Source organism: Streptomyces violascens (assembly GCF_014649955.1).
Lineage (GTDB): Bacteria > Actinomycetota > Actinomycetes > Streptomycetales > Streptomycetaceae > Streptomyces > Streptomyces violascens.
This window is the reverse complement of record NZ_BMUA01000024.1, coordinates 57,672-112,979: the sequence shown is the minus strand read 5'-3', so window position 1 is coordinate 112,979 and position 55,308 is coordinate 57,672. Positions and strand designations below refer to the sequence as shown.

Genomic DNA, 55,308 nt, shown 5'->3' with positions numbered 1-55,308 from the left:
CGGGTCTCGGTGGGCATCGAGAACGCGGACGATCTGCTCGCCGACCTTAAGCAGGCGCTGGGCTAGGGCCTGTCTCCTAGAGCCCATCTACGGGTGGCGTCACCGTCGAAGGGGGCGCCACCCACGGCTGGGCGATCGAGGCCCAGACGAGGAAGACGATCACCGCCACGGCCAGCAGCAGCCACAGCGTGCGGCGGACGACCCGCCGCCGGTGCAGCATGCGCAGGCCCAACTCCGCTGCCTGGGCGGCCAGTTCGGCCGGTACGGCCGGGTGCGGGCCGCCCTCCAGGAGGTGGCGGACCTCGGCGGTCTTGCGGTCCGGCGTTCTCATCGCACGGCCTCCTCGCAGCCGCTCATGTGGCCACCCCGGGAGCCGGGGCGGCGGGCGCGGGCGGCGTCGGCGGGGTGCTGCGCATCGTGGCGATCGCCCGGGTGCAGATCGCCCGGACCCGGTCCGCCGGCAGGCCGACCAGCGCCGCCGTCTGCTCCTCGGCGACCCCTTCGTGCAGACGCAGCACCAGGATGAGCCGCTCCTGCGGGGTCAGCCGCGCGAGCAGCCCGTGGTCGGCGTGCGGCCGGGGCAGGCCGGGTATCGCCGGCCGGTGGTAGCGCCAGGCGCCGCGCGCGAACCGGGCGGCGAGTTCCTGACGGGTGCGGTCGTACGGGTCCTCACCGCGCAGCCGGTCCCAGCGGGCGTACGTTTCGGCCAGCGCGGCGGTCAGCAGACGCCGGGCGCGCGGGTTGTCGTCCGGGAGCTCGGCGGTGAGCAGGGTGGCGGCGTGCAGCAGCCGGCCGCCCGCGCCCGCCACGTACGACTCGAACTCCCGGGTGCGGCGGCGGTGTTGGCTGAAGTACCGCTCGCGCATGAGCCTCATATGAGGGCAGGCGCGAGCCCCCGGTCAAGAGGTCGGCGCGGACGGCTCCTGGGCGGCCGACTGGCGGGCCGAGAGCGCGGAGTTGAAGCGCGTGAGCAGTGTGCAGAACGACTCCCGCTCGTGCTCCGTCCACCCGTCGGTGACCTGCGCCATCAGCTCGCGCCGCGAGGAGCGCACCTCTTCGAGGCGGGACTGGCCGCGCGGGGACAGCTGGAGCACGACCGCCCGGCCGTCCTCGGGGTGCGACGTGCGCTTGACCAGGCCGGTGTCGACGAGCGGCGCGACCTGGCGGGTCACCGTCGACGAGTCGATCCCCATGCCCGCGGCGAGCGCCTTGACGCCCATCGGGCCTTCCAGGTCAAGCCGGTTGAGCAGCAGATACGCGGCCCGGTCCATCGAGTTGCGGACCTGTCCGACGCCGCCGAGCCTGGTCTGCTCTGCGCGGCGGGCGAACACGGCCACCTGGTGCTGGAGGGCATCGAGGAGGCCGGGGTCAAGCGGGGGAGTCATGTCCTGAACTGGGGGCATGGCCGGGGCTCTCTCGTGCGGGTGTCGGTGTGGTGGGGGACAGAGTACGCGGCCTGACCGGTATACGTACCGGCGGTGCGCAAACCTGTGGACAACTGCCGTGCGGATCGAAATCCGGGCGGCCGGAAAGGGGCGTGAGCTGCAAGACTTGCTGTCATGAGCTTCAGTACGTCTGGCCCCTTGCACCACCTCATCCTCGATGACATCCGCGGCGCGCAGAAGATGCTCTCGGGAGTGGCCCGCACCACCGCGATGGAGGGCTCCCGCCATCTGTCGTCGCTGGTCGGAGCGCCGGTCCACCTCAAGTGCGAGAACCTCCAGCGCACCGGTTCCTTCAAGCTGCGCGGCGCGTACGTGCGGATCGCCGGGCTGCGTCCGGAGGAGCGGGCCGCCGGGGTGGTCGCCGCGAGCGCGGGCAACCACGCCCAGGGCGTGGCCCTTGCCTCGTCGCTGCTCGGCGTGCACTCCACGGTCTTCATGCCGATGGGCGCCCCGCTGCCGAAGGTCGCCGCGACCCGGCACTACGGGGCGGAGGTCATCCTGCACGGCACGGTCGTCGACGAGACGCTGGCCGCCGCCCAGGCGTACGCGGCCGAGACCGGCGCGGTGTTCATCCACCCCTTCGACCACCAGGACATCATCGCCGGGCAGGGCACCGTGGGCCTGGAAATCCTGGAGCAGTGCCCCGAGGTGCGCACCATCGTCGTCGGCATCGGCGGCGGCGGCCTCGCGGCGGGCATCGCGGTCGCGGTGAAGGCGCTGCGGCCCGACGTGAAGATCGTCGGCGTGCAGGCGGCCGCCGCCGCGGCCTACCCGCCCTCGCTGGCCGTCGGGCACCCCGTCGCCATCGACACCGCGCCCACGATGGCCGACGGGATCAAGGTGGGACGACCGGGCGACATACCGTTCGCGCTGGTCAGCGAGCTGGTGGACGAGGTGCGTACGGTCACCGAGGACGAGCTCTCCAGTGCGCTGCTGCTCTGCCTGGAGCGGGCGAAGCTGGTCGTGGAGCCGGCCGGGGCGAGCCCGGTGGCCGCGCTGCTCAGCGATCCCCAGGCGTTCCGCGGGCCGGTCGTGGCGGTGCTTTCCGGCGGCAATGTGGATCCGCTCCTGTTGCAGCGGATCCTGCGGCACGGCATGTCCGCGGCGGGCCGCTATCTGTCGCTGCGCCTTCGCCTCACCGACCGGCCCGGGGCGCTGGCCTCGCTTCTCGGCGAATTGTCAGTGCTGGATGCCAATGTGTTGGACGTGAGCCACGTACGGACCGACCCCCGGCTCGGACTCACGGAGGTGGAGGTCGAGTTGCACCTGGAGACGAAGGGCCCGGAGCACTGCAAGGAGGTGGCGTCGGCGCTGCGGGAGGCGGGCTACACGGTCATGGGCTGAGCCGGGATCCGTGCGAGAGAGAACGCGAGAGAGAAGGGGACGGGAAGGTCGCGCAGGACGGCTGACAGCACGCGATGTATCGCGTTATGGTGTGTGTGGCTCGACAAGGCTCCACCGGGCGATCCATGCCCGGAAAATCTACGATTTGTCCAGAAAGTCACAGCCAACACTGGGGGTACCCACATGCCAGGCGCCATCTATGCCGAAGGCCTGGTGAAGACTTTCGGCGATGTCACGGCTCTGGACGGCGTGGACCTCGATGTCCCGGAAGGGACGGTCCTCGGCCTGCTCGGCCCCAACGGCGCCGGCAAGACCACCACCGTGCGCGTCCTGACCACCCTGCTCCAGCCCGACCGCGGCACAGCGGTCGTCGCGGGCATCGACGTCCTCAAGCATCCCAACGAAGTCCGCCGGTCCATCGGCCTGTCCGGCCAGTTCGCGGCCGTCGACGAATACCTCACCGGCCGCGAGAACCTCCAGATGGTCGGCCAGCTCTACCAGTTGAACGGCAAGGCCGCGAAGGCGCGGGCGGGCGAGCTGCTCGACCGCTTCAACCTCGCGGACGCCGCCGACCGCCCCGCCAAGACGTACTCCGGCGGCATGCGCCGCCGCCTCGACCTCGCGGCCGCCCTCGTGGTCTCGCCGCCCGTCATGTTCATGGACGAGCCGACCACCGGCCTCGACCCGCGCAACCGGCAGCAACTCTGGGAAGTCATCCAGGAGTTGGTCGCCGGTGGCACTACCCTGCTGCTCACCACCCAGTACCTCGAAGAGGCCGACCGCCTCGCCCACGACATCTGCGTCGTCGACCACGGCAAGGTCATCGCCCGCGGCAGCTCCGACCAGCTCAAAGCCCGCACCGGCGGCGAGCGCGTCGAGGTCGTCGTCCACCAGAGCGACCAGATAGCCCCGGCCCGCGACGTGCTCGCGGGCTTCGGCAAGGGCGAGGTCGCCATCGAGGAGCACACCCGCCGGCTCACCGTCCCGGTCACCGGCGGCGCGAAGCTGCTCGCCGAGGTCATCCGCGAACTCGACACCAGGGGCGTGGAGATCGACGACATCGGCCTGCGCCGCCCCACCCTCGACGACGTCTTCATCTCCCTGACCGGCCACGCGGCGGAGGCTCCGCCGGAAGAGGACGACGAGGGCGTGGACGCCACGCCCGAGACCCGCAAGGAGGCTGCGAAGTGAGCGCCATGACCGACGTCATGCCCGCACCGCGTGCGCGCGGCGGCATCGGCGGGTCCGTACGGGACTCGCTGGTGGTGGCCCGCAGGAACCTGATTCGTATGGCCCGGATTCCTGAAATGATCCTGTTTGGGGTCATTCAGCCGGTGATGTTCGTGGTGCTGTTCACGTACGTCTTCGGTGGCGCGATCAACATCCCTGGCGCACCCGCTGGCAGCGCGAGTGCGTACAAGGAATTCCTGATGGCCGGCATCTTCGCGCAGACCGTCACCTTCGCCACCGCCGGAGCGGGCGCGGGCATCGCCGACGACATGCACAAGGGCCTCATCGACCGCTTCCGCTCGCTGCCCATGGCCCGCGGCGCGGTCCTCACCGGCCGCACTCTCGCCGATAGCGTGCAGACCGCCATTACACTGCTCGTCCTTGCGATCGTCGCGCTTCTCGTGGGCTGGCGCACGCACGAGAACATCGGCAAGGTGCTGTTCGGCTTCCTCCTGCTGCTTCTCCTCGGGTACGCGTTCTCCTGGATCGGCGCCCTGATCGGCCTGTCCGTGCGTACTCCCGAGGCGGCCACCTCCGGCGGACTGATCTGGCTGTTCCCGCTGACGTTCATCTCGAACGCCTTCGTGCCGGTCAACGGCATGCCGAAGTTCCTGCAATACATCGCGGAGTGGAACCCGTTCAGCGCGACCGTCATGGCAGCGCGCGAGCTGTTCGGCAACACGATCGACGGAATCCCCAAGTCGGTCACCGGCGCCTGGCCGATGGAGCACCCGGTCTGGGCCTCACTGCTCTGGTCCATCGTGATCATCGTGGTCTTCCGCACGCTTGCGGTCCGCAAGTACCGTTCGGCCACGGCGTAGCACGACGAAGCCCCCGGCCGCTCAAGCGCGGCCGGGGGCTTCGTGCTGCGTACAGGCAGGGCGTACGGTCGTCAGCCGTTGAACGGCTTCGCCGCGAGGATCTTCACCGAGGCCTTCTTGCCGTTCGGCAGCTCGTACTCGGCGTCCTCGCCGACCTTCTTGCCGTTCACGCCCGAGCCGAGCGGCGACTGCGGCGAGTACGTCTCGAAGTCGTCCGACGCGTATTCGCGGGAAGCCATCAGGAACTGGAGGGTGTCGTCCTCGTCGCCGTCGAAGGCGATCGTGACGAGCATGCCGGGGGCCACCACGCCGTCCGCGGCGGGAGCCTCGCCGACCTTGGCGTGCTCCAGGAGCTGGGTCAGCTGGCGCACCCGGAGCTCCATCTTGCCCTGCTCCTCCTTGGCCGCGTGGTACCCGCCGTTCTCCCGGAGGTCACCCTCCTCACGGGCCGCCGCGATCTTTACGGCGATCTCCGTGCGCGCGGGACCAGACAGGTACTCCAGCTCGGCCTTGAGCTGGTTGTACGCCTCCTGGGTCAGCCAGGTGACGTTGTCGCTGGTCTGGGTCACAGGTGCTCCTCGTCGGTACTGGGAATACAAAGCATCGCCCTACCCACAAGCATGTGCCTTGATGGATGGGCGAAACCACGAGCCTAACAATTCAGGCGCCGTAGGGGGAGGACATAAACCGCTAGAACTTCATCAACGCAGGTCAGAGCCGGTGCGTCGTCAACCTTGATCAATAACTTGAGCAGTATGGGGCCGGTCGGGTCCGGTCGGGCTCAGTCGGACTGACAGCCGACCAGGTCGGCGGCCGTCGCCCGCGAGGTCGTGGTGATCGTGACCACCTTGTCGACCTGCTCGACCGGCTCGTCGAACTTGAAGTCCGCCCGGCCCACGTCGTCGCCGCTGGTCTGCTGGGCGCGCAGGGTGCAGGTGCCCTTGGCGTCCTTGTCCTTGCGGACCTCCAGGTGCACCTCGACCGAGGTGTCCGAGACGACCTTGAACTTGATCACCTGAGCGGAGAGCGACTGCCCGCCCACGTAGTCGTAACCGATCCAGCCGATCACGCCGAGCACCACGACCCCGAGCGCGGCGCCGATGATCTTCAGCTTGCGGTCCGCGCGCTCGTCCGCCGAGCGCCCGTAGCGCCCCTGGGGAAGCTGCTCGCGAACAGCGGCCATGATCGTCCTCCTGCTGGTGGGGGTCGCCGGAATTTTCCGCCCCCCGATTCGGTCACTATAGAAGCCGCCCATTGCGCCGATCACAGAGGGCGCCGAATTCACTTACTGAGTCACCGAGGATCGAGTCTTGACTGAGCAGCTGCGACTGATGGCCGTCCACGCCCACCCCGACGACGAGTCGAGCAAGGGCGCGGCCACCATGGCGAAGTATGTGTCCGAGGGGGTGGACGTGCTGGTCGTGACCTGCACCGGAGGCGAGCGCGGCTCCATCCTCAACCCCAAGCTCCAGGGCGACAAGTACATCGAGGAGCACATCCACGAGGTCCGCAAGAGAGAGATGGACGAGGCGCGCGAGATCCTCGGTGTGAGCCAGGAGTGGCTCGGCTTCGTCGACTCGGGGCTGCCCGAGGGCGACCCGCTGCCGCCGCTGCCCGAGGGCTGCTTCGCCCTGGAGGACGTCGACGTCGCGGCCGGCCGCCTCGTGCGCTCCATCCGCAATTTCCGTCCGCAGGTCATCACGACGTACGACGAGAACGGCGGCTACCCGCACCCCGACCACATCATGACCCACAAGATCACGATGGTGGCCTTCGAGGGCGCGGCCGACACCGAGAAGTACCCGGAGGCCGAGTTCGGCCCGGCCTTCCAGCCGCAGAAGCTCTACTACAACCAGGGCTTCAACAAGCCGCGCACGGTGGCCCTGCACGAGGCGCTGCTCGCCCGCGGCATGGAGTCCCCGTACGGCGAGTGGCTGGAGCGCTGGAAGGAGTTCGGGCGCGTCGAACGCACGCTGACCACGCACGTTCCGTGCGCGGAGTTCTTCGAGATCCGGGACAAGGCGCTGATCGCGCACGCCACCCAGATCGACCCTGACGGCGGCTGGTTCCGCGTGCCGCTCGACCTCCAGAAGGACGTCTGGCCGACCGAGGAGTACGAGCTCGCGAAGTCGCTCGTGGACACTTCCCTCCCCGAGGACGACCTCTTCGCGGGCGTACGCGACAATGCCTGATATGAGCGCAAGCCTCGCAATGACGCACATGGTCCCGCTGGCCGCGGAGATCAACAACGACAAGGTGACGCCGGGTGTCCTCGGCTTCATCGTCTTCGCCGCTCTCGCGCTTGGCGTGTGGATGCTGATGAAGTCGATGAACCGCCACATGGGCAAGGTCGACTTCGAGGAGGCCCCGGACCCGTCCGCGGCGACCACCCCGGCCGCCGCCCCGGGCAAGGGCGCACCCAAGAACGCCTGACCCTCCGGGTCCGCCGAGCGCCCCCGCCGCGCCCGTTCAGGGACGCGGCGGCGGGCGTCGTTCAGCCGTGGCCGAGGGCATCAGCGCCCGGCCGTCACCGGCACCCCCATGACCTCCCGGGCATGCCGGTCCGGGACCATGCCCAGGTGCCAGGCCTGCCAGCCCGCCTCCAGGGAGATGCCGCGCTCCAGCATGAGCGCGAAGGCCTCCGCACAGTCCTCCAGCTTGCTGTCGCGGGCCTCATGCGTGGCGCGCAGCAGCTGGGCCACCTCCTCCTGGGCGACCGCCGTGCCGACGTCCACGCCGCCCGCGCCCGCGTACGGCAGCAGCGTGCAGCGCAGGAAGCGCGACCAGTCGCCGCCCCGCCGGTCGTCGTACGAGGCGAACAGCGCGGTCGCCTCGTCGCACAGGGCGAGCGCCGGGCCCGGGCGGTTGTTGCCCGCGTCGATCATCGCGAGCTCCAGACACGTCCAGGCCTCGCCGTGCGCCACCCCGATGCGGTGGAAGTCGGCGCGCGCGTCGACCAGGAGCTGGCGGGCGAAGCCGGAGTTGCGCAGGTTGCCGGTCTGGGCGGCGCGCTGGTCGCGGGTGACCCGGCCCGAGTGGTGACGGGCGCAGGCGAGCCCGTACACGTCCCGCATCCGCGAGAACATCGTGCGGGCCCGTTCCAGCTCGCGCACCGCCTGGTCGCGGTCGCCGCGCTCCTCCAGGGCCTGGCCCAGGTAGTACAGCGTCCACGCCTCGCCGCGCGCGTCCTCCTGCTCGCGGTGGCGGGAGAGGGCCTGGCGGAGCTGGTCGACCGCGGCGGACGCGTCGCCGTCGACGAGCCGGCCCCGGGCCAGCTGGGTCATCGCCCAGGCCTCGCCGCGGCCGTCGCGGGTGCGGCCGTACAGGTCGAGCGCGGTACGCAACTCCTCTTCCGCGCGCGGGACTTCGCCCATCCGCAGATACAGCTGGCCGAGCTGGAAGTGGGTCCAGGCCTCGCCGTGCAGCGACTCGTTCTCGCGGTGCAGGGCGAGCGCGGTGGCGAGCAGGGTCAGCGCGCCGGACAGGTTGGCGCGGTCGCGCTCGACCGCCGCGAGCGCGTGCAGCGACCAGGCGCGGTCGCCGGAAAGATCCTCGTCGGCCTGGAGGTCGATGGCCTCGCGCAGGCGGGCCGCGGCCTCGGCCAGGTTGCCCTGGTGGTGCAGGGTGATGCCGAGCGAGCACAGGGCGAGCGCCTGGCCCGCCTCGTGCTGGGCCTCGCGGTAGAGGTTGACCACGGACGACAGCGTCGTACGCGCCGTGTCGAGCTCGCCGAGCTGGCGGGCCGCGATGCCGGTGCGCCACTGCACGGAACGGACGAGGAGGCCCTGGTCGACGGCCTGGGTCAGCTCGCTGATCTCGCCCAGGCGGTAGAGGTCGCCGCGCAGCAGGCAGTAGTCGCACAGCGCGCCGAGCAGGCTGAGCACGGCCTCCTGGTCGACGCCCTCGGCCTGGCGCAGGGCGGCCGTGATGAAGCTCGACTCGTCGTCCAGCCAGCGCAGCGCCGCGTCCAGGGACGGGAAGCCGTGCCCGCCGAACTGGCCGGCCCGCGTCGACATCTTCCCGTCGACCATGCGGCCCACGGCGTCGGCGAGCTCCGCGTAGTTGCGGATGAGGCGCTCCTGCGCGGCCACCCGCTCGGCCTGTTCCTCCTCGTCCGCGAGGCGGGCCTCGGCGAAGGACCGTACGACGTCGTGCAGCCGGTAGCGGCTGCCGCGCACGTGGTCGATGAGCCCGGCCGTGGCAAGCGCCGTGAGCTGGCGCTGGGCCTCCTGCTCGTCGGCGGCGAGCAGGGACGCGGCGGCGGCCGCCCCGAGCGAGGCCCGGCCCGCGAGCGCCAGGCGGCGCAGGAGCCGGCGAGCAGGCTCGGACTGGTCGGTGTAGCGCAGCCACAGGGCCCGCTCGGCGGGCGCCACCGGGCCGTACGCCGCCAGGTCGGCGGCGAGCGCCCGTGCCGAGCGGGGCCCGAGCGAGGACCCGGCGATGCGCAGCGCCAGCGGGAGCCCGCCGCACAACTGCCGTACCAGCTCGGCCGATTCGGCGTCGTAGGGACCGGGCTCCTTCTCCTCGGCGGATTCGCGCAGGAGCTCCTCGGCGCCCGCCGCGTCCAGCGGTTCGACGGCCAGCTGGTGCACCCACGCCGGGAAGTCGGCGGGCAGGTCGAGCGGCCTGGACGAGGTGACGAGCACCAGGCCCTCGGAGCGCTGCGGCACCAGGGTGCACACCTGCTCGGCGTCGTCGGTGTCGTCCAGTACGACGGTGACCGCGAGGCCCGTCAGATGCTGGTGGTAGAGCTCGGCGAGGCGGCGCACCTGCTGCTCGGGGGACGACCTCTCGCGGAACAGGAGCTGTTCGCGGGGCGCGCCGAGCCGGTTGAGCAGGTGCAGGAGCGCGTCCCGGGTCGCCAGCGGGCTCTCGCCCGACAGGCCGCCGCGCATGTCGACCAGGCACGCGCCGCGGAACTGGTCGCGCAGCGCGTGCGCCGCCCGCACTGCCAGCGTGCTGCGGCCCGAACCCGGCGCGCCGTGCAGGACGACGACCACCGGGCGGGTCTCGGTGGAGGCGCGGGCCGCCTGCACCCACTGCCCGATCCGCGCCAGCTCGGCCCGCCGCCCCGCGAACGGGCCCTGCGGATCGGGCAGATGGCCGAACGACTGCTCGAGCACCGACCTGCGGCGGGCCGCCGCGCTCTTGTCCGTGCCGCGCAACTGGGTCGGCACCTTCTTCTGCGGCGGCTTGGGGCTCACCGCGCGCTGCTGGTCCAGGAACGGCCGGATGCCCCGCACCTCAAGGGCCGTCAGCCACTGGAGCCGCAACTGCTCCAGGCCACCCGGCTGGCCGAGCGCCCCGGCCCGCCGGTGTGCGGCCGGCACGTGCGAGGCCGTCACCTTGGCGACCGTCCCCGCGGCCCCGGCCACCGCCACCGCCGCCCCGGTGCCCACCGCGCCGCCCGCGCCGACCCCGAGCGCGATGTCGACGACCACGGCGGCGATCGCCCCGACTCCCGTGGCCAGTAAGCCGGTTGAGCCGCCGTCACGCTTGAACCGATCCCCGAAGGACAGCTGCCCGGCCGCCGCCTCGTCCAGGGCGTGGATGTAGGCCGCGTACTCCTCCGCGGCGCTCTGGGCCAGCGCGTCGAGCGCGCCCCGGCCCCGGGAGAGCAGGGCGCTCCCGTCGGACCGCCCGCCGGAGCGCCGTACCTCTTCCTCCACGGCGCGTACCAACAGCCGCTCGGCCTCGGCCCGATGGCTGTCCCGCATGTGCGTCCCCCTCCGAGAGCCCGTCGCCCGCCTACGTCTCCAAGTGTCCAGCGTGACGCGCGTCGGCGCGAGGGAGTCGGCGGATCATCTCCCGTGTGGGGGAGTATGGGGTCATGCCGAACCGCCTCGCCCATGAGACGTCCCCGTACCTCCTGCAGCACGCCGACAACCCGGTCGACTGGTGGCCCTGGTCGCCCGAGGCCTTCGATGAGGCCCGCGAACGCGGGGTTCCGGTGCTGCTCAGCGTCGGGTACAGCAGCTGTCACTGGTGTCATGTCCTCGCGCACGAATCGTTCGAGGACGAGGCCACGGCGGCCTTCATGAACGAGCACTTCGTGAACGTGAAGGTGGACCGCGAGGAGCGGCCCGACGTCGACGCCGTCTACATGGAGGCGGTGCAGGCGGCGACCGGGCAGGGCGGCTGGCCCATGTCCGTCTTCATGACCCCGGACGGCGAGCCGTTCTACTTCGGTACGTACTTCCCGCCCGAGCCCCGGCACGGCATGCCGTCCTTCCGGCAGGTCCTCGAAGGCGTCCAGGGGGCGTGGGCCAACCGGCGCGACGAGGTCGCCGAGGTCGCCGAGAAGATCACCCGCGATCTGGCGGCCCGCGAACTGGACCACGGTACGGGCGGGCTGCCCGGCGAGGAGGAGCTCAACCAGGCGCTGCTCGGGATCGTCCGGGAGTACGACCCGGCGACCGGCTGGCTCGGCAGCGGCGACACCAAGTTCCCGCCGGGCATGGTGATCGAGTTCCTGCTGCGCCACCACGTCCGGACCGGGTCCGGGGGAGCCCTGGAGATGGCCGAGGGCATGTGCGAGGCCATGGCCCGCTCCAGCCTGTACGACCAGCTCGGCGGCGGTTTCCACCGCTACGTACTGCGCCCGCGCCCGGGGGCCGCCCTGGTGCCGCACTTCGAGAAGATGCTGTACGACAACGCCCTGCTGTGCCGGGTGTACGCCCACCTGTGGCGGGTCACCGGCTCCGACCTGGCCCGCCGGGTCGCCCTGGAGACCGCCGACTTCATGGTGCGCGAGCTGCGTACCAACGAGGGCGGCTATGCCTCAGCGCTGGACGCCGACAGCGACGACGGTGGCGGACACCATGTGGAGGGCGCGTTCTATGTGTGGACGCCCGCGCAGCTGACGGAGGTCCTGGGCGAGCGGGACGGCGAGGCGGCGGCGCGGCACTTCGGGGTGACGGAGGAGGGCACCTTCGAGGAGGGCGCGTCGGTCCTCCAACTGCCCGCTGACGGCGGCGAGTTGGACGGGGGTTCGGCGGAACGTTTGCTGGCCGCCCGTGAACTGAGGGAGCGTCCGGGGCGGGACGACAAGCTGGTCGCCGCCTGGAACGGCCTGGCGATCGCGGCGCTCGCCGAGGTGGGCGCGCTCTTCGACCGCCCGGACCTCGTGGAGCGCGCGACGGAGGCGGCGGACGTTCTCGTACGGGTCCACATGGACGGCCACGCCCGGCTCGCCCGTACCTCCAAGGACGGTCAAGTGGGCGCGAACAGCGGGGTGCTGGAGGACTACGCGGACGTCGCCGAGGGCTTCCTCGCGCTGGCCGGGGTGACGGGGGAGGGGGTCTGGCTGGAGTTCGCGGGGTTCCTGCTCGACATCGTCCTGGACCAGTTCGTCGGCGAGGAGGGTGTCCTGTACGACACCGCGCACGACGCGGAGAAGCTGATCCGGCGTCCCCAGGACCCGACGGACAACGCGACGCCCTCGGGGTGGACGGCCGCGGCTTCCGCCCTGCTGTCGTATGCGGCGCACACGGGATCCTCGGCGCACCGGGAGGCGGCGGAGGGGGCGCTGGGGGTGGTCCGGGCTCTCGGGCCGCGGGCGCCGCGGTTCATCGGGTGGGGGCTTGCCGCGGCCTCCGCCGCGCTGGACGGGCCGCGGGAGGTCGCGGTGGTGGGCGCGCCCACCGACCCGCGGACGGGGGCGCTGCACCGGACGGCGCTGCTGGCGTCCGCGCCGGGGGCGGTGGTGGCGGTGGGGGCGCCGGGGGGTGCGGAGTTCCCGCTCCTGGCGGACCGGCCGCTGGTGGACGGTGCTCCGGCGGCGTATGTGTGCCGGCGGTTCACTTGCGAGGCGCCGGTCACGTCGGCGGACGCGCTGGCGGAGGCGCTGAGTTAGCCCCCACCCCGCCCCTTCCCTCGACCCGCCGCGTTCGCGCCTCAAGGGCGCTCGTCCTCAATCGCCGGACGGGCTGAAATGCTCCGGCGCGGGCCGGCATCGATCCTGCCGGGGCGCGGGGAACTGCGTGAGCACCACGTACGGTCCGCAGTCGATCTCCCCATCCCCGGAGGGTCTGGGGAAGGGGCGGGGGCCGGCGGGGATGGGGCGGAGCCCCAGCGCGGTCAGACGGGTCGCGGGCGGGCTAGTTCGTGCTCAGGGTCAGGCCCTGGCTCAGCGTGGTCATCGTTCGGGCGATCAGGTCCAGGAGGTCGTCCTCGTGGTTGTGCTCCGCCCAGTACACCGTGGTCTCGTGGAGCGCCCCGAGCACCGCCATGGCGAAGACCCGGACCTCCAGGTCCACCCGTTCCCGCCCCGTCCGCTCCGCCAGCACGTCGCACAGCAACCGGCTCGCGTCGGCCACCGACTCCATCATGCGGGCCCTCAGCGCCGGGACCTCCGCGATCAGGCGGGTTCGCTGCAGGGTCTCCTCGCGGTCGTGCAGCAGAGAGAGCCGGACCGCCTCGGTGATGATGTGCCGCAGTGATTCCAGCGGGGGCTCCCCGGCGGGCCTGGCCCGCAGCTCCCTCAGCATGATCGGGTCGAACTCGTCGGTCAGGACGATGTCTTCCTTGGTGGGGAAGTAGCGGAACACCGTGGAGGGGGAGACCTCCGCCGCCTCCGCGATCTGCTCGACCGTGGTCGCCTCGTACCCCTGCTCCGCGATCAGCCGGTAGGTGGCCCGGCGGATCGCGGTGCGGGTTTTGATCTTCTTGCGTTCGCGCAGGCTCAGCTGCGGCTGGAGGACCTCCGCGACCGAGTCGACCGGGGCGGCCGGGTCGACCCGGCCGGGGGAAGCGGCGGCGGCTGAGGTGCGGGAGGTGGCGGCCATGGTCCTCATTGTCCTGCATCGGGCGCGGCCGGGCCGACGTCGCCGGGCGCCGGACCTGCGGGTTCGGTCTTCGGCGCCCCGCCGGCCGCCTGTGCCTTCTGCTCCCCCGGGACCCGCGACCCGTCCCCGGGAAATGACGAAGGCCCCCGGCGCTTTGGCACCGGGGGCCTTCGGGAGCCGGAGTCGGGGTTATCCGTGCTGGTAGGCGACGAGCGAGATGCCCACGTAGTGCACGACGAACGCGGCCAGGGTCAGCGAGTGGAACACCTCGTGGAAGCCGAAGAAGCGGGGGGACGGGTTCGGGCGCTTGATGCCGTAGATCACGCCGCCCGCGCTGTAGAGGAGCCCGCCGACGATGACCAGGACGAGCACCGCGATGCCGCCGGCCCGCATGAAGTCGGGCAGGAAGAACACGGCCGCCCAGCCCATCGCCAGGTAGCAGGGCGTGTAGAGCCAGCGGGGGGCGCCGATCCAGAACACCCGGAAGGCGATGCCGGCCGCGGCGGCCGCCCACACCGCCCACAGCAGGACGCGGCCGGTGGAGTCCGGCAGCAGGAGCAGGGTGAGCGGGGTGTAGGTGCCCGCGATGATGAGGAAGATGTTGGCGTGGTCGAGGCGGCGCAGGATTGCCTCCCCGCGCGGGCCCCAGTTGCCCCGGTGGTAGAGACCGCTGACCCCGAACAGCAGGCAGGCGGTCAGGACGTAGATCCCGCAGGCGATCCGCGCCTTGGTGGAGTCCGCGAGGGCGATCAGCACCAGGCCCGAGATCAGTACGGCCGGGAACATCCCGGCGTGCAGCCAGCCGCGCATCTTCGGCTTCACCTGTTGTGTCACCGGGTCGATCGCGGGGGCCATCACCTGATCAGTCATGCCCTGCATGCTACCTACGGCTCCGTAGGTTACGGATAGGTACGGCCCGTCACCGAGCGTCCTTTGGCCGTCGGGTAAGTGAACGGCAAATGGCAGTTAAGGAGGCGGTAAGTGGTGATGCTCACGTGAGAGGCCCCCTGGACATATGGGCGAACGACGCGGAAGATCAGATGAGTGCGGTCGGCACCGGATGAGCGCCAACAGGATCCACGGGGTCAAGCATCCGGGTCGCAGCCCCCACGGGGCGGCAATGAAGTAGTACGTCAAAACCCTCCCAAGACCCTCATCAAGGAGCGATCGTGGCGCGCGATATCGCGACTCCCCTCTCGGCCCCCACCAAGCACCAGGAACTGATCTCGTGGGTCAACGAGATCGCGGAACTGACCCAGCCGGACAGTGTGGTCTGGTGCGACGGATCCGAGGCGGAGTACGAGCGCCTGTGCGGGGAGCTCGTTGCCAAGGGCACGTTCAAGAAGCTCGACGAGGCCAAGCGCCCCAACTCCTACTACGCCGCCTCCGACCCCCGCGACGTCGCCCGGGTCGAGGACCGTACCTTCATCTGCTCCGAGGACGAGAAGGACGCCGGGCCGACCAACCACTGGAAGGCCCCCGCCGAGATGAAGGACATCTTCGCCGGCGAGAAGGGCATCTTCCGCGGGTCGATGCGCGGGCGCACGATGTACGTCGTCCCCTTCTGCATGGGCCCGGTCGGCTCGCCGCTGTCCGCGATCGGCGTCGAGATCACCGACTCCGCCTACGTCGCCGTGTCGATGCGCACCATGACCCGCATGGGGCAGCGCGTCCTGGACGAGCTCGGCACCGACGGCTTCTTCGTCAAGGCCGTCCACACCCTCGGAGCCCCGCTGGCCGAGGGCGAGGCGGACGTGCCGTGGCCGTGCAACACCACCAAGTACATCTCGCACTTCCCCGAGTCGCGCGAGATCTGGTCGTACGGTTCGGGCTACGGCGGCAACGCCCTGCTCGGCAAGAAGTGCTACGCGCTGCGCATCGCCTCCGTCATGGCGCGCGACGAGGGCTGGCTCGCCGAGCACATGCTCGTCCTCAAGCTGACCCCGCCGAGCGGCGAGCCCAAGTACGTCACCGCGGCCTTCCCGAGCGCCTGCGGCAAGACGAACCTCGCCATGCTGGAGCCGACGATCCCCGGCTGGAAGGTCGAGACGATCGGCGACGACATCGCCTGGATGCGCTTCGGCGAGGACGGCCGGCTGTACGCGATCAACCCCGAGGCCGGGTTCTTCGGTGTCGCGCCCGGCACCGGCGAGCACACCAACGCCAACGCCATGAAGACGATGTGGGGCAACTCCGTCTTCACCAACGTCGCGCTCACCGACGACGGCGACGTGTGGTGGGAGGGCATGACCGAGACGGCGCCCGCGCACCTCACGGACTGGAAGGGCAACGACTGGACGCCCGCGTCCGACACCCCGGCCGCCCACCCCAACGCCCGCTTCACCGTTCCGGCCGGCCAGTGCCCGATCATCGCGCCCGAGTGGGAGGACCCCAAGGGCGTGCCGATCTCGGCGATCCTCTTCGGTGGCCGCCGCGCCTCCGCGGTGCCGCTGGTCACCGAGTCCTTCGACTGGAACCACGGCGTCTTCCTCGGCGCGAACGTCGCCTCCGAGAAGACCGCCGCCGCCGAGGGCAAGGTCGGCGAGCTGCGCCGCGACCCGTTCGCGATGCTGCCGTTCTGCGGCTACAACATGGGCGACTACATGGCCCACTGGGTCAAGGTCGGCGCCACCGCCGATGCCGCCAAGCTGCCGAAGATCTACTACGTGAACTGGTTCCGCAAGAACGACGCGGGCAAGTTCGTGTGGCCCGGGTTCGGCGAGAACAGCCGCGTCCTGAAGTGGATCGTGGAGCGCCTCGAAGGCAAGGCCGAGGGCGTCGAGACGCCGATCGGCATCCTGCCGACGAAGGAGTCCCTGGACACCGACGGCCTGGACCTGCCCGACGCCGACCTCGACTTCCTGCTCAAGGTCGACAAGGAGGTCTGGCGCGAGGAGGCGGCGCTGGTGCCCGAGCACCTCAACACCTTCGGCGACCACACGCCCAAGGAGCTGTGGGACGAGTACCGCGCCCTGGTGTCCCGCCTCGGCTGACCGCCCCGAAAACCTCCTCCGGTCACGGCCGCCTGTCCTGGCCCGGCCGGAGGTGTTCGCGGCGGGGTCGGTTCGACATCCGCCCTGACCTGTGGGGTCACTCGTGACCCGCCGCGTATGAAGGCCGGCCCCCGGAGTTCCCTCACGGCTCCGGGGGCCGGCCCTTTTCGCGTACGCGGCCTCAACCGGCTTGTGCGGCACGGCAGTCGGAGATGTGTGGCACCCGGTCCGCAGACCTCCGCGGCTCGCGGACCGGGGCCGAACAGGGGCCGCTCAGGAGGCGGCGGTGAGGGCGCGGGCCGCCGCGTGGGCGTCCATGCGCTCGGCCGCCAGGATCGCGGCGGCGGTGTCGGCGCGCGAGGCGGCGACGAGAAGGGCGCGGCCCGCGAGCGCGTGGGCGCGCGTGTGCAGGGCCTTCGCGTCGGCACCGCTGAGTCCCGCGTGGCGGACCGGCGGCAGACCGCCGCGCAGCCGGGCCACCTGCCGCGCGATGGCGTCGCCGGCCTCGGTGAGCCCGAGTTCGTCGGTGACGGCGAGCAGGGCGGAGAGGTGTCCGGCGAGCTGGATGTCCAGCTCGTCCTCGCGAGAGCGGTGCGGAATGGGGGCGTCGTCGGCGGCCATCGTGCTGTGGACCGACTTGGTGCGGATCGGTTCGTACATGGGAATGGCCTCCTGAACGTTTCAGGAAGCCATCCTAGCTTAGATTCTGTCTAAAGTTGAGTCGGGCCCAGTTGAAGGCGGGGGTCCGGGGGTCGTGCCTGCCCGGAGCCCTCCGGGAACTTGAGGGCTATACCTGGCTGTAGCCCTCAAGGAACTTGCCGATCCGCGTCACCGCGTCCGCCAGGTCCTTCGCGGACGGCAGCGTCACGATCCGGAAGTGGTCGGGCTCGTGCCAGTTGAACCCGGTCCCGTGCACGACCATGATCTTCTCGGCCCGCAGCAGGTCGAGCACCATCTGCCGGTCATCCTTGATCTTGTAGACCTTCGGGTCGAGACGGGGGAAGAGGTAGAGCGCGCCCTTCGGCTTCACACAGGTGACGCCGGGGATCTGCGTGAGCAGCTCGTACGCCGTGTCCCGCTGCTCCAGGAGCCGGCCGCCCGGCAGCACCAGCTGCTCGATCGACTGCCGGCCGCCGAGCGCGGTGGCCACCGCGTGCTGGGACGGCATGTTCGCGCACAGGCGCATGTTCGCGAGGATGGTCAGGCCCTCGATGTACGAGGACGCGTGGGCCTTCGGCCCGCACACCGCCAGCCAGCCGGAGCGGTAGCCGGCCACCCGGTAGTTCTTCGAGAGCCCGTTGAACGTGAGGACCATCAGGTCCGGGGCGATCACCGCGGTCGGGGTGTGGGTGGCCCCGTCGAACAGGATGCGGTCGTAGATCTCGTCCGAGCAGACGACCAGGTTGTGGCGGCGGGCGATCTCGGTGAGCCCGCGCAGCATCTCTTCGTCGTACACCGCACCCGTCGGATTGTTCGGGTTGATGATGACGATGGCCTTGGTCCGGTCGGTGACCTTGCGCTCGATGTCGGCGAGGTCCGGCATCCAGTCGGCCTGCTCGTCGCAGCGGTAGTGCACGGCGGTGCCGCCGGCGAGCGAGACCGAGGCGGTCCACAGCGGGTAGTCCGGCGAGGGGACGAGCACCTCGTCGCCGTCGTCGAGCAGCGCCTGCATCGACATCTGGATGAGCTCGGAGACTCCGTTGCCGAGGTAGACGTCCTCGACACCCAGCTCGATGCCCTTGGTCTGGTAGTGCTGCATCACCGCGCGGCGCGCGGACAGCAGGCCCTTCGCGTCGCCGTAGCCGTGCGCGCCCGCGAGATTGCGGAGGATGTCCTCCAGGATCTCGGGCGGGCACTCGAAGCCGAACGCCGCCGGGTTGCCGGTGTTCAGCTTGAGGATGCGGTGGCCCGCCGCTTCGAGGCGCATGGCCTCTTCGAGCACCGGGCCCCGGATCTCGTAACAGACATTGGCGAGCTTCGTCGACTGGATGACCTGCATGACGGCCACCTTACGGGCGTGTTTCGCGGGGTGCCTCGTGATTTGGGGCGGCCGGGTGCTGGGCGGCCTGGTGTCGGCTTTCATCGCAATGCGGTGGGGTTGGGCGGGCCGGAGGAATGGGGGTTGTGGGGGTGCGTGGAGCTTGGAATGCGGGTGCGGGCCGTCGAGGGTGAGATCTTCCCCACCCCGCCCCTCCCCGCTGCGGCACTCTGCCTTTAGGGGCGCGGGGAACTGCGCGAGAGGCGATTACGGCCCGCACCCGGCCGAGGGCTTTGGGGGCGCGGGGAACTGCGCGATCAGTCGCGCGCGGCTCGGACCGCTCGCTCCCGGCCCGCCAGCGCCGCCAAAGCCGTCAGCCAGCCGAGGGCCGCGCCCCACGCGGCGCCGAACGCCGCCCCGGCCACCCCGTACGCCAGCCACCCCGCCGGCCCCGCGTCCACCATGCGGGCCGCGACCAGACCGCGCCACGCCCCCGACGCGCCCCCGGCCGCGATCAGGGCGGTCCAGCCTGCCAGGAGGCGGCGGAGGCGGGGAGCCTCGGGGCGTCGGCGCAGGTGGCGGCGCATGCGCAGGGCCGCAGCCGTCACCAGGACCGCCGCCGCGAAGTCCTCGCAGAGGAGGTGGGGCCAGCCCGTGCTCCCCAGGGGGACCGCGCGCAGCGAGGGCAGGGCGAACGGGGCGCCGAGTGCGCTCGGGACCAGGGTCATTCCCTCGTGCGCGGCGAGCGCGGTCAGGACCGGGGTCAGGCCCAGGAGCAGGGCGAGCAGCAGGCAGACCCCGGCGACGGCGGCCACCGCCGGCTCGGTTCCGGGCAGCCGAATCCGCAGAAGCATGAGCTGACGCATGGGCGGACCTTAGGGCACGGAGGGAATGAAGAGAAGATGCTGAACAAAGCTCAATTATCGCTGTGAACAGGGGTGTTGGGGTGCGATGTCGAGCCCTTAGAGTCCGGCCATGCGGCTACGGGCGATCGGATGGACGGCGGCGGGCGCGGCACTGGCGGTGGCCGCAGCTCTTCTCGTGGTGGTCGGTCCCGCCGAAGCGGGTCCCGCGCACACCGCCACCGGGCACCGCTGGATCACCGACGACCAGGGCCGCGCCCTCGTCCTGACCGGCCTCAACACCGCGAGCAGCGCCAAGTCCCGGCCGGACGGCCTCCCCTGGATCAAGGAGGCGGACGTACAGCGCGAATCCGACGCGCTCGGCTCCGGCTTCGTACGGTTCCTGATCCAGTGGCGGAACGTCGAGCCGAGGCCGGGGGAGTACGACGACGGCTATCTCGCGCAGGTCGCCGAGCGGGTGCGCTGGTACGGGACACGCGGCTACCGCGTGATGCTCGACCTGCACCAGGACGTGTACGGGCCGAAGGTGAAGGGCAACGGCGCGCCGGAATGGGCGACCGAGAACGAGGGGCTGCCGGTCGCCGAGCAGGGCCAGTGGGAGCTCAAGTACATCGAGCCGGGCACAGTGCGGGCCTTCGACAACTTCTGGGGGACGCGCACGGCGAGCCGGGATCTGCGCGCGCATTACGCGGCCGCCTGGGCGCACGTCGCCGCACGGTTCGCCGACGACCCGGCCGTCCTCGGGTACGACCTGATGAACGAGCCGTTCGGCGGCAGCGTCCAGGGACCCGCCTTCGAGGCCGGCCCGCTCGCCGCCCTCTACCGCCGGACCATCGCCGCGATCCGCAAGGTCGACCACGACTCCTGGATCTTCGTCGAACCCGAGGCCGTCAGCGCCAACTGGGGCCTGCCGAGCGCACTTCCGTACCTCGCCGACCCGCGCGGTGACGGGCCGGAAGCCCGCATCGCGTACGCCCCCCACCTCTACCCCCTCCCCATGGACCTCGGCGGCGGCTACACCGGGGACGCCGGGAAGTGGGTGGACCGCACGCTCACCTCCTGGCGCGAGCAGACCGAGAAGACCGCCGAGCGGCTCGGCGCCCCCGTCCTGATCGGCGAGTACGGTCTCGACACCAACCTGCCCGGCGCACTGCGCTACGTGGCCAAGGTGCGGGCCATGGCCGACGACATGGGCGCGGGCACGGCGTACTGGTCCAACGACCCCGGATCCTGGGCTCCTTGGGACCAGAACCTGAAGCCCACCGCGCTGCTCCCGGTCCTGGACCGCCCGGAACCGAGGGTGATCGCGGGCGACCCGGTCGCGTACGCCTGGGACGAGCGGAGCCGCACGCTGTCGGTGAGCTGGCGGCCGGCGGAAGGGGTGCGCGGCGACACGGAGGTGTACCTGCCCGCCCGGTTCTTCCCCAGGGGTGGTGTGGTTGCGGGGGACGGGTCGGCGGGGGTGTGGAACGCCAACTCCCGTACGCTGCACGTCGCTTCGGGGAGTGGGGGGACGGTCTCGGTGCGGATCACTCCGAGGGCGTGAGGGAGCCGCGGGGCGGATTGAGCCACCTGCGGCAGGGCGGTGTTGTGCCGTGGGCCGGGGTGTTCCTAGCGTCCGGTAGGTCCTTCCCGGCGCGCATCAGGAGGCAGTGGCCATGACCGACCGGTCCCGTGGGCGGCTGCGGTGGCGGGGGCTGCTCGCCGCCGCGCAGCGCGAGTACGACGCGCCGGCTCCCCACTACGACAAGGTGATCGAGCTCCTCGACGAGGTGGTCGGGGCCGCCGTCCCCCGGGCCGCCCGGCGCAGCGCGCAGGCCCTACAGGCCCTCGCGCTCACCCAGCTCGCCTACTCGGCCGACTACGGCCCCCTGCGCACGGTCTATCTGACGGCGGCGCGCGAACTGTCGACCGGCACGCTCACCGCACGCCGGGCGTCCGCCGCACCGAGCGGCCCGCCAGCACACCGGTCCGCCTGCCGTCCTCGATGACGAACTTCCCGTCGATCAGGACGTACGGGATGCCGACGGGCAGCGTGCGCGGGGACTCGAAGGTGGAGCCCGCCGCGACCGTGTCCGGGTCGAACAGGACGAGGTCCGCGCGGTAGCCCTCGCGGACGAGGCCCCGGTCGGGCAGCCGCAGCCGGGCGGCGGGCCGGGAGGTGAGATGAGCGACGGTCTCCTCGATCGACATGACGCCCAACTCCCGTGCGTAGTGCCCGAGATAGTGCGGGAACGTGCCGTAGGCGCGGGGGTGCGGCTTGTCCCCCTGGAGGATGCCGTCGCTGCCGCCGGTGTGCACGGGGTGCCGCATGATGGCCCGCACGTTCTCCTCGTGGCCGACGTGCTGGAGGATCGTGGACCCGAGCCCGTCGTCGACGAGCAGCCGCCGGGCGGTGGTCCAGGGAGCCTCTCCCTGCTGAGCGGCGGCCTCGGCGACGGTCTTCCCGACGCACTCGGCGAGGCCGGGGTGGCTCACACCCGAGATCTCAATCGTCCCCCAGTCGATGGGCACGCCGTGGCAGCCGTCCGCGCCGACGACCTCCATGTGGTGCCGGATGCGCTCGGCTGTGGCGTCGTCGCGGAGCCGCCCGAGAATGGCCTCCGGCCCGCCCTCACTGGCCCAACTGGGCAGCATCGCAACGAGAGTGGTGCACCCGGGGGTGTACGGGTAGGTGTCGAGACTGATGTCCGCCCCGGAGGCAAGGGCGTCGTCGAGCAGGGCGAGCAGCTCGGGCGCCCGGCCCTTGTTCACGCCGAAGTTCATGGTGGCGTGCGCGAGGTGGAGGGAGCACCCGGCGTCCCGGGTGAGCCGCATCATCTCCTCGTACGCTTCGAGGGCGCCGGCGCCGTAGGAGCGGTGGTGGGGGCAGTAGTAGCCGTCGTAGCGGGCGACGACGCGGCAGAGCTCGGTGAGCTCGGAGTCGGTGGCGTACATGCCGGGCGTGTAGGTGAGCCCGGAGGACATCCCGACGGCGCCCTCTTCCATGGATGCGGCCACCAACTGACGCATGTGGTCGAGCTGTTGAGGGGTGGCGGGCCGGTCGTCCCAGCCGACGGCGTACATCCGGACCGTGCCCTGCGGGACGAGGTAGGCGGCGTTGACGGCGATGCCGCGGTCGAGGCGGTCGAGGTACTCGCCGACGGTGCGCCAGTCGAAGTCGATGTCGCTGCCGTCGCCGTTCCACCCGGTGATGGCCCGGCGGACCTCGCCGAGCGTGCGGTCGTCGACGGGCGCGTACGAGAGCCCGTCCTGCCCGAGCACTTCCAGGGTGACGCCCTGGGCGGCCTTCGCACTGTGGTCCGGGTCGCGGAGCAGGGCGAGGTCGGAGTGGGCGTGCATGTCGATGAACCCGGGGGCGAGGGCGAGGCCGTGGGCGCGGAGGGTGCGGCGGGCGGTGAGCGGGGGTTCGCCGGGTTTCCTGATCGCGACGATCCGGCCGTCTGTGATGCCGACGTCGGCGGGGCGGGAGGGGGTGCCGGTGCCGTCGATGACGCGGGCGTCCTGGATTTGGAGGTCCATGCGTGCCTCTCGTGTGAGTCGGGTGTTTCCCCCACCCCGCCCCTCCCCTGAACCCTCCGGGGGTGGGTGGGGCGGACGCCGGGCGGTGGGTGGTGCCGGGCCCGGCGCGTGGCCAACAGCCTGCGGGCCGTTCGTGGCCGCTCGCACAGTTCCCCGCGCCCCCAAGACATTCGGTCAGGTGCGGGCCGTGGTCGCTTCTCGCGCAGTTCCCCGCGCCCCGGAACGCCGCCTTCGGCCTCGGACCGTGGGTGGCTGGTCGCGCAGTTCCCCGCGCCCCTAGCGGCGTCGGTCCTGGCCGGCACCGGCATCTTCAGCCTGTCGTGGGGGTCCCGCAGGGGGTCTGGGGCGGAGCCCCAGGGGCCGAACCATCCCACCCTGAGCAACGGGCGGGCAGGTGGGCAAAACCCCCGGCGGACCCAGGGTCAGAAGTACGTGCGGATGTAGTCCGACACCGCCCCATCCCCCTCCACCACCGGAATCAGCTCCCACTTGTCGAACACCGTGCACGGATGCGAAAGCCCCATCCCCACCCAGTCCCCGACGGACAGCGGAACCCCCTCCTCCGTACGCAGCCACCCGTGCTGATCGGACAGCCCCGTGACCGAGATGCCCGACGCGGGCCGGACGACCCCGGTCACCGCATCCCGCACCACCTCCGCCACCGGCAGATCGAGGTCGTACGCCGCATCCCGCTTCCCCGCGTTCACGAACGCCTGTTCCGGCGAGGGCCGCGAGACGACCTGGGCCCAGAGGCGGAAGGCCGGCTGGAGGGCGCCCTCCGAGGGCACCCGGTTGAACGGGGTCAGCTTCCGGTAGTGCCCCGAGTCGTGCGAGACGTACGCCCCGGAACGGAGCAACTTCAGTACGGGGAGCGAGAGTTCGGGTAGGGCTGCGAAGGTCTCCGCGACCGAGTCGAACCACGCCGAGCCCCCCGCGCTGACCACGATCTCATCGAGGCCGAGCCCCGAGAACCGACCCGCCTTGTCGAAGTCGACCGCCAGCGAGACGATCCGCTCCAGATAGGCCCGCACCCGCGCGGGATCCGCCCGCGGCACCTCGCCCTCGTACCCCGCGACGCCGACGAGCCGCAGCGTCCCGACGCGGCCCACCGCGTCGGCGACCTCCGCGCACTCCGCCTCCGTACGCACCCCCGTCCGCGCGCCGTCGCCCGCGGCGAGCTCGACCACCACGTCCACCGGCCGGGCGGAGCCCCGCAGCGCCTCGTCCATCAGCTCGACCCCGCGTACGGAGTCGACGTAACAGATGAAGCGGAAGGAGGGGTCCCGCGACAGTTCCGCGGCGATCCAGCGCAGCGCGGGCGCGTCCACGAGCTCGTTCGCGAGGAAGATCCGCTCGGTCCCGAACGCCCTTGCCACACGCACCTGGTGGGGCATGGCCAGGGTGATCCCCCAGGCGCCGCGCTCGATCTGGCGGGCGAAGAGCTGCGGGGCCATCGTGGTCTTGCCGTGCGGTGCGAAGGCCAGGCCGTGGCGTTCCGCGTACGTCTCCAGGAGGGCGAGGTTGTGCTCCAGGGACTCCGCGGACAGGGTGAGGACCGGAGTGCTGAAGCCGCCGGTGAACAGGTCGCGGCGCTGGGCGGCGAGCTGGGCGACGGTGAGCCCGTCCGCGTCCGGCGGCAGCCCCTTGAAGCGGTGGTCGACGCGTTCGGCGCCCAGCGCCGCAAGCCTGTCTTCGCGATCGGTGGCTGCCACGGAAACCTCACCCTCCTTGGGTGGCGTTGCATCATCTGCAACACCCATTGCGTATATCGCTCAATGCTGTCTAACATCCGGGCCAACGCCGGGTCAATGACCGGCCTCGGCCGCCCATCAGCGAGGAGCCAGCAGTGACCACCGGATCCCCAGCCGCCGCGGACGACGCCGACACTCCCGTCGATGTCGTCTGCCTCGGCGAGTCCATGGTCACCTTCCTTCCGGCCCGGCCGGGCCGCCTCGCCGATGTTCCCGCGTTCGAGCGGACGATAGGCGGTGCCGAGTCCAATGTGGCCTGCGCGCTCGCGGCGGCCGGGCACCGTGCGAAGTGGGTCAGCCGGGTCGGCTCGGACGGCTTCGGCGACCATCTGGTCGAGGCGATCGGCGCGTACGGGGTCGATGTGCGTGCCGTACGCCGCGACCCGGTGCGGCCCACCGGGATCTACTTCCGCACCGCCGACGACCGGGCGGCCGACGGTCACGAGGTGCTCTACTACCGCGCCGGTTCCGCGGCCTCCGCGATGTCGCCGGCGACCGTGCCGTACCGGGACCTGTGGGGCGGGCGGATCCTGCACCTGTCCGGCATCACGGCCGCGCTCTCCGACGACTGCCTCGCCCTGATGCGCGACCTCGTCTCCCGCCGCCCCGGCCGCCCCCTCGTCTCGTTCGACGTCAACTACCGGCCGGGGTTGTGGCGGGACGCGGCCGGGCCTGCCGTACTGCTCGAACTGGCCCGGGGGGCGGACGTCGTCTTCGTGGGGGAGGACGAGGCTCAGGAGGCGTGGGGGCTGCGGGGAGCTGCGGCCGTGCGGGCGGCGCTGCCCGAGCCGGGGGTGCTGGTCGTCAAGCAGGGTGCGGCCGGGGCGACGGTGTTCGCCCAGGAGGAGTTCTCCACCCCGCCCCTTCCCGCTGTGACACTCAGCGGCCCCGCCGCGGGCCTGCGGGGGATTGGTGAGCGCGGCTCGACGGGCACGGGGCTCCGCCCCGGACCCCACTCCTCGAACTCCCCCAAGGACTTCGTCCAGGCGGGACCCCCAGGGGCTGCACGTGCCGCTCAGCTCGCTGAACGCGCGGCCGGAGACGCTGAATGCGCAACCCAGCCCTCCCCCTCCGTCGACGTAGTCGCCCCCGTAGGCGCAGGCGACGCATTCGCCGCGGGGTTCCTCAGTGCCACCCTCCGCAACCTCCCCGTACGCGACCGCATCCGGCACGGGCACCTCATGGCGGCTGCCGTGCTCACCGTGCCCGGGGATCTCACCCAGCCGCCGACGCGGGCACACGCCGACCGGCTCGTGGCCCTCGACGACACCGGCTGGGGGAGACTTCGTCTCGGCCCCGGGTGGACGGGGGACGACCAGGAGGTACGTACGCCATGAGTCAGACCGTCGACCGGGCGCTGAGCATCCTGCCGCTGCTCGCGCAGGGCCCCGCCGACCTCGGGCAGGTCGCCGACCGGCTCGGGGTGCACAAGTCCACCGCGCTGCGGCTCCTGCGCACCCTGCACGAGCACGGGCTCGTCTACCGTCAGGAGGACCAGCGCTACCGGCTCGGCGCCCGCCTCTTCGCGCTCGCCCAGGAAGCCGTCGAGAACCTGGACGTACGCGAGATCGCCCACCCCCACCTCGTCGCGCTCAACGAGCGGATCGGGCACACCGTCCACCTCGCCGTGCTCGAGGAGGGCGAAGTCCTCTACATCGACAAGGTCGAGAGCCGCTATCCCGTGCGGATGTACTCGCGGATCGGGAAGCCGGTCGCGATCACCGTCGCCGCCGTCGCCAAGCTGCTGCTCGCCGACCTGCCGGAGGCCGAGCGCCGCGCCGTCGCGGAGAAGCTCGACTACCCCACCTACACGTCCCGTTCGACGCCGAACGCCGCCGCCTTCCTCAAGGAGCTCGCGGCCGTGCGCGAACAGGGCTGGGCCACCGACCTCGGTGGCCACGAGGAGTCCATCAACTGCATCGGGGCCCCCATCCGCGGTGCGGACGGCCGGGTCGTCGCCGCCATGTCGGTGTCCGCGCCGAACGTCGTCGTCACCGCCGAGGAACTCCTCACCCTGCTGCCCCAGGTACGCCGCACCGCTGAGGACATCAGCCGCGAGTACTCCGGGACCGCCCCCGACACCCCACCCGCACAAGGAAGTTCCGATGACCGATAAGACCGCCATCACCCCCGCCACGCACACCACCCCGCCCGCCAAGTTCTCGCACGGCGTGCGGAAGGGGAACATCCTCCAGGTCGCCGGCCAGGTCGGCTTCCTGCCGGCCGTCGAGGGCCAGGCACCCACCCCGGCCGGCCCCACCCTGCGCGAGCAGACCCTCCAGACCTTCGCGAACGTCAAGGCGATCCTGGAGGAGGGCGGCGCGAGCTGGGACGACGTGATGATGATGCGCGTCTACCTGACGGACGTGGACCACTTCGCCGAGATGAACGAGATCTACAACGCCTACTTCGAGGAGCAGGGCCTCAAGGCCCCCGCCGCCGCCCGCACGACCGTGTACGTCGGGCTCCCGGCCGGCCTGCTCATCGAGATCGACGCCCTCGCCGTACTGGACGCGTAGTACTGGGACGCCCGGTACTGGACGCGTGATCCCAACGGACCCCTCGAAGGAAATCCTGCCGCAGTGCCCTTAGCCCCACCGCTCGACCCGCCGCACGGTGCGGCGCCCCGGACCGCCGGGGTGCCGTGCCGCGGTCCCCCCTGCCCTGGAACCCCCCTGCTGTACAACGGAGTTGGCACATGTTGTTCCAAGCTGTCGCGGCCGCCACCCCACCCAAGCCCGTCCACACGGGCGGCATCCTGCCCCTCGTCGGCGGCACCGCCGGTCTCCTGACCGTCGCCGTCCTGGGCGTCGCCCTCCTGCTCTTCCTGATCATCAAGGTCAGGCTCCAGCCGTTCGTGGCCCTGCTCGCGGTCTCCATAGCCGTCGGCCTCGGCGCGGGCCTGTCGGTCACCGAGCTCTTCGGTACGGTCCAGAAGTCCGCCGCCGTCTCGGTCGTCGAGTCCGGCATGGGCGGCATCCTCGGACATGTGGCGATCATCATCGGGCTCGGCACGATGCTCGGCGCGATCCTCGAAGTCAGCGGCGGAGCCGAGGTGTTGAGCACCCGCCTCCTGAACCTCTTCGGCGAACGGCGCGCCCCGCTCGCGATGGGCCTGACCGGCCTGATCTTCGGTATCCCGGTCTTCTTCGACGTCGGCATCTTCGTCCTCGCGCCGATCGTGTACGCGGCCGCCAAGAGGTCCGGCAAGTCGATCCTGCTGTACTGCATGCCGCTGCTCGCGGGCCTGTCCATGACCCACGCCTTCCTGCCGCCGCACCCGGGCCCGGTGGCCGCGGCCGGCCTGTTCCACGTCTCGCTCGGCTGGGTCATCCTGATGGGCGCCCTGGTCGGCATCCCGTCCGTCCTCGCCGCGTGGGGTTACGCCGCCTGGATCGGCAAGCGCATCTTCGTCGAGGTCCCGCAGGACATGCTGGAGGCCGCCGAGGAGGCGAAGGCCGCCGTCGCCGCCGAACAGCGGGCCGCCGGGGTCACCCCGCGCGAGGACCCGGCGCCGCTGGGCGCGGTCCTCGCCATCATCGGTACGCCGCTGATCCTGATCCTGGCCGCCACCTTCTCCTCGATCGCCCTGGCCCCCTCCACCCCGCGCTCGGTCCTGGAGTTCTTCGGCAACCCCTTCGTCGCCCTCACCAACGCCCTCGTCCTCGCCTACTACCTGCTCGGCATCCGGCGCGGCTGGTCCCGCAAGTCCCTTGAAAAGGTGTCGACTTCATCCCTCAAGCCGGTCGGCAACATCCTGCTGGTGGTCGGCGCGGGCGGCATCTTCGGCGCGGTCCTGAAGGCCTCGGGCATCGCGGACGCGCTGGCCACCGCCTTCAACAACGTAGGCCTCCCGGTCATCCTCCTGGCCTGGCTGATCTCGGTCGTCCTGCGCGTCGCCCAGGGCTCGGCCACGGTGGCGATCGTGACGACGGCCGGCATCGTGGTCCCCCTGGTGGAGGGCTCCGGCTACTCCCAGGCCCATCTGGCCCTGATCATCATGGCGATCTCGGCGGGCTCGATCTTCGCCTCGCATGTGAACGACGGCGGCTTCTGGATGGTGGCCAAGTACTTCGGCATCACGGAACGGGACACCCTGAAGTCCTGGACGGTCCTGGAGTCGGTCCTGTCGGTGGCGGGCTTCGCGGTGGCGGCGCTGCTCAGCCTGGTGATCTAGGGCCTGCCCGGCGGATCTTGTCTGGGACGCGCGGGCCTGGCACGCCAGCACTGAAGAGCTGAGCCACACTGCGGGCGACCAGATCCACCGGACAGACCCTAGCCGCCCGCTGCCGGTCAGGTCTTCACCGGCAGCGCGCACACGACGTTCCGCCCGCCTTCGACCGTCCAGTAGTACCAAGTGACGCCGGGCTCGGTCGGGCAGAAGGTCCCGGTGTACGAGGCCGGCGCCTTTCGGTAGTCGGTGATCTTCATGATCCGGTTGTACGGGTCCGGCAGTGTGGCGGCGCCGCAGTCCCGGAGCGCGAACAGGTCGTACGCCGCCACCTTGCCGTCGGTGCGCAGCTGGACCGGGAAGCACTCGCCCTTGCGGTAGTTGCGCCGGAGGCAGAGCGTGCTGGTGCGGCCGTCCGCGCCCATGTGCGACCAGGTGTTGTAGCCGGTTCCGGTGGGGCAGGGGAGGCTGTTGTCCCCGGAGAGCGCGGCCACGCCGAGGTAGCCCGTCGCCGCGTCGCAGCCGACCGTCACCGGCAGCGGGTCCGTCCAGCCTCCCTTGCCGTCCGCGTACGTGCTGAGGCAGTCCCCCTTCTTGATGGCCCGGAAGGCCAGGTCGTAACCGGTGGGGGGCGTGGTGCTCGCGGCCGGGGACGAGGGCGTCGACGACGGGGTGCCGTCGTAGCGGCTCCAGGGGTGCCACTGGATCAGCGCCGCTACCAGGGCGGCCAGCAGCAGGATGTACCCCACCGGCCTGCGCTGCCCGGTCTTCGTGGGCGAGCCGGGAACGGGGGCGCTGTGGGCCTTCATCCGTTGCGGCGCCCGTGTCGGTTCAAGTTCAGGTTCAGGCTCCGGCGCCGGTGGCGGTGGCGGCGCCGGAGGGGCGATGGCAGAGGCTTCGGGCTCCCTGCGCAGGGCCCGGCCCTGGGACTCGTACTCCTTGATGAGGGAGGACCAGCGGGCCGGCAGCCAGCGGTCACTGCCGGGCGAGGCCGGCAGGTCGGCCAGGCCCCGGACGAACTGGGCCAGGACATCGGCCGGTTGGGACCGCTCGCGAGGCTCGGCGGCCAGGCAGGGCAGGATCAGCGCGCCCAGCTCCTTGGGCAGCCCGGTCAGGTCGACCTCGCCGCGCGCGACGCGGGCGAGCAGGCGCAGGGTGTCCCCGTCGTCCACGTACGGGGGGCGGCCCACCGCCAGGTGGAAGAGGGTGGCGCCGAGCGAGTACACGTCCGAGGCCTGAGTGGAGGGCTCGCCGCGCGCCTGCTCGGGCGAGGTGAAGGCGATGGTGCCGAGTGTCAGGGACGTGCGGGTCAGGTCGGCGGCGTGCGAGATGCCGAAGTCGATGACGCGCGGGCCGTCCAGCGGTAGCAGCACGTTCTGCGGCTTGATGTCGCGGTGCACGATGCCCGCCCGGTGCAGGGCGACCAGCGCCGCCGCCACCCCGGCGCCGATCCAGCGGACCGTGGAGGCGGGCGGCGCGCCGGCGCTGCTCCGCAGCTCGGACAGCGGCGGCGCGGCGATGTACTCGGTGGCCATCCAGGGCCGCTCGGCCCCCGGGTCCGCGTCCAGGACGCGGGCCGTGTGACCGGCGGCGACCCGCTGGGCGAGGGCGACCTCGCGGGCGAAGCGGCGCCGGTCGGTCTCGGCGGGCGCGCCCTGGGTGAGCAGCGTTTTGACGGCGGCGATTTGGGCTCCCGCGCGGGCCAGGTAGACGCGGCCCATGCCGCCCGAGCCGAGCCTGCCGATCAGCTCGTACGGGCCGAGTGAGGCCGGGTCGTCCGGGCCCAGCCGGTCGATCTTGGCGCCCGCCATCCCAACTCCCCTCGTGACCACGGCAGTACGGGACACGCCACTGGCGAGGGGATGGTTGCGGGACGGCGGGCGTTCGTCAAGGGAACCACCCGCATGAGCTAGGGCGCGGCGTCAGGTGCAGTACGGCGACGCCTTGCCGATCGAGCGGTACGTGCAGTCGGCGTTCTCCAGGAGCTGGAGCACCGCGTCGCGGTTGCGGGAGGTCTCGCGCTCGATGACCTCGTCGGGCGGGTAGAAGCCGCCGCCGCTGCCGGACTCGCCGGGGTACATGGTCGGGGGATGTCATGGCTCGGTCAAGCTCGGTCTTCGGCCAACCTGTGCGGCGGCTGTGCGTGGAGGGTTTCGGGGATTTCTGGATCAATACCCCACGCCCTCTTGCTCGTTGGGCGTCGAGTCTCAACAATGCGCATGTCAATTCCATGCTCTTCACACCCTCAAAAGGGGACCCCCACATGAAGAAGCCTCTCGTCGGCGCGCTGCTCGCGCTGCTGCTCGCCGCCGCGGGCGCGGCACCCGCCGTGGCCGCCCAACCGAGGGAGACCTCCGCGCCCACCGCCAAGGCGGTCAACTTCGCCGGGACCGTGGCGCTGAGCAACTGTTCGGGCTCCGTGATCCGTACGCCCAGCTCGCAGCCGAACGACCCCGCGCTCGTACTCTCCAACGGGCACTGCCTCGAAAGCGGTTTCCCCGCCGCCGGCGAGGTCATCACCGATCAGCCCTCGTCCCGCTCGTTCTCGCTGCTCAACGCCTCGGGGTCCAAGGTCGCCACGCTGCGCGCCACCAAGGTCTCGTACGCCACGATGACCGACACCGACATATCGATCTACCAGCTCAACACGACGTACGCCAAGATCCAGAGCAGCTACGGGATCAGCGCGCTCACCCTCAACGACGCGCACCCGACGCAGGGTTCGGCGATCAAGGTCGTCTCCGGGTACTGGAAGCGGACCTACAGCTGCAACGTGGACGGCTTCGTCTACCGGCTGAAGGAGGGCGACTGGACCTGGAAGGACTCGGTCCGCTACACCTCGTCCTGCAACACCATCGGCGGCACCTCCGGCTCCCCGGTGATCGACACGACCACCGGCAAGGTCGTCGCCGTCAACAACACCGGGAACGAGGACGGCGAGCAGTGCACGGAGAACAACCCGTGCGAGGTCGACGAGAACGGCAACGTGACCGTACGCCAGGGCATCAACTATGCCGAAGAGACGTACATCATCGTTCCCTGCATCGGGGCCGGTAGCAAGATCGACCTGACCCGGGCCGGTTGCACCCTGCCGAAGCCGTGAGCACGCGGCAGCAGCGCCGTCCGGGCTCGCGGGCGGCGCTGCTGTCTGTTTCCGCCCGTTACGGCAGGGCGTGCACGTGCGGGCCCACGGCGTTCGACCAGGCGTTGCCCGAGGAGGCGTCCCAGTTGGTGGACCACGTCATCGCGCCGCGCAGGCCCGGGTACGTCTTCGACGGCTTGAACGAGCCGCAGTTCGTGCCCTGGGTCAGGCAGTCGAGCGCCGCGTTCACCACCGACGGCGAGACGTAGCCGCTGCCCGCTCCGGACGTCGACGCCGGCAGGCCGAGGCCCACCTGTGACGGGTCGAGGCCGCCCTGGAGCTGGATGCAGGCGAGCGCGGTCAGGAAGTCGACCGTGCCCTGCGAGTACACCTTGCCGTCGCAGCCGTTCATCGAGCCGCTGTTGTAGTACTGCATGTTGACGACGGTCAGGATGTCCTTGATGTTGAGCGCCGTCTTGAAGTACTCGTTCGACGGGGACTGCATGTCGATGGTCTGCGGGGCCATCGTGATCACGAGCTTGCTGCCCGCCTTTGCGGAGAGGGACTTCAACGCCTGGGTCATGTAGGTGGAGTTGAGGCCGCTCTCCAGGTCTATGTCGACGCCGTCGAAGCCGTATGTCTGCATCAGCGAGTACACCGAGTTGGCGAAATTGTTCGCCGAGGTGGAGTCGCTGACCGAGATCGTGCCGTTCTGGCCGCCGATCGAGATGATCACCGACTTGCCCGCCGCGTGCTTGGCAGCGATGTCCGCCTTGAACTGGTCGACGCCGTAGCCGCCCAGACCGTTGGTGTCGAGCGTGAAGCTCACCGCGCCCGGCGTCGTCGTGGCGTCCGCGAAGGCGACCGCGATGATGTCGTAGTTGGCCGGCACGTCACTGATCTTCTGCACGGTCGCGCCGTTGTTGAAGTTCTGCCAGTAGCCGGTCACCGCGTGCTTGGGTACGGTCCCGCCGCCACCCGGATTGCCGCCGGTCGCCGACGTCGTGCCGGTCACCGCCGCCGACTTCGGGGACTCGCCCGCCGCGTTGGTCGCGGTCACCTGGAACTGGTACGAGGTCGACGCGCTCAGCCCGGTCACGGTCGCCGAACTGCCCGTCACCGACTGCACCTTGGTGCCGCCCTGATAGACGTTGTACCCGGTCGCGTTCGACACCGCGCCCCACGACAGGTTCACCGAGGACGAGCTGACCGAGCCGACCGTCAGGCCGCCCGGAGCCGCCGGAATCGTCGGCGCGGGGTCGCCGCCCCCGCCTCCGTCGGGCCCGTACACCGAGATGTCGTCGGCGTAGTACGCGGGCTGGCCGTACCAGCCGTGGATGTAGATCTGCACCGAGGTCGTGGAGGAGCCGGTGGTGAACGTCGTGGACAGCTGGCCGTAGCCGCTGCCGGTGCCGGGCGTCCAGGTCGACACGTCGGTGGTGCCGGTGCCGCTCGCGCCGAGGTAGACGTAACTGCCCTGCACCCAAGCGCTCAGGGTGTACGTCGAGTTGGGCCTGACCGCGACCGTCTGCGAACACTGGCCGGTGTCGGACCCCGACGGCGTTGCCTTGAGGGCGGCGGTTCCGCCGTGCACCGGGGAGGAGACGACCGAACCGCTGCCGGCCGAGCAGCTCCAGCCGCCGAGGCCCGACTCGAACCCGGCGTTCTTGACGTTGTTGACATCGGCCGCCGACGCGACGCCGGTGAGCCCGGCCAGGGAGAGCGCGCCGGCCGCGGCCACGGCCAGCCCGAATCTTGCACGGTTCACTTGCTGCCTCCGGGAGGGGAGTTGGGAGGAGAGGAGGGCGCGGGGGAGTGGGGGTGGGGCGTCCTGGTCGCACAACATGGTCCAGACCAATTGGGTTGTCAAGACCTCTGGCGATGACTCGTACGCGGTCCTGCACCTCGGCTCCCCCGTGGCGTCCACTCGTTCGGCCTTCTGGAGTGAAGGATCAATTCCGGCCGCACGGCTGGCCGACTTTCAACGCAACTCCCGTCCCATGCGCACCAAAACCGGCCGTGGAAGCACACAGGAAAGGAGAAGACGGTTCTCCGGCCGGTAGGTCGTGGATAAAGTGCTGAGGCAGGTGGGAATTGCAGTGATCAGTTGCGGTCGTGGGGGCTCGCACACGCTCGCGCGTCCGAAGGGAACGGGGGCCGCAAGGTGGCGACCGCGATCAGTGAACGGGGGCCCGCGACGTGCCGACCGCGATAGCCGTCACCAGCCCCGACCTGGTGCTGCCGCCGACCGATCCGCAGACGCCGCTCGCGGCGCTGCTCCAGTCGCCGCACGCCCAGCCGCTCGATGCCGCACTCGTCGACATGCACCGCCTTCTGGAACAGCACGGCTACGTCATCGCGTTCTATCCGGCATCAATTGACGCCGCCCATGAACACCGGCTGCATACCGTTCGGTCTCTCCTGGAAACCGATCGGATCACCCTGATCAAATCCGATCTTCCGCCGCTCGGACTTGCCATCCTCGTGCGGCAGTTGAGGCAACTCTCGGTCTGCGACTTCAGCCCCGGCGTCATCGCCTCGGCGGCCCGGCTGCTCTCCCACTACATCCATGCGGGCGCCGTGCTCAACTCCGTGACCCGCCTGGAGCGCATCCCGGTCGGCCTCACCGCGCACGCCAAGTCCTGGATGCCGGGCAGCCAGTTCGCCGTCCTCGCCCACCCGGACCCGCAACTCGTCAAGGTCGGCCCGGCCGGCGCCCTGACCGGGCCGGACTTCGCCTGCCACCTCCTGCTGGCCAAAGGCACCGCCAACGCCGACTGGATCACGGGCACCCTCGCCCCGTCCTGGCAGGTCAAGGCCGTGCAGGAGACCGCCCTGCCCGCCGACTCGGCCGGCTGGTGGGGCACCGGCAAGGTCACCGAGTTCGCCGCCTACCTGCCCGACATCTCGGTGCTCTACCAACTGGTCGCCTCCGTACGGCGCGAACAGTGCCGCTGGTGCGCCATGGAGCTCATCGGCGACCGCTGCGGATTCTGCGCCTCGCGTCAGCCGCCCGAGGAGGAGCCCGCCGCCCCCTACGGCGCCGCCGCCCTCGGGCCCGTTCCCGCCTCCGCCTATCGCGCCAGGCCCCTCACCCGGGCCGAACGCCGCCGCGCCATCGCCCCGGGCCCCTGACCCGACGCGCCTCAGCCACCCGCCACTTGCCCGCTCTGCCCCACGTCAGCGAACGAGGTCGTACGGTCAATGAACTCCCGCCAGCGCCGCGGCATCATCCTTCTCCTCCTCTCCGTCCTGTGCGCCCTCGGCGCGTTCGCCGGGGTGCTCACGGTGATCAGCGACGTGAACTCCAAGGTGGGGCCGGAGGTGACGGCGTACAAACTCAAGGACGACATCCCCGCCTACACACCGCTCAAGGCCGACCTGTTCGTGAGGACGAGCATGCCCAAACGGTGGCTCTCGCAGGGCGCGGTCACCGACATCTCCGACGTCAACGGCAAGATGGCCGCGACCCACCTCACCCGCGGCTCGCTGCTCCAGGACGGCATGTTCACCGACCGGCCCCAGCTCAAGCCGGGCGAACAGGAGATCGCCATCATGATCGACGCGGCGACCGGAGTCGCCGGAAAGATCAACGCGAGCGACACCGTCAACATCTTCGCCACCTTCGCCGCCACCAAGCAGGGCGACACCCCCGAGTCCAAGCTCATCGTCGCCAATGCCCGGGTGATCGCCGTGGGCCAGCTCCAGGCGCTCAACCCGGACGCCGCCGCCAAGAACCAGACCACCCAGGCCGTCCCGATCACCTTCGCCCTCTCCACCCTCGATGCCCAACGGGTCGCCTACGCCGAGTCGTTCGCCACCCATGTCCGCCTCGCGCTCGTCGGCCGCGGCAACGGCGACAGCACGATCCCGCCCGGTGACCGTACGTACCGGCTCGAAAAGGACCAGTGAGGTGCGGATGACCACCAGAATTCTTCCGGCCGTCGCCGACGCGGACGCCGCGCGCTCCGTCACCACCCTGCTCAGCCAGCTCCCCGACGCCGAGCCCGCCATGCCCGTCGGCGACTCCACCCAGCTCCTCGACACCCTGGCCAGGCTCGCGGGCGAGTCCTTGGACGAGCTCCCCGAGGTCGTCCTCGTCCACGAACGCATCGGCCCGCTTCCCGCCCTGGATCTGATCCGCGAGGTCGCCCTGCGCTTCCCGGCGGTCGGCGTCGTCCTGATCTCCTCCGACGCCGGGCCCGCGGTCTTCTCCGCCGCCATGGACTCGGGCGCCCGCGGCCTGGTCGCGCTTCCGTTGTCGTACGAGGAGCTGGCGGTACGCGTCCAGGCCGCGGCCCAGTGGTCCGCGGGCGTACGCCGCCACCTCGGCGCCGGCCTCGATGTCTTCACCGGGCCCGGCGGCACCGTGACCACCGTGACCGGCGCCAAGGGCGGTGTCGGCACCACGCTCGTGGCGGTCCAACTCGCCCTCGCGGCAAGGGCGTCGGGCCGCACGACCGTCCTGCTCGACATGGATCTCCAGGCCGGCGACGTCGCTTCCTACCTCGACGTCCAGTTCCGGCGCTCCATCGCCGACCTCGCGGCGATCACCGACATCTCGCCCCGCGTCCTCGCCGACGCCGTCTTCAACCACGAGAGCGGGCTCGCCCTGCTGCTGGCCCCCGGTGAGGGCGAACGCGGCGAGGAGGTCACCGACCGGGCCGCCCGCCAGATCATCGGCGCGCTGCGCACCCGTTACGAAGCCGTCGTCGTGGACTGCGGCACCCAGATGAACGCGGCCAACGCCGCCGCCGTCGAAATGGCCGACGTGGCGCTGCTCGTCACCACCCCGGACGTCGTGTCCGTACGGGGTGCCAAGCGGACCGTACGCATGTGGGACCGGCTCCAGATCCGCAAGGCCGAGGAGACCACCACGCTGGTCAACCGGCACACCCGGCACACCGAGATCCAGCCCCCGCTCGTCCAGAAGATCACCGGCACCCGGGTCGCCCAGACCGCGATCCCGGCCCACTTCAAGGAGCTCCAGGCCGTCGTCGACGCGGGGCGCCTGCACGACCTGGACAACAAGAGCACGGTGAAGCAGGCGCTGTGGGCGCTGGCCGGGGAACTCGGCCTGCTCAAGGCCCCGGAGGGCCGAGCGAAGGCGCGGGCCGCGCGGGGCTCAGGCCTTGTGCTCAGGCGCAGGGGCGGCTGATGAGGCCGATGGGCGGGATGCGTCTCCTACGGATTCCCCGGGGCGAGCGGGACCGGGGGCAGACGGTCATCGAGTTCGTCGGCGTGGTCCCGCTGATCCTGCTGCTCCTCGTGGCGCTGTGGCAGTGCGCCCTGGTCGGCTACACCTTCGTCCTCGCGGGCAACGCGGCGGACGAGGGGGCGCGGGCGGGGGCGGCGGCGGAGGGGGACGCGGTGGGCGCGTGCCGGGCGGCGGCCCTGCACGAGGTGCCCGCCGCCCTTCAGGGGGCGCTTCCGGAGTGCGCCCCGGACGGCGCCATGTACCGCGCCAAGGTCACCCTCAAGATCCCCATCCTGATCCCGGGCGTCCTCAACAGCTTCCCCGTCGACGGCACCGCCGCTCATGTGAAGGAGCGCTGAGCCGTGCGCATCCGTACGCACCGAGAGCGTGACCGGGGTCAAGTCGCCCTGGAATACATCGGGTTCGTCGCCATCCTGCTGTTCGTCGGCCTCGCCGCGATCCAGCTCGGGGTCGCCGCGTACGCCGTGAACCAGGCGGGCACGGGGGCGCGGGCGGCGGCGCGGGCGGCGAGCCTGGACGATCCGAGGGCGGGCGAGCCGAAGCCGGACCCCGTGGCCGCCGGCACGGCCGCGGTCAGTGGCTGGCTCGATCCGCGTGTCATGCGGGCCGGGGGCGGCGGGGACGGGGTGACGTACACGGTGACCGTCAAGATCCCCAGCGTCGTCCCCGGCATCCCCGACTTCGGCACCGCGACCCGCACCTCCACCATGCCGAAGCTTCGGCCCCACAACTGACCCGAGACGACTGGAGACGAGACACATGAGTCTGCGGGCACGCATCGCGGTCCCCGAGGAGACCGGCGCCGGGCGGGAGGACGGCCACCTGGTCGCCTCCTACCGGGCCAAGCTCCTGGAGGAGATCGACCTCGCGGAGATGTCGTCGCTCGCCGCCGCCGAGCGCCGGGCCCGCCTGGAGCGGGTGCTAGGGCACATCATCAGCCGCGAGGGCCCGGTCCTCTCCACCTCCGAGCGGGCCGGGCTGATCCGCCGGGTCGTGGACGAGGCCCTCGGCCTCGGCATCCTCGAACCGCTCCTCGAAGACGCCTCCATCACCGAGATCATGGTCAACGGCCCCGACCAGATCTTCGTCGAGCGCGGCGGACGGGTGGAGCAACTGCCGCTGCGGTTCGCCTCGCACGAGCAGCTGATGCAGACGATCGAGCGGATCGTGTCGACGGTCAACCGGCGGGTGGACGAGTCGAACCCGATGGTGGACGCCCGCCTTCCGTCCGGCGAGCGCGTCAACGTGATCATCCCGCCGCTCTCGCTGACCGGCGCGACGCTCACCATCCGCCGCTTCCCGAGGTCGTTCACGCTCCAGGAGATGATCACCTTCGGCTCGCTCGACGAGCACATGCTGCTGCTGCTCGCCGGGCTCGTACAGGCCCGCTTCAACATCATCGTCTCGGGCGCCACCGGCACCGGAAAGACGACCCTCCTCAACGCCCTGTCCGGCCTGATCCCGCCGCACGAGCGCATCATCACCATCGAGGACTCCGCCGAGCTCCAGCTCCAGCAGGCCCACGTCATCCGCCTGGAGTCGCGGCCGCCGAACGTCGAGGGCAAGGGCCACGTCTCCATCCGCGACCTCGTGCGCAACTCACTGCGCATGCGCCCCGACCGGATCGTCGTCGGCGAGGTCCGCGGCGGCGAGTCGCTCGACATGCTCCAGGCGATGTCCACCGGTCACGACGGCTCGCTCGCCACCGTCCACGCCAACAGCGCCGAGGACGCGCTCATGCGGCTCCAGACGCTCGCCTCCATGTCGGAGGTGGAGGTCCCCTTCGAGGCGCTGCACGACCAGATCAACTCGGCCGTCGACGTCATCGTCCAGCTCACCCGGCACGCGGACGGCGCCCGCAAGATCACCGAGATCGCCATCCTCGAATCGCACGGCCGCGACCCGTACCGCATCACCACCGTCTGCCGCTTCGACGCCCAGCCGATGGCCGCCGATGGCCGCATCCACGGCCGCTTCCAGTACTTCCCGCTGCCCCGCCGCGTCGCCGACCGCCTCTACCTCGCCAACCAGCCCGTTCCGCAGGCGTACGGGGTCGCATCGAGCGCCGAACAGCTCGCCGTCCGCCACGCCAACTGACCGTGCCCGCAAGCTCGTCGACCGCCGACCACACCAACCGACAGGGACCGCGCAGATGAACCTCTCCTTCCTCACGCTCGGCGTCACCCTGCTCGCCGGGGTGCTCGCGGTCCTGGGGCTGCGCTCCTACGGGGCGGGCCGCGCCCAGCGCGAAGCCCTCATCGACCGGCTCACCAACCCGGGCGGCCCGCAGACGACCGGCCGGCACCGCCCGTTCCAGGGCGTGGACCGCAGGCTGCGCGGGACGACACTGGGCCGCCGCATCGAACTGAAGCTGGCCGCCACCGGCCTCGACCTCACCCCCGGCGAGTTCTTCGTGTACATGCTGGCCGGGGTGGCCGCGCTGTGGCTGATCGCCACATCCGTACTCGCTTCCTTCTTCGGGCCGCTCGCCGGGCTCGCGGGCCTGTGGAGCGCCAACTCGTTCCTCAACTGGCAGCGTCAGAAACGCATCGAGCGCTTCATCAACCAGCTGCCCGAGCTGTCCCGCATCCTCGCCAACGCCACCCAGGCCGGCCTCGCACTGCGTACCGCGATCGCCATGGCGGCCGAGGAGATGGAGGCCCCGGCGGGCGAGGAACTGGGCCGGGTCACCGACCGGCTCGCCATGGGCGAGTCGCTCGACGACGCGCTCGGCGAACTCGCCGACCGGCTCCCGTCCCGCGAACTCGTCGTCCTCGTCACCACGTTGGTGCTCGCCAACCGCGCGGGCGGCACCGTCGTCAGCTCGCTGCGCAACCTCACCACCACCCTGGACGAGCGCAAGGAGACCCGTCGCGAGGTGCGTACGACGCTGGCCCAGGTGACGGTCACCGCGTACGCCGTGCCCGGCTTCGGCATCGCCGCGCTGCTCATGCTGAACGCGGTGATGCCGGGCGCGCTCGACCGCATGACGGGCGCGCTGGTCGGCCAGGCGGCGGTGCTGGTCTCGATCGCCCTGTACGCCCTCGGATTCTTCGTGGTCCGCCGCCTGTCCCGCATCGACGTATGAGCCCGCTACTGGTCCGCACACCGACGTACGAGCCCGCACAGCCGGCTGGAGAGAGGGGAGTGAGCGAGACATGGGACTGCTCTTCGCGGCCCTGATGGGCCTGAGCGTGTACGGGATGTTCCTCGGCATCCGCATGTACCGGGCCGAGGTGAAGCTCCCGAGCGACCTCTCCGTGGCCCTGGAGGTCGGCGCGACGCGCACCACGGCCGTCGGCTCGGCGGTCGACCGGCTCGGCATGCGCTGGGCGCCGGCGGTGCTGCGGATGATGGGCCCCGGGCGGGTCGACAGGAAGCGCCGCCAGATCGACCTCGCGGGCAACCCGGGCGGCCTCACCGTCGACCGGTACGCGGCCCGCCGCGCCGTGTACGGGATGCTGGGCGCGGCGGCCGCGCTGATCATGCTGCTCGAAGGGCACTGGATCGTCGCCCTGGTGATGGTGGCCTTCGCGCTGTTCTGGGTCGAGGTCGGCATCTGGTCGGCGGTCCGGGTCCGTCGCGACCACATCGAACGCACCCTGCCCGACTTCCTGGACGTACTCGCCGTGGTGGTCAGCGCGGGCCTCGGCTTCCGCCAGGCCCTGGACCGGGTCGCCGACAAGTACGAGGGCCCCTGGGCCGACGAGCTGCGCATCACGCTGCGCCAGATGGACATGGGCGTCAGCCGCCGCCAGGCCTTCGAGGAACTGCGCAAGCGCAACGACTCCGAGCAGGTCGCGATGTTCGTGACCGCGCTCCAGCAGGGCGAGGAGCTGGGCGCGCCGATCGTCGACACCCTGATGGCGATCGCAGCCGACATGCGCCGCACCGACGCGCAGAACGCCCGCCGCAAGGCGGCTCGCGCGGTCCCCAAGGCGACCTTCGCGGTGACGACGTTCCTGCTGCCGGGCACGCTGATCCTGCTCAGCGTGGGCTTCGTCTACGGAGCGAACCTGGACTTCGGCGGCTTCCTGGGAGGCCCGAAGTGACCCTCCAACTGACGCTGCGGACAAGGGGGTTGAGGATGCCGAACCTGAACCACCGCAGGGTGACGGAGGCTCTTCCGCCTCCCACCCTTCAGATCAACGCACTCCAGGCGATGTGCCGCCAGGTGTTCGGCTTCCGCCTTGCGATGATCGCGACAGGCGCCCCCTTCGCACTCGCGGGCGCGGCGAAGGGCGCGCCGGGCCTGGTGGTGGGCGCGGCGGTCCTGGTCACGTTCATGGGCTCGTACGTCCTGTTCCGCGACTGGGAACGCTTCGGCCCGCTGCTCCTGCGCCACCCCTGGCTCCTTGCGGTGGACGCGGTGTTCGGCGCGTTGCTTCTGATCACGGCGACCCCGGAGTCCCCCCTCGGCTACGTCACGACCTGCACCCCGCTGCTCGCGGGCCTGGTTTACGGCTGGCGGGGCGCGGGCATCTTCGCGGGCCTCCAGGTGGCGATCCTGACAGTGGTGTACGCGACGGGCCCCAGGCATCAACTGGCCCACGCCTCGGCCCTGTTACTGCCGGGCTTCTGCGTGATGGCGGGGGCGGTGGGCGTAACGATCCGCAACCTCCTCTTCCGCTTCGGCGCGGCGAGCCAGGCCCTGACGGAGACCCGGGCGCGCCTGGCGGTCGAGGAGGAGCGCGCACGCCTGGCCCGGGACATGCACGACTCGGTGGCGAAGACGCTGCACGGCCTGGCGCTGGCGGCGGACGGTCTGGCGGCCTCGGCCGACCGGGTGGACCCGGTCACGGTCCGCCGACAGGCCGAACTGGTGGCCAGGGCCGCACGCAGAGCGGCAGCGGAATCCCGAGAGCTCCTCGCGGACCTGAGGCGGACGCCGGGGGAGGTGGACGTGCTGGACGAACTGCACTTGTCCGTAAGGGACTTCATGCGACGGACGGGGGCGGGGGCGGAGTGGAAGGCGCTCGCCGCCGGCCAGGGCCCGACGATCGTCCCGGCGGCGGTGGCCCGTCAACTGGTCACGATCGCGAACGAGGCGATGGACAACGCCCATCGGCACGCGGGCCCGGCCCGCATCGCGGTGGAGGCGGGCGTCGAGGGCGGGATGTTCCGCCTCAGCATCCACGACGACGGCCGGGGCCTGCCGCCCGGCACCACCCTGGACGACTTGAAACGCTCGGGCCACTTCGGCCTGGTGGGCATGGTGGAACGGGCGGCGGCGATCGGGGCGCGGATCAGGGTGGGCCGGGGGACGGCGCCGACGGGCACGGAGGTACGCGTGGAACTCCCGCTCGGGAGCGGGCAGTTGCTGGCCGATCCGACTTCGGGAACTCCTTGAGAGGGGGTGTCATGGCGAACGGAATGCCGTACGCGATGGGAGTGCGTGACCCGGTACGTCCGCTGAGGATCGTCGTCGCGGACGACAACCCGGTCGTACGGGCGGGCCTGGCGGCGCTGCTGCACGGCCGCCACGACATCGAGGTGGCGGCGGAGGCGGCGGACGGCGGCGAGGCGTACGAGGCGGCGGTGCGCCATCGCCCGGACGTGATCCTCCTTGACGTCCGCATGCCGGGCGTCGACGGCATGGCGGCGCTGCCGCACCTGGTGGGCCTGGCCCCGGTGATGATGCTGACGTACAGCCGGGAGAGCGAGATCGTGCGGGAGGCGCTGCGGCTCGGGGCCGGGGGCTACCTGGTCCACGGGGAGTTCACGGCGGACGAACTGACCGCTGCGGTACGGGGGATGAGGGAGGGCAGAGCCGCCTTCAGCGCCACGGCGGCGAACGCCCTCCTCGCCCACGTACGCGAGCAACCGGACGCGCCGTCTCCCATTTCCGCGCAATCCCTTTCGCAACTGCAACCGGTTGTGGCACAGTCTTCAACTGCACAGCGAGCGGTGTCCATGCGCAACAGGGAAGATTTCAGGCTGAGTTCGCGGGAGGCCGAGGTGATGGAGTTGATCGCGGCGGGCATGAACAATCAGCACATCGCGGCCACGTGCTTCATCAGCGAGAAGACGGTCAAGAACCACATCAACCGCATCTTCGCCAAGCTGCACGCCACGACCCGCAGCGAGGCGATCGCCCGCTGGCTGGGGGTGTCCGGTGCGTAACCCCCGCGCTTGGGCCCGGATTTGGGCCCCAGGACCCTCGGCGGCCTCCGGAACCCCGCCTTACGTTCCCGATGACGTACGACGTGACGCCGCAACCGGAGGAGAGCCGCGAAATGCCGCAGGACACGCTGCTGAAGACCGCCGTCGCTGCGCAGGTACGGGTGAGCGGCTGGAGGGACACGGCGATCGCCCGCGTCCGACGCCGGTACGCGTCGGCGAACGCCGATGGCCGGGACCGGGGGCAGACTTCTTTCGAGTATCTGGGGATCATTTTGGTGGTGGTGGCGATTATCGGCGGGATTATGGCGACGGGGATCGGGAGCGAGATCACCACCAAGATCAAGGAGCAGATCAACAAGATCAAGGCTGGCGGCTGAGTTCACGGTTTCGCGGAGACCGAGGGCAGGCCTTCCCCATCTATGTGGTGATGGTGGCGGGCCTGCTCTTTCTTGCGTTCGCGTTCTTTGCGGTCGGTCAGGCGTCGGCGACGCGCAATGGGGCTCAGGGTGCGGCCGATTCGGCGGCTCTGGCAGCGGCACAGCGAGTGCGCGAGGAGCTGGGCCCGAAGGTGCTGACGGCGCTCACGACCTCCGGCGGTCTCGACGACATCTTCAACGGCATCGTCATCGCTGATGCGCACAACGAGGCCGCGACCTTCGCGTCGAAGAACCACGCCGATCTGACGGGGTTCGATTCGCGTGCCGGTGGTGTCGGCCGGTTCAAGTTCACCGCGGACGTCAAAACGCAGTACACGGTGGGGACATCAGTGATCCCGGGCACCGAGGACGAGCACGGAACCGCGAGCGCCACGGCGGTGATCGAACTGCGGTGCACGCTTCCCTCCGGCGGCAACGGTGGCGGCAGCCCGACGCCGACGCCGACGCCGACGCCGACACCGACCTCGACTTCTGCGCCTACGCCAGCTCCTACGCCACCTCCCGTCACGATCACGTGCGACGGCAAGGACATGCCCGTCGATCCGTTGCCCGATTTGGAGAAGATCTTCAGCGTGAAACTGGTCGACTGACAGCAAGCGACGAGCAGAGGAATGGCACCGATGAGTGTTCGGCATACGTTGAGGCCCCGGAACGGGGCTCTGGCGGCGGCGATGGTGGTCGCCCTGGCGTTCGCCGTCGCCGGATGCGGCGACGGAGGCAAGGACGGCAAGACGAACGCGGGCAGCTCATCGCAGTCGAAGTCCTCGCCTTCCGGCAAGGGCCAGCAGACGGACACGTCGGCTGCTTCGCCGGACCCCACGGTCAAACTCGCGGAGGCCACGGGCGAGGGCGGCGTGGTCCTCACCATCAACAGTGTGAAGCGCGACTCGGGTGGATTCCTCACCGTCGCGGGACAGGTGAAGAACACCGGCGCCGACGACTTCGTCGCCACTTCGCCGTGGGCGGGCACAGAGCGGGATGTGCTCGCGAGCGGTGACTCGGTTGCCGGTGCGACGCTGGTCGACAAGGTGGGGAAGAAGCGGTACTACGTTCTGCGCGATACAGGTGGGAAATGCCTTTGCACGATGGGGATTTCCAGCATCAAGGCGGGCCAGACCGTGCCGGTCTTCGCCCAATTCCCCGCCCCCCCGAACGGCACGAGAGACGTCGACTTCCAACTGCCGACCTTCCCCACCATGACCGTTCCCGTCTCCGGGTGATCACGCCATGACCAGAACCCGGCACGCAGCCGTAGCGATCGCCGCCGCGCTAGTCCTGACCGCCGGCGGCACCTCCGCGTACGCCGACGTGACGCCGAGCAGCCCCCCACTGCCCGGCACGGAAGCGACGAGTGACCCCTCCATGAAGGTGGACAGCACCTCGCCGAACCTGAAGCTTCCCGAGGGCGGCACGCTCGCGGCGCCGAAGGTGCTCGACATCAAGTCGATCGTCGAGGACCAGGGCGGCGAGGAGCGCCGCTCGGACACCAACACCAATGTGACGTTCGCGCTGCAGGCGGAGGTGCTGTTCGCGATGGACAGCGCGGCCCTGTCGTCCGACGCGAATGACCGTATCCAGGGCATCGCGGCGGAGATCAAGAAGCAGAAGGCGACCAGCGTCCGGGTCTTCGGCTTCACGGACAACCTCGGCACGCACGAGCACGGAGTGGTCCTCTCCAAGCAGCGCGCGGACGCCGTCCAGAAGGCCCTCTCCCTGTCGCTCGGCCCCGACGTGAGCTTCGAGATCCGGGGTTACGCCGAGGACTACCCGATCTCGGACAACTCGACGGAGGACGGCCGCAAGAAGAACCGGCGGGTGGAGGTCAGCTTTACCCGGAGCAGTGGCTAGGAAGAGGGAGCTTCTTCCTCCGGCCCGGTCTTGTCCGCGGTCGCGGAGAGTTCGGCGGTGTCCAGATCGAAATCGAAGGGCGCCGGGATGTGGAGCGGGCGGCCGAACGGAGTGGTCGTACGTGAGCGGTAGCCGCGAGGTGAGGGTTCCCAGAAGCAGGTGATCTCGTCGGCCTGCATGTCCAGCACGAGGTAGACCGGAACAAGCTGTCCGTAAACGGCGACCTTCTCCTCCCAGGCGGCGTCCCGGGTGGACAGCGATGTGAACTCGGCGACCAGCGAGAGCGCGCCTCCGTCGGCATGCCGTCCCTCAGCTTCGAAAGCCGCCTCGTCCGCGACGAAAAGGTCAGGGCCGAAGGCGCGCTCGGCGGACGGGAAGCGGAAGAGGAACGGTGAGGTGTCTGAGATGTGGCCCTGAGGAGCGTGGGCTTCAAGCTGTGATCGGAGCAGCCGCATCGGGCGAAGGTAGCGAAGCTTGGACCACGGCGACACGACGATCTTCCCCCGGATGAGCTCGGCCTTGTAGCCGTCCGGCGTGTTCAGTTCCTCTACCGTCCGCAGCAACTCTTCGAAGGCCATGGTCTGGGCTGCGTTCACGTCAGTGTCTATGGCTGTCCTGCGTTCGATCATGGTGGTCACCGCGGTCCTCCATGCGACTACGGGGAGTGGTCCCGCACCAACCGTAGCGCCGAGCGGAGACCGGGGCTCCCCGATGGATCGAAGTCGCACCGGCAGTAACAGAGGGTGATGCCCTCTCGGCTGCACAACAGGTGGTCCGCCCTGCCTGCCTTGATGTCTCGGATGAGGTTCTGCAGGGCGTCCCGGCTGTCGGTGAGGTAGCGGTCCTCCTAGCCGCCGACCGCAGGCGGGTCCCGTGAGCCGGGTGGCGGCACCCGCACGTGGGTCGTGCTGCCGTACGGCTCCAACTGGGCCACCGGCATGGCAAGTTGACCAGCCCCCTTCCCTCGGGTAGCCGTAAAGCAACGCCCGGGCGACCGGCGGAATCCCCGCGTCCGGGACCAGGCAATCCACAGGAGTCGTTGTTACCGTGCTGAGTATGAAGCCAAGGCTGGTACGGAGCCGTGCGGCGACGGCTGGGGTGTGTCTCATCGCCCTCGCGGGGGCCGCTGCGTGCGGGCCCGCCAGTGAGAGCAAAGGTGCCGAAGGGTCCGTCCGGGACACCGCGGCCGCGCCCGGCGCCGGCGGGGTCACCCCGCAGACCACGCTGCCCGCACCCCGCGCGAGCGACACCATCCCGCGGGTCAAGGCCGACGGCGCGCTCAGCAGTGAGCAGCTCGCCGCCGCCGCGCTCGTGACCGGCGACGTCAAGGGCTTCGCGGCCGAGCCCCTGGAGGGCGGCACCCCGACCGGCAGCTCCCGTACGGCCAAGGCCGAGTGCATGCCCTTCGTGTCCGTCATCAACGGCACCCCCGAGCCCGCCCCCTCCGCCACCGTCTACCGGCGCCTCGTCGACACGAGCGAGGACGGGCAGGCCGATCAGACAGTTGTTACTGAGGTGCTCGGCGCTCATCCGGACGGAGCCTCCGACGTGCTCGCTCGGCTGCGGACCGCCATTGGTGCTTGTTCCGACGGGTTCCGGACCAAGGGCGGTGACCTTGAGCCCTCCGTCTTCACCGAGGTCAAGGAGCTGCCCGCGCCCGCGGCGGGGGACGAGGCCGTCGCGTACGAGTTGACGGGCGTTGCCCAGGGCGACCCCGTGCCCATGGTTTTTCAGGTGGTGCGGAGTGGGACCACCGTTGTCACCTATTACGCGGTTGATGTCAGCGGGGGCGACACGCCACAGATTCCCGACCGGCTCGCCGTTGCGCAGGCGGCCAAGCTCAAGTCCTGAGATCCTGCCCGGGCGCGATCCCGGCTGCGATGACCACCTGCGCGCCCGGCCGCAGGCCCCACGCCTCCATCGCGCCCGCCTCCGCCTCCAGGAGGTGCCGTGCGCGCGGCCGGATCGCGCCGAGACGGCCCGGCCTCATCGTGCGTACCGCGATCACGCGCAGATGGCGGTCCAGATGGGCCACGTCGATCGCGAAGCGCATCCGGAAGGTGTGCACGCTGCTCGCCGGGGTCAGCAGGAGCGCGCCCTCGATGCCGTCCCGGCCGAGCAGGCCCCGCGTCCGGGCCCGGTAGGACGCCGCGATCTCCAGCGGAACCGCCGTCCCGGCCCCGTCGAGCACGCTCAGCGTGCCCGTTCCGTCCCTCCATCGGCCCATGGATAAACGGTAGTGGCTCACGGGGCCGCCGCGTAGGGTCCGCAACATGGGCCGAAACATCAGGAACCACAACAACCGTCCCTTCGAGGAACTGATCGACGAGGCCGCGTCCGTCTCCGTCGACGGCTGGGACTTCTCCTGGCTCGACGGCCGGGCCACCGAGGAGCGGCCGTCGTGGGGGTACGCCCGGTCGATGGCCGGGCGGATGGCGAAGGCCACCGCCGCCCTCGACATCCAGACCGGCGGCGGCGAGGTCCTCGCCGCCGTGCCCCAGCTGCCGCCGCTCGCCGTCGCCACCGAGGGCTGGCCCCCGAACGTCGCCCGCGCCACCGGCCTGCTCCACCCGCGCGGAGTGGCGGTCGTCGCCGACGAGGACAAGCCCCCGCTGCCGTTCGCCGACGGCGCCTTCGACCTGGTGGTCAGCCGGCATCCCGTCACCACCTGGTGGTCCGAGATCTCTCGCGTCCTGTCGCCCGGCGGCACGTACTTCTCCCAACAGGTGGGCCCGGCCAGCGTGTTCGAGCTCGTCGAGTACTTCCTCGGGCCGCAGCCGCCGGAGGTGCGCGGTGGCCGCGACCCCGGCAAGGCGCGCAAGGAGGCGGAGAGCGCGGGGCTGGAGGTCGTCGATCTGCGCCTGGAGAAGCTGCGTACCGAATTCAACGACATCGGCGCCGTCGTCTACTTCCTGCGCAAGGTGATCTGGATGGTGCCGGGCTTCACCGTCGAGGAGTACCGCGACCAGCTGAAGGCCCTCGACGAGCAGATCCGTACCGAGGGCCCCTTCGTCGCGCACACGACACGCTTCCTGATCGAGGCGCGGAAGCCCCTGAGGCCGACCCGCTGAGGCCCTAGCATCCGGATGTATGGGGACAATTGCTGACCAAAGGGTAGGGCGGCGCAGTCGGCCGTCGATCCCGCCCGCACCCACCCTCTCCCGCATCCCTCGCGTACGCATCGGCCGGCCCGCCCTCCTGTGGTGGGGGTGGGCCGCCGCGCTCTTCCTCCTGTACGCGACCGTCTCGGGCCGCCGCCAGGCGCTGGTCCGCACCACCGGCTACGACCTCGGCATCTTCGAGCAGGCCGTCCGCGCCTACGCCCACCTCCACGCGCCCGTCTCCCCCCTGCGCGGGGACGGCTTCAACCTCCTCGGCGACCACTTCCACCCCGTGCTCGCCGTCCTCGCCCCCCTCTACCGCCTCTTCCCCTCGCCGTACACGCTGCTCCTCGCGCAGGCCGCGCTGCTCGCGCTCGCGGTGGTGCCGCTCGCCCGGCAGGCCGCGCGGGTGCTCGGCCGCCGGGCCGCCCATGTCGTCGCCTTCGGGTACGGGCTGAGCTGGGGCATCGCATCGGCGGTCGGCTTCGACTTCCACGAGGTGTGCTTCGCGGTCCCGCTCGTCTCCTGGGCCCTCGAAGCGCTGGCCCGCAGGTGCTGGCGGCGCGCGATCGCGTGGGCCGTGCCGCTGCTCCTGGTCAAGGAGGACCTCGGGCTCACGCTGGCCGCGATCGGGGCGTACGTCGCCTGGCGGGGCCCGCGCCGGCTGGGCATCGCGGCCGCCGTGACCGGCCTGGTGGGCAGCGCGCTCGAATTCAAGGTCCTGATGCCGTTCTTCAACCCGGCGGGCGCCTACGCGCACGCCGCGAACCTGGCGCCCGCCCACCACTCACTGCTCACCACGCTCGCCCTCGCGCCGCTCGACGCCGTACGCCCCGAGGTGAAGGCGACCACCCTCGTCCTCGTCTTCGCGCCGGCCGCGCTCATCGCCCTGCGCTCGCCGCTCACCCTGATCGCGCTGCCCACGCTGGGCTGGCGGATGCTGTCCACCAACGTCTTCCACTGGGGGACCGCCTTCCACTACACGGCCGTCCTGATGCCCGTGGTGTTCGCGGCCCTGACCGACGCGCTGCGCCCGTACGCCGCCGACGGCGGCCCGCTGACCCGGCGTCACGTACGGGCCTCGCTGATGACAGTGGCGGCGGTGACGCTCGTCCTCATCCCCTCCTTCCCCCTCGCCCAGATCGCCCACCGCTCCACCTGGCGCACCACTCCCCACGTCACAGCGGTACGCGAACTGCTGCGCCGCATCCCCGACGGCGTGACCGTCGCGGCCTCCAACCGCCTTGTCCCGCAACTGACTTCACGCACCACGGTCGTCCTCTTCCCGACCTTCCCGGTGCACGGGAAGCTGTACGAGACGGACGGGCCCATCCCGCGCCCCACCGCGCAATGGATCGCCTACGACCGCGTCCCGCCGGAGTCCTGGCCCTACCCGCGCGGCACCTGGCCCTACCCGGCGCCCCGCCAGGATCAGGAGTACCTCGCGCTCGCGAAGTACGGATATGTCCGGGTGGCCGAGGCGGACGGGATCTCGCTGCTGCGCCGCGCCGAGCGGCCTTCGCGTACGCGCTGACACCGGACGGTCACCCGGAGCGTCCTGCCTTGACCCAGTGGGGTGAAGCACACGGGGAGCGAATTCCGGGCCACGAAATCCGTCGTCGAGCGGTGCCGGGACCCGGCCGCGGCCCCTCTGAGCTGCACGGTCAAGGTCGGATGCCCAGTGATGGTCACCCCTGCGGGGGACCGCGAATGCGTACTGGGCCGGTTTCGGAGCGTAGTTCCGGAGCGCCGTGGCACCCAGCAGCACTTACGAAGGGTTATGGTGGAAACCCCCCCTCGGGCCGGTCCGTATCCCCCCCACGGACCGGCCCGTTTTTTCTTTCCCGGGACCCGGTCGGGTCCGCACCGCGCGGGACCGACCGCCTCCGGCCCCCTCCGTCTCAGCCGCGACGGGCCCAGATGTTGGTGCCCTCGGTGTCCACGGCGAAGACGTCGATCTCCTTCAACTCCGCTTCGGTGAGCGCCGGTCCGGCAAGCGCCGCCACGTTCTCCTCCAGCTGCTTCACGCTGGACGCGCCGATCAGCGCCGACGTCATGCGCGGGTCGCGCAGCACCCAGGCCAGCGCCAGCTGCGCCAGCGACTGACCGCGCCGGGACGCGATGTCGTTCAGCCCGCCCAGGCGGCGTACGACCTCGTCGCTCAGCAGGTTCGGGTCCAGGGACTTGCCCTGGGTGGCTCGCGAGCCCTCCGGGATGCCCTTCAGGTACTTGTTGGTGAGCAGGCCCTGGGCGAGCGGCACGAAGGAGATGCAGCCCATGCCGGCCGCCTCCAGGGTGTCGAGCAGCCGGTCGTCCTCGGTCCAGCGGTTGATCATCGAGTACGACGGCTGGTGGATCAGGGCCGGGACGCCCATCTCCTTCAGGAGGCGGGCGGCCTCGGCGGTCTGCTCGCTGTTGTAGGAGGAGACGCCCACGTACAGCGCCTTGCCCTGCTGGACGGCGGACGCCAGCGCGCCCATCGTCTCCTCCAGGGGGGTCTCCGGGTCGAAGCGGTGCGAGTAGAAGATGTCGACGTAGTCCAGGCCCATGCGGTCCAGGGACGCGTCGAGCGAGGACAGCAGGTACTTGCGCGAACCCCACTCGCCGTACGGCCCGGGGTGCATCAGATAGCCGGCCTTGGTCGAGATGACGAGCTCGTCCCGGTACGGGGCGAAGTCCTGGCCGAAAATCTTGCCGAAGTTCAGCTCGGCCGAGCCGGCCGGCGGCCCGTAGTTGTTGGCCAGGTCGAAGTGGGTGACACCCAGGTCGAAGGCGCGGCGCAGGATCGCGCGCTGGGAATCCAGGGCGCGGTCGTCGCCGAAGTTGTGCCACAGGCCGAGCGAGACGGCGGGGAGCTTGAGGCCGCTGCGGCCGGTCCGGCGGTACTCCATGGAGTCGTAGCGGTCCGGGGCTGCGAGGAAGGGGAGCGATTCAGTCACGTTTCCCTGCTTATCACGGACTTGTGACAGACCGAGTTGGGCCGCCGTCGCCCGTCCGCAGTACTGTGCTTTCCCTGGGGCGGCCGGTGTGCGGGGCGGCGGCGGGCCCCCGGAAGGCAACGAGAGGGTGGAATCGGTGAGTTTGCGCGACCTGGTGTACAGGCTCTATGCGCGCCGGGTGGAAGGCCGCCTCGACCACGACCAGGTGCCCAAGCACATCGGCGTCATCCTGGACGGCAACCGGCGCTGGGCCAAGGCCTCGGCCCGCAGCCCCGAGCAGGGCCACCAGGCCGGTGCCAGCAAGATTCAGGAACTGCTCGGCTGGTGTGCCGAGACGGACGTCGAGGTCGTCACCCTCTGGCTGCTCTCCACCGACAACCTGGACCGCCCCGAGGACCAGTTGATCCCGCTGCTCGGCATCATCGAGGACGCGGTACGGGACTTGGCGGCGGACGGGCGCTGGCGCGTGCACCACGTCGGCAACGCGGATCTGCTGCCCGGACACACGCAGGCCGTCCTCAAGGAGGCCGAGCAGGCCACGCACGACATCGACGGGATACTCGTCAACGTCGCCGTCGGCTACGGCGGCCGCCAGGAGATCGCGGACGCGGTCCGGTCCCTGCTCCTGGAGCACGCCTCGAAGGGCACGTCCTTCGAGGAGCTCGCCGAGATCGTCGACGTCGAGCACATCTCGGAGCACCTGTACACGCGGGGGCAGCCCGACCCCGACCTCGTGATCCGCACCAGCGGCGAGCAGCGCCTGTCCGGCTTCATGCTCTGGCAGTCCGCGCACTCCGAGTACTACTTCTGCGAAGTGTTCTGGCCGGCCTTCCGCAAGGTCGACTTCCTGCGAGCCCTGCGCGATTACGCGGCGCGGCACAGGAGGTACGGCACCTGAGGGGTGGGTCTCGTTCCACCCCCTTTGTCCTCAAACGCCGGACGGGCCAGATCTTCCTCCCGTCCGGCTTTTGCGTGCCCGCCCCTGGCGCCTGCGGCGAGCGTCCTCAAGTGCCGGACGGGCCGATCGGCGTTGTCGGTCGGCCGCGGACGGGGTCTGGGGCGGAGCCCCAGGAGTCGGGCTCAGGCCATCCACACCCCCGGAGGGTCTCGGGAAGGGGCGGGGTGGGGGAGAACTCCAGGCATATGACGGGGCATGGCTTCGCGTGTTCGAGGGCATAACCCCCCCAGGTCGACGTCCGGTCCACGGACGTCGTATCTCAGTGAGCGGCATCAGCGCCGCTCGCCCGGGAGGCCCTTTGCACCAGGACGACCGCGCACCGCGCGCGGGCGACGTGGAGGGCCGGAGCTCGGCCCGCGCAGCGCGGTCGAAGCCCGGTCCCCGTTTCCGCGACGCCGTCGCACCCCGATCTCATGCGCCTCTTAAGAGGGGGTACGTCCTTCCGTGGTGACCAGCACAAAGCGCCGCATGCCCGACCGGCGCACCTACGTCCTCGACACCAGCGTCCTGCTGGCCGACCCCAACGCGATGACCCGGTTCGAGGAGCACGAAGTGGTGCTCCCCATCGTCGTGGTCACGGAGCTGGAGGCCAAGAGGCACCATCCCGAGCTCGGTTACTTCGCCCGGCAGGCGCTGCGCCTGCTGGACGACTTCCGGGTCCGGTACGGACGTCTCGACGCCCCCATCCCGTTGGGGGAGCTCGGCGGCACCCTCCGTGTCGAGCTGAACCATTCCGATCCCGGCGTACTGCCCGCCGGCTACAGGTTGGGGGACAACGACTCCCGGATCCTCGCCGTCGCCCGCAATCTCCAGGCGGAGGGATACGACGTCACCGTCGTGTCGAAGGACCTGCCGCTGCGGATCAAGGCGTCGTCGGTCGGCCTGCTCGCCGAGGAGTACCGCGCCGAGCTCGCCATCACCGACTCCGGCTGGACCGGAATGGCCGAACTGCCGCTGAGCGGCGAGCAGGTGGACCTGCTCTTCGAGGAGGAGACGCTCTACGTTCCGGAGGCCGCAGCGCTTCCGGTCCACACCGGGCTCGTGCTGCTCTCCGAGCGCGGCAAGGCGCTCGGGCGGGTCTCGCCGGACGGGAACGTCAAGCTGGTCCGGGGCGACAGAGAGGCGTTCGGCATCCACGGCCGCAGCGCCGAGCAGCGGATCGCGCTCGACCTGCTGCTCGACCCCGAGGTCGGGATCATCTCGATGGGAGGCCGGGCCGGTACGGGCAAGTCGGCGCTCGCGCTCTGCGCGGGCCTCGAAGCCGTCCTGGAGCGCAGGCAGCACAAGAAGGTCATGGTCTTCCGGCCGCTGTACGCGGTGGGCGGGCAGGAGCTCGGGTATCTGCCGGGGTCCGAGGCCGAGAAGATGGGCCCCTGGGCCCAGGCCGTCTTCGACACGCTGTCCGCGGTGACGAGCCGTGAGGTCATCGAGGAGGTCACCTCGCGCGGCATGCTCGAAGTCCTGCCGCTCACCCACATCCGGGGGCGCTCGCTGCACGACGCCTTTGTGATCGTGGACGAGGCGCAGTCGCTGGAACGGAACGTCCTGCTGACCGTTCTGTCCCGTATCGGGGCCAATTCGAGGGTGGTGCTCACCCATGACGTGGCCCAGCGCGACAACTTGAGGGTCGGCCGGTACGACGGTGTCGTGGCGGTCGTCGAAAAGCTGAAGGGGCACCCGCTGTTCGCGCATGTCACCCTCACCCGGTCCGAGCGTTCGCAGATCGCCGCCCTGGTGACCGAAATGCTGGAGGACGTCTCCATCTGAGGCAGTACACACCAGTTGGCGCCGTCCGGCGAGCGCAGCAGCCTAGCCGGGCGGCGCCTTCTTGTGGGCGGGATTGATAAAAAGTACTGGGGCGAACGAGGTGTGAGGTTTCACACGCAACGGGGAATTGCCTCGCGGCATCGGCTTCCGGCAGAGTCTTGCATCCGTCAGGCCCCGCATACGGCACCCCTGTACCCGGGTATCTCCGTACCCTCGCAACTCAATAGCTGAGCCGTATGCCGCCCGCGCATCACGCGGCACTTCCCGCAAGGGAGTTGCCCATCGGGTCAGTTCCTCCCGTGGCCCAGTAGTTGGGAGGAGAGAGCCAGGGGCACGATTGCGTCCGCGAGGTCACCCGTGCGGACGCTGCTGGAAGGAAACCGTGTGAGCCGGATCTCGGTCCGGGGATTCGCGGTGGCGTCTGCCACTGCGGTCACCACCGTTGGCGCCGTCGTCGGCGTTGCCGCAGGAAGCCCCGCTGCCGCTTCGAACGACAACTTCGAGGCCACCGCAGCCGACACGACGCTTCTCGCGGACATCCCCGCCGGCCAGCAGGCCCAGGTGCAGACCGCGTCCCTGACACAGCAGGCGGATGCCCAGTCCGCGCAGGCCAGTGCCGCGGCGAAGAAGTCCGCCGAGGAAGCCGCGCGCGTTCGGGCCGCCGAGGATGCCAAGGCCAAGAAGGACGCGGCCGACAAGGACAAGGCCGACAAGGACGCCAAGGCCCGCGACCTGGAGACCCAGGCCGCCAGCCGCTCGGCCGCCCGCACGAACTTCGCGGTCAAGAGCTCCTACTCGATAGCCGACGTGCAGGCGCTCGCCCGTCAGATCGTTCCCTCGGGCCAGTTCCAGTGCTTCAGCAACATCGTGAACAACGAGTCGAGCTGGAACTTCCAGGCCACCAACAGCGGTTCCGGTGCCTACGGCCTCG

Annotated in this window: 53 protein-coding genes and 1 pseudogene (2 of these 54 running past the window's edge); 35 read left to right on the top strand and 19 right to left on the bottom strand. The window is 70.7% G+C overall.

What is annotated here, in order from left to right; genetic code table 11:
- Positions 1 to 66, top strand: partial view of a cystathionine gamma-synthase gene (locus tag IE206_RS32875; RefSeq protein ID WP_189968656.1) — the 3' portion only. It extends 1,089 nt beyond the left edge of the window; the window shows 66 of its 1,155 coding nt (coding positions 1,090–1,155); its start codon lies off the left edge, out of view; the stop codon is at positions 64 to 66.
- Between the two features lie 10 nt (positions 67 to 76).
- Here IE206_RS32875 and IE206_RS32870 read toward each other — a convergent pair whose 3' ends face one another.
- The 3 genes from IE206_RS32870 to IE206_RS32860 are packed head-to-tail and all read right to left on the bottom strand — an operon-like array spanning position 77 to position 1,403.
- On the bottom strand, positions 77 to 331 hold the full coding sequence (locus IE206_RS32870) for a hypothetical protein (RefSeq protein ID WP_189968654.1): 255 nt from the start codon (positions 329 to 331) through the stop codon (positions 77 to 79).
- A gap of 22 nt (positions 332 to 353) precedes the next feature.
- Entirely contained in the window at positions 354 to 866 is a 513-nt protein-coding gene (locus IE206_RS32865; RefSeq protein WP_189968652.1) for a sigma factor-like helix-turn-helix DNA-binding protein, read from the bottom strand.
- A gap of 33 nt (positions 867 to 899) precedes the next feature.
- On the bottom strand, positions 900 to 1,403 hold the full coding sequence (locus IE206_RS32860; protein ID WP_189968650.1) for a MarR family winged helix-turn-helix transcriptional regulator: 504 nt from the start codon (positions 1,401 to 1,403) through the stop codon (positions 900 to 902).
- 156 nt (positions 1,404 to 1,559) lie between these two features.
- Between IE206_RS32860 and ilvA the strand changes: the two genes are divergently transcribed.
- The 3 genes from ilvA (at position 1,560) to IE206_RS32845 (ending at position 4,840) form a co-directional block, all read left to right on the top strand.
- A complete protein-coding gene (ilvA, locus tag IE206_RS32855) occupies positions 1,560 to 2,789 on the top strand; it encodes a threonine ammonia-lyase (protein WP_189968648.1) in 1,230 nt (409 codons plus the stop codon).
- Between the two features lie 183 nt (positions 2,790 to 2,972).
- Positions 2,973 to 3,980 carry an ATP-binding cassette domain-containing protein gene (locus tag IE206_RS32850; protein ID WP_189968646.1) on the top strand — a complete coding sequence of 336 codons (1,008 nt, stop codon included), beginning with the start codon at positions 2,973 to 2,975 and terminating at the stop codon, positions 3,978 to 3,980.
- A gap of 5 nt (positions 3,981 to 3,985) precedes the next feature.
- Positions 3,986 to 4,840: an ABC transporter permease gene (locus IE206_RS32845; RefSeq protein ID WP_189968687.1), complete on the top strand. Its 855-nt coding sequence runs from the start codon at positions 3,986 to 3,988 to the stop codon at positions 4,838 to 4,840.
- A 71-nt stretch (positions 4,841 to 4,911) separates the two neighbouring features.
- Here IE206_RS32845 and greA read toward each other — a convergent pair whose 3' ends face one another.
- Positions 4,912 to 5,409 carry a transcription elongation factor GreA gene (gene greA / locus IE206_RS32840; protein WP_189968643.1) on the bottom strand — a complete coding sequence of 166 codons (498 nt, stop codon included), beginning with the start codon at positions 5,407 to 5,409 and terminating at the stop codon, positions 4,912 to 4,914.
- Between the two features lie 212 nt (positions 5,410 to 5,621).
- Positions 5,622 to 6,023: a DUF4307 domain-containing protein gene (locus IE206_RS32835; protein WP_189968641.1), complete on the bottom strand. Its 402-nt coding sequence runs from the start codon at positions 6,021 to 6,023 to the stop codon at positions 5,622 to 5,624.
- 127 nt (positions 6,024 to 6,150) lie between these two features.
- Between IE206_RS32835 and mca the strand changes: the two genes are divergently transcribed.
- Together mca and IE206_RS32825 are read left to right on the top strand one after the other, a co-directional pair.
- Positions 6,151 to 7,032: a mycothiol conjugate amidase Mca gene (gene mca, locus IE206_RS32830; protein WP_189968639.1), complete on the top strand. Its 882-nt coding sequence runs from the start codon at positions 6,151 to 6,153 to the stop codon at positions 7,030 to 7,032.
- Positions 7,025 to 7,273 carry a hypothetical protein gene (locus IE206_RS32825; protein ID WP_189968637.1) on the top strand — a complete coding sequence of 83 codons (249 nt, stop codon included), beginning with the start codon at positions 7,025 to 7,027 and terminating at the stop codon, positions 7,271 to 7,273. Before mca ends, IE206_RS32825 begins: the two co-directional genes overlap by 8 nt.
- An 80-nt stretch (positions 7,274 to 7,353) precedes the next feature.
- Here IE206_RS32825 and IE206_RS32820 read toward each other — a convergent pair whose 3' ends face one another.
- Positions 7,354 to 10,557, bottom strand: a complete 3,204-nt coding sequence (locus IE206_RS32820) for a tetratricopeptide repeat protein (RefSeq protein ID WP_189968635.1) — start codon at positions 10,555 to 10,557, stop codon at positions 7,354 to 7,356.
- Positions 10,558 to 10,670: 113 nt separating this feature from the next.
- On the opposite strand from IE206_RS32820, the gene IE206_RS32815 reads away from it, so the two are divergent.
- Positions 10,671 to 12,695 carry a thioredoxin domain-containing protein gene (locus IE206_RS32815; protein WP_189968633.1) on the top strand — a complete coding sequence of 675 codons (2,025 nt, stop codon included), beginning with the start codon at positions 10,671 to 10,673 and terminating at the stop codon, positions 12,693 to 12,695.
- A 244-nt stretch (positions 12,696 to 12,939) separates the two neighbouring features.
- On the opposite strand, the gene IE206_RS32810 is transcribed toward IE206_RS32815, so the two are convergent.
- Both IE206_RS32810 and trhA read right to left on the bottom strand, forming a co-directional pair.
- Positions 12,940 to 13,626 carry a TetR/AcrR family transcriptional regulator gene (locus IE206_RS32810; RefSeq protein WP_189968632.1) on the bottom strand — a complete coding sequence of 229 codons (687 nt, stop codon included), beginning with the start codon at positions 13,624 to 13,626 and terminating at the stop codon, positions 12,940 to 12,942.
- A gap of 189 nt (positions 13,627 to 13,815) precedes the next feature.
- Positions 13,816 to 14,505, bottom strand: a complete 690-nt coding sequence (gene trhA, locus IE206_RS32805; protein WP_373301024.1) for a PAQR family membrane homeostasis protein TrhA — start codon at positions 14,503 to 14,505, stop codon at positions 13,816 to 13,818.
- A 290-nt stretch (positions 14,506 to 14,795) separates the two neighbouring features.
- Between trhA and IE206_RS32800 the strand changes: the two genes are divergently transcribed.
- Positions 14,796 to 16,619 (top strand): phosphoenolpyruvate carboxykinase (GTP), encoded by a 1,824-nt coding sequence (locus tag IE206_RS32800; RefSeq protein WP_189968628.1) that lies wholly within the window; start codon positions 14,796 to 14,798, stop codon positions 16,617 to 16,619.
- 273 nt (positions 16,620 to 16,892) lie between these two features.
- Here the strand turns inward: IE206_RS32800 and IE206_RS32795 are convergent, their stop codons facing one another.
- The 3 genes from IE206_RS32795 to IE206_RS32785 all read right to left on the bottom strand — a co-directional run bounded on the left by IE206_RS32795 (position 16,893) and on the right by IE206_RS32785 (position 19,463).
- The gene (locus IE206_RS32795; RefSeq protein WP_189968626.1) at positions 16,893 to 17,279 is read right to left on the bottom strand and encodes an SCO4983 family protein; all 387 of its coding nucleotides are present in this window, start codon (positions 17,277 to 17,279) and stop codon (positions 16,893 to 16,895) included.
- 127 nt (positions 17,280 to 17,406) lie between these two features.
- Positions 17,407 to 18,618 (bottom strand): pyridoxal phosphate-dependent aminotransferase, encoded by a 1,212-nt coding sequence (locus tag IE206_RS32790; RefSeq protein ID WP_189968624.1) that lies wholly within the window; start codon positions 18,616 to 18,618, stop codon positions 17,407 to 17,409.
- A gap of 296 nt (positions 18,619 to 18,914) precedes the next feature.
- Complete coding sequence (locus IE206_RS32785) at positions 18,915 to 19,463, bottom strand: hypothetical protein (protein WP_189968621.1); 549 nt, start codon at positions 19,461 to 19,463, stop codon at positions 18,915 to 18,917.
- 109 nt (positions 19,464 to 19,572) lie between these two features.
- Between IE206_RS32785 and IE206_RS32780 the strand changes: the two genes are divergently transcribed.
- Positions 19,573 to 21,006 carry a cellulase family glycosylhydrolase gene (locus IE206_RS32780; RefSeq protein ID WP_189968619.1) on the top strand — a complete coding sequence of 478 codons (1,434 nt, stop codon included), beginning with the start codon at positions 19,573 to 19,575 and terminating at the stop codon, positions 21,004 to 21,006.
- A gap of 112 nt (positions 21,007 to 21,118) precedes the next feature.
- Positions 21,119 to 21,451 carry an alkyl sulfatase dimerization domain-containing protein gene (locus IE206_RS32775; RefSeq protein WP_189968617.1) on the top strand — a complete coding sequence of 111 codons (333 nt, stop codon included), beginning with the start codon at positions 21,119 to 21,121 and terminating at the stop codon, positions 21,449 to 21,451.
- Here the strand turns inward: IE206_RS32775 and IE206_RS32770 are convergent.
- Together IE206_RS32770 and IE206_RS32765 are read right to left on the bottom strand one after the other, a co-directional pair.
- Complete coding sequence (locus IE206_RS32770; protein ID WP_189968615.1) at positions 21,381 to 22,982, bottom strand: N-acyl-D-amino-acid deacylase family protein; 1,602 nt, start codon at positions 22,980 to 22,982, stop codon at positions 21,381 to 21,383. The genes IE206_RS32775 and IE206_RS32770 overlap by 71 nt on opposite strands.
- Positions 22,983 to 23,404: 422 nt before the next feature.
- Positions 23,405 to 24,742 carry an amino acid deaminase gene (locus tag IE206_RS32765; protein WP_189968613.1) on the bottom strand — a complete coding sequence of 446 codons (1,338 nt, stop codon included), beginning with the start codon at positions 24,740 to 24,742 and terminating at the stop codon, positions 23,405 to 23,407.
- Positions 24,743 to 24,900: 158 nt separating this feature from the next.
- On the opposite strand from IE206_RS32765, the gene IE206_RS32760 reads away from it, so the two are divergent.
- The 4 genes from IE206_RS32760 (at position 24,901) to IE206_RS32745 (ending at position 28,910) form a co-directional block, all read left to right on the top strand.
- Positions 24,901 to 26,070: a sugar kinase gene (locus tag IE206_RS32760; RefSeq protein WP_189968685.1), complete on the top strand. Its 1,170-nt coding sequence runs from the start codon at positions 24,901 to 24,903 to the stop codon at positions 26,068 to 26,070.
- A complete protein-coding gene (locus IE206_RS32755; RefSeq protein WP_189968611.1) occupies positions 26,067 to 26,849 on the top strand; it encodes an IclR family transcriptional regulator in 783 nt (260 codons plus the stop codon). Before IE206_RS32760 ends, IE206_RS32755 begins: the two co-directional genes overlap by 4 nt.
- Positions 26,839 to 27,252, top strand: coding sequence for a RidA family protein (locus IE206_RS32750; protein ID WP_100574838.1), 414 nt, complete (start codon positions 26,839 to 26,841; stop codon positions 27,250 to 27,252). The genes IE206_RS32755 and IE206_RS32750 overlap by 11 nt, the downstream gene beginning before the upstream one ends.
- Before the next feature lie 179 nt (positions 27,253 to 27,431).
- Entirely contained in the window at positions 27,432 to 28,910 is a 1,479-nt protein-coding gene (locus tag IE206_RS32745; RefSeq protein ID WP_189968609.1) for a GntP family permease, read from the top strand.
- Between the two features lie 116 nt (positions 28,911 to 29,026).
- Here the strand turns inward: IE206_RS32745 and IE206_RS32740 are convergent, their stop codons facing one another.
- Both IE206_RS32740 and IE206_RS32735 read right to left on the bottom strand, forming a co-directional pair.
- Positions 29,027 to 30,715, bottom strand: coding sequence for a serine/threonine-protein kinase (locus IE206_RS32740; RefSeq protein WP_189968608.1), 1,689 nt, complete (start codon positions 30,713 to 30,715; stop codon positions 29,027 to 29,029).
- Between the two features lie 111 nt (positions 30,716 to 30,826).
- Positions 30,827 to 30,985 (bottom strand): annotated as a pseudogene (locus IE206_RS32735) (zinc carboxypeptidase); the annotation flags it as partial.
- Positions 30,986 to 31,167: 182 nt separating this feature from the next.
- Between IE206_RS32735 and IE206_RS32730 the strand changes: the two are divergent.
- Complete coding sequence (locus IE206_RS32730; protein WP_189968606.1) at positions 31,168 to 32,007, top strand: S1 family peptidase; 840 nt, start codon at positions 31,168 to 31,170, stop codon at positions 32,005 to 32,007.
- Between the two features lie 58 nt (positions 32,008 to 32,065).
- Here the strand turns inward: IE206_RS32730 and IE206_RS32725 are convergent, their stop codons facing one another.
- Positions 32,066 to 33,832, bottom strand: coding sequence for a chitinase (locus IE206_RS32725; protein ID WP_189968604.1), 1,767 nt, complete (start codon positions 33,830 to 33,832; stop codon positions 32,066 to 32,068).
- Between the two features lie 353 nt (positions 33,833 to 34,185).
- On the opposite strand from IE206_RS32725, the gene IE206_RS32720 reads away from it, so the two are divergent.
- The 14 genes from IE206_RS32720 (at position 34,186) to IE206_RS32655 (ending at position 45,612) form a co-directional block, all read left to right on the top strand.
- Positions 34,186 to 35,121 carry a hypothetical protein gene (locus tag IE206_RS32720; protein WP_226598871.1) on the top strand — a complete coding sequence of 312 codons (936 nt, stop codon included), beginning with the start codon at positions 34,186 to 34,188 and terminating at the stop codon, positions 35,119 to 35,121.
- Positions 35,122 to 35,190: 69 nt separating this feature from the next.
- The gene (gene cpaB, locus IE206_RS32715) at positions 35,191 to 35,898 is read left to right on the top strand and encodes a Flp pilus assembly protein CpaB (protein WP_189968602.1); all 708 of its coding nucleotides are present in this window, start codon (positions 35,191 to 35,193) and stop codon (positions 35,896 to 35,898) included.
- Positions 35,899 to 35,905: 7 nt separating this feature from the next.
- Entirely contained in the window at positions 35,906 to 37,144 is a 1,239-nt protein-coding gene (locus tag IE206_RS32710; RefSeq protein ID WP_189968600.1) for a CpaE/TadZ family protein, read from the top strand.
- A 17-nt stretch (positions 37,145 to 37,161) separates the two neighbouring features.
- Positions 37,162 to 37,542, top strand: a complete 381-nt coding sequence (locus IE206_RS43265; protein ID WP_264198133.1) for a TadE/TadG family type IV pilus assembly protein — start codon at positions 37,162 to 37,164, stop codon at positions 37,540 to 37,542.
- 3 nt (positions 37,543 to 37,545) lie between these two features.
- Complete coding sequence (locus IE206_RS32700; protein ID WP_189968598.1) at positions 37,546 to 37,938, top strand: pilus assembly protein; 393 nt, start codon at positions 37,546 to 37,548, stop codon at positions 37,936 to 37,938.
- Between the two features lie 25 nt (positions 37,939 to 37,963).
- The gene (locus IE206_RS32695; RefSeq protein ID WP_189968596.1) at positions 37,964 to 39,301 is read left to right on the top strand and encodes a TadA family conjugal transfer-associated ATPase; all 1,338 of its coding nucleotides are present in this window, start codon (positions 37,964 to 37,966) and stop codon (positions 39,299 to 39,301) included.
- A 55-nt stretch (positions 39,302 to 39,356) separates the two neighbouring features.
- Positions 39,357 to 40,292, top strand: coding sequence for a type II secretion system F family protein (locus tag IE206_RS32690; RefSeq protein ID WP_189968594.1), 936 nt, complete (start codon positions 39,357 to 39,359; stop codon positions 40,290 to 40,292).
- A 70-nt stretch (positions 40,293 to 40,362) separates the two neighbouring features.
- Entirely contained in the window at positions 40,363 to 41,256 is an 894-nt protein-coding gene (locus IE206_RS32685; protein WP_189968591.1) for a DUF5936 domain-containing protein, read from the top strand.
- The gene (locus IE206_RS32680; protein ID WP_373301023.1) at positions 41,253 to 42,554 is read left to right on the top strand and encodes a sensor histidine kinase; all 1,302 of its coding nucleotides are present in this window, start codon (positions 41,253 to 41,255) and stop codon (positions 42,552 to 42,554) included. The genes IE206_RS32685 and IE206_RS32680 overlap by 4 nt, the downstream gene beginning before the upstream one ends.
- A gap of 11 nt (positions 42,555 to 42,565) precedes the next feature.
- Positions 42,566 to 43,327: a response regulator transcription factor gene (locus tag IE206_RS32675; RefSeq protein ID WP_189968587.1), complete on the top strand. Its 762-nt coding sequence runs from the start codon at positions 42,566 to 42,568 to the stop codon at positions 43,325 to 43,327.
- A gap of 71 nt (positions 43,328 to 43,398) precedes the next feature.
- Positions 43,399 to 43,704, top strand: a complete 306-nt coding sequence (locus IE206_RS32670) for a hypothetical protein (protein ID WP_226598880.1) — start codon at positions 43,399 to 43,401, stop codon at positions 43,702 to 43,704.
- Positions 43,705 to 43,754: 50 nt separating this feature from the next.
- The gene (locus IE206_RS32665; protein WP_229853262.1) at positions 43,755 to 44,354 is read left to right on the top strand and encodes a pilus assembly protein TadG-related protein; all 600 of its coding nucleotides are present in this window, start codon (positions 43,755 to 43,757) and stop codon (positions 44,352 to 44,354) included.
- 30 nt (positions 44,355 to 44,384) lie between these two features.
- Positions 44,385 to 44,984 (top strand): hypothetical protein, encoded by a 600-nt coding sequence (locus IE206_RS32660; protein WP_189968583.1) that lies wholly within the window; start codon positions 44,385 to 44,387, stop codon positions 44,982 to 44,984.
- Between the two features lie 7 nt (positions 44,985 to 44,991).
- Complete coding sequence (locus IE206_RS32655) at positions 44,992 to 45,612, top strand: OmpA family protein (RefSeq protein WP_189968581.1); 621 nt, start codon at positions 44,992 to 44,994, stop codon at positions 45,610 to 45,612.
- On the opposite strand, the gene IE206_RS32650 is transcribed toward IE206_RS32655, so the two are convergent.
- Positions 45,609 to 46,241 carry a Uma2 family endonuclease gene (locus IE206_RS32650; RefSeq protein ID WP_189968679.1) on the bottom strand — a complete coding sequence of 211 codons (633 nt, stop codon included), beginning with the start codon at positions 46,239 to 46,241 and terminating at the stop codon, positions 45,609 to 45,611. The genes IE206_RS32655 and IE206_RS32650 overlap by 4 nt on opposite strands.
- Before the next feature lie 427 nt (positions 46,242 to 46,668).
- On the opposite strand from IE206_RS32650, the gene IE206_RS32645 reads away from it, so the two are divergent.
- Entirely contained in the window at positions 46,669 to 47,463 is a 795-nt protein-coding gene (locus IE206_RS32645; protein WP_189968579.1) for a hypothetical protein, read from the top strand.
- Here IE206_RS32645 and IE206_RS32640 read toward each other — a convergent pair.
- Positions 47,453 to 47,839: a DUF192 domain-containing protein gene (locus IE206_RS32640; RefSeq protein ID WP_189968577.1), complete on the bottom strand. Its 387-nt coding sequence runs from the start codon at positions 47,837 to 47,839 to the stop codon at positions 47,453 to 47,455. The genes IE206_RS32645 and IE206_RS32640 overlap by 11 nt on opposite strands.
- A 46-nt stretch (positions 47,840 to 47,885) precedes the next feature.
- On the opposite strand from IE206_RS32640, the gene IE206_RS32635 reads away from it, so the two are divergent.
- Both IE206_RS32635 and IE206_RS32630 read left to right on the top strand, forming a co-directional pair.
- Positions 47,886 to 48,683 carry a class I SAM-dependent methyltransferase gene (locus tag IE206_RS32635; RefSeq protein ID WP_189968575.1) on the top strand — a complete coding sequence of 266 codons (798 nt, stop codon included), beginning with the start codon at positions 47,886 to 47,888 and terminating at the stop codon, positions 48,681 to 48,683.
- Positions 48,684 to 48,702: 19 nt separating this feature from the next.
- Positions 48,703 to 50,247, top strand: coding sequence for a DUF2079 domain-containing protein (locus IE206_RS32630; RefSeq protein WP_189968573.1), 1,545 nt, complete (start codon positions 48,703 to 48,705; stop codon positions 50,245 to 50,247).
- 367 nt (positions 50,248 to 50,614) lie between these two features.
- Here the strand turns inward: IE206_RS32630 and mgrA are convergent, their stop codons facing one another.
- A complete protein-coding gene (gene mgrA, locus IE206_RS32625; RefSeq protein ID WP_189968572.1) occupies positions 50,615 to 51,652 on the bottom strand; it encodes an L-glyceraldehyde 3-phosphate reductase in 1,038 nt (345 codons plus the stop codon).
- A 136-nt stretch (positions 51,653 to 51,788) separates the two neighbouring features.
- Between mgrA and IE206_RS32620 the strand changes: the two genes are divergently transcribed.
- The 3 genes from IE206_RS32620 to IE206_RS32610 all read left to right on the top strand — a co-directional run.
- Positions 51,789 to 52,550 (top strand): isoprenyl transferase, encoded by a 762-nt coding sequence (locus IE206_RS32620; protein ID WP_189968569.1) that lies wholly within the window; start codon positions 51,789 to 51,791, stop codon positions 52,548 to 52,550.
- 504 nt (positions 52,551 to 53,054) lie between these two features.
- A complete protein-coding gene (gene phoH2 / locus IE206_RS32615; protein WP_189968567.1) occupies positions 53,055 to 54,377 on the top strand; it encodes an RNA 5'-3' helicase PhoH2 in 1,323 nt (440 codons plus the stop codon).
- Between the two features lie 384 nt (positions 54,378 to 54,761).
- A protein-coding gene (locus IE206_RS32610) for an aggregation-promoting factor C-terminal-like domain-containing protein (RefSeq protein ID WP_189968565.1) crosses the window boundary here: on the top strand, positions 54,762 to 55,308 show its 5' portion. Its footprint extends 155 nt past the window's final position; only the first 547 of its 702 coding nucleotides appear in the window; the start codon lies at positions 54,762 to 54,764; its stop codon lies beyond the right edge, outside the window.

Excerpts from the sequence above, each read along its gene's own strand:
- IE206_RS32870 (WP_189968654.1), bottom strand. The coding sequence starts at position 331 with ATGAGAACGCCGGACCGCAAGACCGCCGAGGTCCGCCACCTCCTGGAG.
- IE206_RS32865 (WP_189968652.1), bottom strand. The coding sequence starts at position 866 with ATGCGCGAGCGGTACTTCAGCCAACACCGCCGCCGCACCCGGGAGTTC.
- IE206_RS32860 (WP_189968650.1), bottom strand. The coding sequence starts at position 1,403 with ATGCCCCCAGTTCAGGACATGACTCCCCCGCTTGACCCCGGCCTCCTC.
- ilvA (WP_189968648.1), top strand. The coding sequence starts at position 1,560 with ATGAGCTTCAGTACGTCTGGCCCCTTGCACCACCTCATCCTCGATGAC.
- IE206_RS32850 (WP_189968646.1), top strand. The coding sequence starts at position 2,973 with ATGCCAGGCGCCATCTATGCCGAAGGCCTGGTGAAGACTTTCGGCGAT.
- IE206_RS32845 (WP_189968687.1), top strand. The coding sequence starts at position 3,986 with ATGACCGACGTCATGCCCGCACCGCGTGCGCGCGGCGGCATCGGCGGG.
- IE206_RS32835 (WP_189968641.1), bottom strand. The coding sequence starts at position 6,023 with ATGGCCGCTGTTCGCGAGCAGCTTCCCCAGGGGCGCTACGGGCGCTCG.
- IE206_RS32825 (WP_189968637.1), top strand. The coding sequence starts at position 7,025 with ATGCCTGATATGAGCGCAAGCCTCGCAATGACGCACATGGTCCCGCTG.
- IE206_RS32820 (WP_189968635.1), bottom strand. The coding sequence starts at position 10,557 with ATGCGGGACAGCCATCGGGCCGAGGCCGAGCGGCTGTTGGTACGCGCC.
- IE206_RS32815 (WP_189968633.1), top strand. The coding sequence starts at position 10,671 with ATGCCGAACCGCCTCGCCCATGAGACGTCCCCGTACCTCCTGCAGCAC.
- IE206_RS32810 (WP_189968632.1), bottom strand. The coding sequence starts at position 13,626 with ATGGCCGCCACCTCCCGCACCTCAGCCGCCGCCGCTTCCCCCGGCCGG.
- trhA (WP_373301024.1), bottom strand. The coding sequence starts at position 14,505 with ATGCAGGGCATGACTGATCAGGTGATGGCCCCCGCGATCGACCCGGTG.
- IE206_RS32795 (WP_189968626.1), bottom strand. The coding sequence starts at position 17,279 with ATGTACGAACCGATCCGCACCAAGTCGGTCCACAGCACGATGGCCGCC.
- IE206_RS32790 (WP_189968624.1), bottom strand. The coding sequence starts at position 18,618 with ATGCAGGTCATCCAGTCGACGAAGCTCGCCAATGTCTGTTACGAGATC.
- IE206_RS32785 (WP_189968621.1), bottom strand. The coding sequence starts at position 19,463 with ATGCGTCAGCTCATGCTTCTGCGGATTCGGCTGCCCGGAACCGAGCCG.
- IE206_RS32780 (WP_189968619.1), top strand. The coding sequence starts at position 19,573 with ATGCGGCTACGGGCGATCGGATGGACGGCGGCGGGCGCGGCACTGGCG.
- IE206_RS32775 (WP_189968617.1), top strand. The coding sequence starts at position 21,119 with ATGACCGACCGGTCCCGTGGGCGGCTGCGGTGGCGGGGGCTGCTCGCC.
- IE206_RS32770 (WP_189968615.1), bottom strand. The coding sequence starts at position 22,982 with ATGGACCTCCAAATCCAGGACGCCCGCGTCATCGACGGCACCGGCACC.
- IE206_RS32765 (WP_189968613.1), bottom strand. The coding sequence starts at position 24,742 with ATGGGTGTTGCAGATGATGCAACGCCACCCAAGGAGGGTGAGGTTTCC.
- IE206_RS32760 (WP_189968685.1), top strand. The coding sequence starts at position 24,901 with ATGGTCACCTTCCTTCCGGCCCGGCCGGGCCGCCTCGCCGATGTTCCC.
- IE206_RS32755 (WP_189968611.1), top strand. The coding sequence starts at position 26,067 with ATGAGTCAGACCGTCGACCGGGCGCTGAGCATCCTGCCGCTGCTCGCG.
- IE206_RS32750 (WP_100574838.1), top strand. The coding sequence starts at position 26,839 with ATGACCGATAAGACCGCCATCACCCCCGCCACGCACACCACCCCGCCC.
- IE206_RS32745 (WP_189968609.1), top strand. The coding sequence starts at position 27,432 with ATGTTGTTCCAAGCTGTCGCGGCCGCCACCCCACCCAAGCCCGTCCAC.
- IE206_RS32740 (WP_189968608.1), bottom strand. The coding sequence starts at position 30,715 with ATGGCGGGCGCCAAGATCGACCGGCTGGGCCCGGACGACCCGGCCTCA.
- IE206_RS32730 (WP_189968606.1), top strand. The coding sequence starts at position 31,168 with ATGAAGAAGCCTCTCGTCGGCGCGCTGCTCGCGCTGCTGCTCGCCGCC.
- IE206_RS32725 (WP_189968604.1), bottom strand. The coding sequence starts at position 33,832 with ATGTTGTGCGACCAGGACGCCCCACCCCCACTCCCCCGCGCCCTCCTC.
- cpaB (WP_189968602.1), top strand. The coding sequence starts at position 35,191 with ATGAACTCCCGCCAGCGCCGCGGCATCATCCTTCTCCTCCTCTCCGTC.
- IE206_RS32710 (WP_189968600.1), top strand. The coding sequence starts at position 35,906 with ATGACCACCAGAATTCTTCCGGCCGTCGCCGACGCGGACGCCGCGCGC.
- IE206_RS43265 (WP_264198133.1), top strand. The coding sequence starts at position 37,162 with ATGCGTCTCCTACGGATTCCCCGGGGCGAGCGGGACCGGGGGCAGACG.
- IE206_RS32695 (WP_189968596.1), top strand. The coding sequence starts at position 37,964 with ATGAGTCTGCGGGCACGCATCGCGGTCCCCGAGGAGACCGGCGCCGGG.
- IE206_RS32690 (WP_189968594.1), top strand. The coding sequence starts at position 39,357 with ATGAACCTCTCCTTCCTCACGCTCGGCGTCACCCTGCTCGCCGGGGTG.
- IE206_RS32685 (WP_189968591.1), top strand. The coding sequence starts at position 40,363 with ATGGGACTGCTCTTCGCGGCCCTGATGGGCCTGAGCGTGTACGGGATG.
- IE206_RS32675 (WP_189968587.1), top strand. The coding sequence starts at position 42,566 with ATGGCGAACGGAATGCCGTACGCGATGGGAGTGCGTGACCCGGTACGT.
- IE206_RS32670 (WP_226598880.1), top strand. The coding sequence starts at position 43,399 with ATGACGTACGACGTGACGCCGCAACCGGAGGAGAGCCGCGAAATGCCG.
- IE206_RS32665 (WP_229853262.1), top strand. The coding sequence starts at position 43,755 with ATGGTGGCGGGCCTGCTCTTTCTTGCGTTCGCGTTCTTTGCGGTCGGT.
- IE206_RS32660 (WP_189968583.1), top strand. The coding sequence starts at position 44,385 with ATGAGTGTTCGGCATACGTTGAGGCCCCGGAACGGGGCTCTGGCGGCG.
- IE206_RS32655 (WP_189968581.1), top strand. The coding sequence starts at position 44,992 with ATGACCAGAACCCGGCACGCAGCCGTAGCGATCGCCGCCGCGCTAGTC.
- IE206_RS32650 (WP_189968679.1), bottom strand. The coding sequence starts at position 46,241 with ATGATCGAACGCAGGACAGCCATAGACACTGACGTGAACGCAGCCCAG.
- IE206_RS32645 (WP_189968579.1), top strand. The coding sequence starts at position 46,669 with ATGAAGCCAAGGCTGGTACGGAGCCGTGCGGCGACGGCTGGGGTGTGT.
- IE206_RS32640 (WP_189968577.1), bottom strand. The coding sequence starts at position 47,839 with ATGGGCCGATGGAGGGACGGAACGGGCACGCTGAGCGTGCTCGACGGG.
- IE206_RS32635 (WP_189968575.1), top strand. The coding sequence starts at position 47,886 with ATGGGCCGAAACATCAGGAACCACAACAACCGTCCCTTCGAGGAACTG.
- IE206_RS32630 (WP_189968573.1), top strand. The coding sequence starts at position 48,703 with ATGGGGACAATTGCTGACCAAAGGGTAGGGCGGCGCAGTCGGCCGTCG.